This is a genomic window from Methanobrevibacter sp., from assembly GCF_045112895.1.
GTDB lineage: Archaea > Methanobacteriota > Methanobacteria > Methanobacteriales > Methanobacteriaceae > Methanocatella.
Map to the genome: position 1 here is coordinate 1 of NZ_JBGUIH010000002.1, position 57,671 is coordinate 57,671.

At 35.1% G+C, this 57,671-nt stretch carries 62 protein-coding genes (1 of these 62 running past the window's edge); 17 read left to right on the top strand and 45 right to left on the bottom strand.

Translation table 11 applies throughout. The features are described 5' to 3' along the window. Window positions 1-245: 245 nt before the first annotated feature. From ACJMLD_RS00090 to ACJMLD_RS00115, 6 genes are all read right to left on the bottom strand, one after another. Window positions 246-833, bottom strand: a complete 588-nt coding sequence (locus ACJMLD_RS00090) for a DUF998 domain-containing protein (protein ID WP_405266789.1) — start codon at window positions 831-833, stop codon at window positions 246-248. A 3-nt stretch (window positions 834-836) separates the two neighbouring features. Next, window positions 837-1,757 carry an SAP domain-containing protein gene (locus ACJMLD_RS00095; protein WP_405266791.1) on the bottom strand — a complete coding sequence of 307 codons (921 nt, stop codon included), beginning with the start codon at window positions 1,755-1,757 and terminating at the stop codon, window positions 837-839. Next, window positions 1,750-2,865 carry a low temperature requirement protein A gene (locus ACJMLD_RS00100; protein WP_405266793.1) on the bottom strand — a complete coding sequence of 372 codons (1,116 nt, stop codon included), beginning with the start codon at window positions 2,863-2,865 and terminating at the stop codon, window positions 1,750-1,752. Before ACJMLD_RS00100 ends, ACJMLD_RS00095 begins: the two co-directional genes overlap by 8 nt. A gap of 34 nt (window positions 2,866-2,899) precedes the next feature. Next, window positions 2,900-3,157 carry a hypothetical protein gene (locus ACJMLD_RS00105; RefSeq protein WP_405266794.1) on the bottom strand — a complete coding sequence of 86 codons (258 nt, stop codon included), beginning with the start codon at window positions 3,155-3,157 and terminating at the stop codon, window positions 2,900-2,902. Then, complete coding sequence (locus ACJMLD_RS00110; RefSeq protein ID WP_405266796.1) at window positions 3,135-3,947, bottom strand: hypothetical protein; 813 nt, start codon at window positions 3,945-3,947, stop codon at window positions 3,135-3,137. Before ACJMLD_RS00110 ends, ACJMLD_RS00105 begins: the two co-directional genes overlap by 23 nt. Before the next feature lie 190 nt (window positions 3,948-4,137). Beyond that, window positions 4,138-4,395 (bottom strand): hypothetical protein, encoded by a 258-nt coding sequence (locus ACJMLD_RS00115; protein ID WP_405266798.1) that lies wholly within the window; start codon window positions 4,393-4,395, stop codon window positions 4,138-4,140. Between the two features lie 51 nt (window positions 4,396-4,446). Between ACJMLD_RS00115 and ACJMLD_RS00120 the strand changes: the two genes are divergently transcribed. After that, entirely contained in the window at window positions 4,447-4,614 is a 168-nt protein-coding gene (locus ACJMLD_RS00120) for a hypothetical protein (protein ID WP_405266800.1), read from the top strand. Here ACJMLD_RS00120 and ACJMLD_RS00125 read toward each other — a convergent pair. Continuing rightward, window positions 4,609-4,935, bottom strand: a complete 327-nt coding sequence (locus ACJMLD_RS00125) for a hypothetical protein (protein ID WP_405266802.1) — start codon at window positions 4,933-4,935, stop codon at window positions 4,609-4,611. The two genes, ACJMLD_RS00120 and ACJMLD_RS00125, sit on opposite strands and share 6 nt — an antisense overlap. 160 nt (window positions 4,936-5,095) lie before the next feature. Between ACJMLD_RS00125 and ACJMLD_RS00130 the strand changes: the two genes are divergently transcribed. The 3 genes from ACJMLD_RS00130 (at window position 5,096) to ACJMLD_RS00140 (ending at window position 7,607) form a co-directional block, all read left to right on the top strand. Continuing rightward, a complete protein-coding gene (locus ACJMLD_RS00130; RefSeq protein ID WP_405266804.1) occupies window positions 5,096-5,548 on the top strand; it encodes a MarR family winged helix-turn-helix transcriptional regulator in 453 nt (150 codons plus the stop codon). A 14-nt stretch (window positions 5,549-5,562) separates the two neighbouring features. Next, window positions 5,563-6,927 carry an MATE family efflux transporter gene (locus ACJMLD_RS00135; protein ID WP_405266806.1) on the top strand — a complete coding sequence of 455 codons (1,365 nt, stop codon included), beginning with the start codon at window positions 5,563-5,565 and terminating at the stop codon, window positions 6,925-6,927. Between the two features lie 152 nt (window positions 6,928-7,079). Beyond that, window positions 7,080-7,607, top strand: a complete 528-nt coding sequence (locus tag ACJMLD_RS00140; protein ID WP_405266808.1) for a hypothetical protein — start codon at window positions 7,080-7,082, stop codon at window positions 7,605-7,607. On the opposite strand, the gene ACJMLD_RS00145 is transcribed toward ACJMLD_RS00140, so the two are convergent. The 3 genes from ACJMLD_RS00145 to ACJMLD_RS00155 are packed head-to-tail and all read right to left on the bottom strand — an operon-like array spanning window position 7,608 to window position 9,921. Further along, window positions 7,608-8,624 carry a ribitol-5-phosphate dehydrogenase gene (locus ACJMLD_RS00145; protein WP_405266810.1) on the bottom strand — a complete coding sequence of 339 codons (1,017 nt, stop codon included), beginning with the start codon at window positions 8,622-8,624 and terminating at the stop codon, window positions 7,608-7,610. Beyond that, complete coding sequence (locus ACJMLD_RS00150; protein ID WP_405266812.1) at window positions 8,617-9,327, bottom strand: 2-C-methyl-D-erythritol 4-phosphate cytidylyltransferase; 711 nt, start codon at window positions 9,325-9,327, stop codon at window positions 8,617-8,619. Before ACJMLD_RS00150 ends, ACJMLD_RS00145 begins: the two co-directional genes overlap by 8 nt. Further along, window positions 9,328-9,921 (bottom strand): class I SAM-dependent methyltransferase, encoded by a 594-nt coding sequence (locus tag ACJMLD_RS00155; RefSeq protein WP_405266814.1) that lies wholly within the window; start codon window positions 9,919-9,921, stop codon window positions 9,328-9,330. Window positions 9,922-10,089: 168 nt separating this feature from the next. Between ACJMLD_RS00155 and ACJMLD_RS00160 the strand changes: the two genes are divergently transcribed. Beyond that, window positions 10,090-11,274 carry a coenzyme F420-0:L-glutamate ligase gene (locus tag ACJMLD_RS00160; RefSeq protein ID WP_405266815.1) on the top strand — a complete coding sequence of 395 codons (1,185 nt, stop codon included), beginning with the start codon at window positions 10,090-10,092 and terminating at the stop codon, window positions 11,272-11,274. An 89-nt stretch (window positions 11,275-11,363) separates the two neighbouring features. On the opposite strand, the gene ACJMLD_RS00165 is transcribed toward ACJMLD_RS00160, so the two are convergent. The 9 genes from ACJMLD_RS00165 to ACJMLD_RS00205 form a co-directional block, all read right to left on the bottom strand. Further along, window positions 11,364-11,966, bottom strand: a complete 603-nt coding sequence (locus tag ACJMLD_RS00165) for a class I SAM-dependent methyltransferase (protein ID WP_405266817.1) — start codon at window positions 11,964-11,966, stop codon at window positions 11,364-11,366. 310 nt (window positions 11,967-12,276) lie between these two features. Beyond that, on the bottom strand, window positions 12,277-13,500 hold the full coding sequence (gene argJ / locus ACJMLD_RS00170; protein ID WP_405266819.1) for a bifunctional ornithine acetyltransferase/N-acetylglutamate synthase: 1,224 nt from the start codon (window positions 13,498-13,500) through the stop codon (window positions 12,277-12,279). A gap of 18 nt (window positions 13,501-13,518) precedes the next feature. Continuing rightward, window positions 13,519-13,887 (bottom strand): hypothetical protein, encoded by a 369-nt coding sequence (locus ACJMLD_RS00175; protein ID WP_405266821.1) that lies wholly within the window; start codon window positions 13,885-13,887, stop codon window positions 13,519-13,521. Window positions 13,888-13,908: 21 nt separating this feature from the next. Continuing rightward, window positions 13,909-15,111 (bottom strand): hypothetical protein, encoded by a 1,203-nt coding sequence (locus ACJMLD_RS00180; protein WP_405266823.1) that lies wholly within the window; start codon window positions 15,109-15,111, stop codon window positions 13,909-13,911. Then, complete coding sequence (locus ACJMLD_RS00185; RefSeq protein WP_405266824.1) at window positions 15,104-16,129, bottom strand: NYN domain-containing protein; 1,026 nt, start codon at window positions 16,127-16,129, stop codon at window positions 15,104-15,106. Before ACJMLD_RS00185 ends, ACJMLD_RS00180 begins: the two co-directional genes overlap by 8 nt. A gap of 81 nt (window positions 16,130-16,210) precedes the next feature. Beyond that, the gene (locus tag ACJMLD_RS00190) at window positions 16,211-16,954 is read right to left on the bottom strand and encodes a metallophosphoesterase family protein (RefSeq protein WP_405266826.1); all 744 of its coding nucleotides are present in this window, start codon (window positions 16,952-16,954) and stop codon (window positions 16,211-16,213) included. Window positions 16,955-16,959: 5 nt separating this feature from the next. Then, window positions 16,960-17,310 (bottom strand): nascent polypeptide-associated complex protein, encoded by a 351-nt coding sequence (locus ACJMLD_RS00195; protein WP_405266828.1) that lies wholly within the window; start codon window positions 17,308-17,310, stop codon window positions 16,960-16,962. A gap of 87 nt (window positions 17,311-17,397) precedes the next feature. After that, on the bottom strand, window positions 17,398-18,537 hold the full coding sequence (locus ACJMLD_RS00200) for an aldo/keto reductase (protein WP_405266829.1): 1,140 nt from the start codon (window positions 18,535-18,537) through the stop codon (window positions 17,398-17,400). An 18-nt stretch (window positions 18,538-18,555) separates the two neighbouring features. Beyond that, window positions 18,556-19,641, bottom strand: a complete 1,086-nt coding sequence (locus ACJMLD_RS00205) for an acyltransferase (RefSeq protein WP_405266831.1) — start codon at window positions 19,639-19,641, stop codon at window positions 18,556-18,558. 40 nt (window positions 19,642-19,681) lie between these two features. Here ACJMLD_RS00205 and ACJMLD_RS00210 point away from each other — a divergent pair, with 40 nt between their 5' ends. Beyond that, window positions 19,682-20,218, top strand: a complete 537-nt coding sequence (locus tag ACJMLD_RS00210; protein WP_405266832.1) for a DNA-3-methyladenine glycosylase I — start codon at window positions 19,682-19,684, stop codon at window positions 20,216-20,218. Here the strand turns inward: ACJMLD_RS00210 and ACJMLD_RS00215 are convergent, their stop codons facing one another. The 11 genes from ACJMLD_RS00215 to ACJMLD_RS00265 form a co-directional block, all read right to left on the bottom strand. Further along, window positions 20,219-21,256 carry a sulfate/molybdate ABC transporter ATP-binding protein gene (locus ACJMLD_RS00215; RefSeq protein ID WP_405266834.1) on the bottom strand — a complete coding sequence of 346 codons (1,038 nt, stop codon included), beginning with the start codon at window positions 21,254-21,256 and terminating at the stop codon, window positions 20,219-20,221. A 419-nt stretch (window positions 21,257-21,675) separates the two neighbouring features. Beyond that, window positions 21,676-22,713, bottom strand: a complete 1,038-nt coding sequence (locus tag ACJMLD_RS00220) for a sulfate/molybdate ABC transporter ATP-binding protein (protein WP_405266836.1) — start codon at window positions 22,711-22,713, stop codon at window positions 21,676-21,678. 47 nt (window positions 22,714-22,760) lie between these two features. Next, entirely contained in the window at window positions 22,761-23,438 is a 678-nt protein-coding gene (modB, locus tag ACJMLD_RS00225; RefSeq protein ID WP_405266838.1) for a molybdate ABC transporter permease subunit, read from the bottom strand. Window positions 23,439-23,493: 55 nt separating this feature from the next. Further along, window positions 23,494-24,306 (bottom strand): molybdate ABC transporter substrate-binding protein, encoded by an 813-nt coding sequence (gene modA / locus ACJMLD_RS00230; RefSeq protein ID WP_405266840.1) that lies wholly within the window; start codon window positions 24,304-24,306, stop codon window positions 23,494-23,496. A 637-nt stretch (window positions 24,307-24,943) separates the two neighbouring features. Next, window positions 24,944-25,243, bottom strand: coding sequence for a DUF2149 domain-containing protein (locus tag ACJMLD_RS00235; protein WP_405266842.1), 300 nt, complete (start codon window positions 25,241-25,243; stop codon window positions 24,944-24,946). A 4-nt stretch (window positions 25,244-25,247) separates the two neighbouring features. Then, entirely contained in the window at window positions 25,248-25,889 is a 642-nt protein-coding gene (locus ACJMLD_RS00240; protein ID WP_405266844.1) for a MotA/TolQ/ExbB proton channel family protein, read from the bottom strand. Continuing rightward, window positions 25,886-26,536: a peptide ABC transporter permease gene (locus ACJMLD_RS00245; protein ID WP_405266846.1), complete on the bottom strand. Its 651-nt coding sequence runs from the start codon at window positions 26,534-26,536 to the stop codon at window positions 25,886-25,888. Before ACJMLD_RS00245 ends, ACJMLD_RS00240 begins: the two co-directional genes overlap by 4 nt. Window positions 26,537-26,751: 215 nt before the next feature. After that, on the bottom strand, window positions 26,752-27,324 hold the full coding sequence (locus ACJMLD_RS00250) for an FmdE family protein (protein ID WP_405266847.1): 573 nt from the start codon (window positions 27,322-27,324) through the stop codon (window positions 26,752-26,754). Window positions 27,325-27,330: 6 nt separating this feature from the next. Further along, window positions 27,331-28,134, bottom strand: a complete 804-nt coding sequence (locus ACJMLD_RS00255; RefSeq protein ID WP_405266849.1) for an ABC transporter ATP-binding protein — start codon at window positions 28,132-28,134, stop codon at window positions 27,331-27,333. Then, the gene (locus tag ACJMLD_RS00260; RefSeq protein ID WP_405266851.1) at window positions 28,125-29,138 is read right to left on the bottom strand and encodes a FecCD family ABC transporter permease; all 1,014 of its coding nucleotides are present in this window, start codon (window positions 29,136-29,138) and stop codon (window positions 28,125-28,127) included. Before ACJMLD_RS00260 ends, ACJMLD_RS00255 begins: the two co-directional genes overlap by 10 nt. Before the next feature lie 9 nt (window positions 29,139-29,147). Continuing rightward, window positions 29,148-30,254 carry an ABC transporter substrate-binding protein gene (locus ACJMLD_RS00265; protein ID WP_405266852.1) on the bottom strand — a complete coding sequence of 369 codons (1,107 nt, stop codon included), beginning with the start codon at window positions 30,252-30,254 and terminating at the stop codon, window positions 29,148-29,150. A 278-nt stretch (window positions 30,255-30,532) separates the two neighbouring features. On the opposite strand from ACJMLD_RS00265, the gene ACJMLD_RS00270 reads away from it, so the two are divergent. Beyond that, window positions 30,533-30,940, top strand: a complete 408-nt coding sequence (locus ACJMLD_RS00270; protein WP_405266854.1) for a pyridoxamine 5'-phosphate oxidase family protein — start codon at window positions 30,533-30,535, stop codon at window positions 30,938-30,940. Between the two features lie 27 nt (window positions 30,941-30,967). On the opposite strand, the gene ACJMLD_RS00275 is transcribed toward ACJMLD_RS00270, so the two are convergent. From ACJMLD_RS00275 to ACJMLD_RS00300, 6 genes are all read right to left on the bottom strand, one after another. Continuing rightward, window positions 30,968-31,687, bottom strand: a complete 720-nt coding sequence (locus tag ACJMLD_RS00275) for a carboxymuconolactone decarboxylase family protein (RefSeq protein ID WP_405266856.1) — start codon at window positions 31,685-31,687, stop codon at window positions 30,968-30,970. A gap of 28 nt (window positions 31,688-31,715) precedes the next feature. Beyond that, on the bottom strand, window positions 31,716-32,897 hold the full coding sequence (locus tag ACJMLD_RS00280) for an MFS transporter (protein ID WP_405266858.1): 1,182 nt from the start codon (window positions 32,895-32,897) through the stop codon (window positions 31,716-31,718). A 92-nt stretch (window positions 32,898-32,989) separates the two neighbouring features. Then, window positions 32,990-33,205 carry a hypothetical protein gene (locus ACJMLD_RS00285; protein ID WP_405266860.1) on the bottom strand — a complete coding sequence of 72 codons (216 nt, stop codon included), beginning with the start codon at window positions 33,203-33,205 and terminating at the stop codon, window positions 32,990-32,992. 107 nt (window positions 33,206-33,312) lie between these two features. After that, window positions 33,313-35,151, bottom strand: a complete 1,839-nt coding sequence (locus ACJMLD_RS00290; RefSeq protein WP_405266862.1) for a YhgE/Pip family protein — start codon at window positions 35,149-35,151, stop codon at window positions 33,313-33,315. Window positions 35,152-35,299: 148 nt separating this feature from the next. Continuing rightward, complete coding sequence (locus ACJMLD_RS00295) at window positions 35,300-35,413, bottom strand: symporter small accessory protein (RefSeq protein ID WP_369814535.1); 114 nt, start codon at window positions 35,411-35,413, stop codon at window positions 35,300-35,302. Further along, window positions 35,413-37,023: a sodium:solute symporter gene (locus ACJMLD_RS00300; protein ID WP_405266864.1), complete on the bottom strand. Its 1,611-nt coding sequence runs from the start codon at window positions 37,021-37,023 to the stop codon at window positions 35,413-35,415. Before ACJMLD_RS00300 ends, ACJMLD_RS00295 begins: the two co-directional genes overlap by 1 nt. A 238-nt stretch (window positions 37,024-37,261) precedes the next feature. Between ACJMLD_RS00300 and ACJMLD_RS00305 the strand changes: the two genes are divergently transcribed. Both ACJMLD_RS00305 and ACJMLD_RS00310 read left to right on the top strand, forming a co-directional pair. Then, on the top strand, window positions 37,262-38,563 hold the full coding sequence (locus ACJMLD_RS00305) for a phenylacetate--CoA ligase family protein (RefSeq protein WP_405266865.1): 1,302 nt from the start codon (window positions 37,262-37,264) through the stop codon (window positions 38,561-38,563). An 8-nt stretch (window positions 38,564-38,571) separates the two neighbouring features. After that, entirely contained in the window at window positions 38,572-39,003 is a 432-nt protein-coding gene (locus ACJMLD_RS00310) for an amino acid-binding protein (protein ID WP_405266867.1), read from the top strand. 389 nt (window positions 39,004-39,392) lie between these two features. Here the strand turns inward: ACJMLD_RS00310 and ACJMLD_RS00315 are convergent, their stop codons facing one another. From ACJMLD_RS00315 to iorA, 3 genes are read right to left on the bottom strand one after another with little or no spacing between them, the layout of a single operon-like run. Continuing rightward, entirely contained in the window at window positions 39,393-39,671 is a 279-nt protein-coding gene (locus ACJMLD_RS00315) for a hypothetical protein (RefSeq protein WP_405266869.1), read from the bottom strand. A 54-nt stretch (window positions 39,672-39,725) separates the two neighbouring features. After that, window positions 39,726-40,310, bottom strand: a complete 585-nt coding sequence (locus ACJMLD_RS00320; RefSeq protein WP_405266871.1) for an indolepyruvate oxidoreductase subunit beta — start codon at window positions 40,308-40,310, stop codon at window positions 39,726-39,728. 4 nt (window positions 40,311-40,314) lie between these two features. Then, window positions 40,315-42,207: an indolepyruvate ferredoxin oxidoreductase subunit alpha gene (gene iorA, locus ACJMLD_RS00325; RefSeq protein ID WP_405266873.1), complete on the bottom strand. Its 1,893-nt coding sequence runs from the start codon at window positions 42,205-42,207 to the stop codon at window positions 40,315-40,317. A 108-nt stretch (window positions 42,208-42,315) separates the two neighbouring features. Between iorA and tfrB the strand changes: the two genes are divergently transcribed. The 5 genes from tfrB to glyS are packed head-to-tail and all read left to right on the top strand — an operon-like array spanning window position 42,316 to window position 47,851. Beyond that, a complete protein-coding gene (gene tfrB, locus ACJMLD_RS00330; protein WP_405266876.1) occupies window positions 42,316-43,791 on the top strand; it encodes a fumarate reductase (CoM/CoB) subunit TfrB in 1,476 nt (491 codons plus the stop codon). Window positions 43,792-43,802: 11 nt separating this feature from the next. After that, window positions 43,803-44,711: a TrmJ/YjtD family RNA methyltransferase gene (locus ACJMLD_RS00335; RefSeq protein ID WP_405266878.1), complete on the top strand. Its 909-nt coding sequence runs from the start codon at window positions 43,803-43,805 to the stop codon at window positions 44,709-44,711. Continuing rightward, window positions 44,708-45,538: a DUF362 domain-containing protein gene (locus tag ACJMLD_RS00340; protein WP_405266880.1), complete on the top strand. Its 831-nt coding sequence runs from the start codon at window positions 44,708-44,710 to the stop codon at window positions 45,536-45,538. The genes ACJMLD_RS00335 and ACJMLD_RS00340 overlap by 4 nt, the downstream gene beginning before the upstream one ends. Before the next feature lie 18 nt (window positions 45,539-45,556). After that, window positions 45,557-46,141 (top strand): dCTP deaminase, encoded by a 585-nt coding sequence (dcd, locus tag ACJMLD_RS00345; RefSeq protein WP_405266882.1) that lies wholly within the window; start codon window positions 45,557-45,559, stop codon window positions 46,139-46,141. A 15-nt stretch (window positions 46,142-46,156) separates the two neighbouring features. Further along, the gene (glyS, locus tag ACJMLD_RS00350) at window positions 46,157-47,851 is read left to right on the top strand and encodes a glycine--tRNA ligase (RefSeq protein ID WP_405266884.1); all 1,695 of its coding nucleotides are present in this window, start codon (window positions 46,157-46,159) and stop codon (window positions 47,849-47,851) included. Between the two features lie 9 nt (window positions 47,852-47,860). Here glyS and ACJMLD_RS00355 read toward each other — a convergent pair whose 3' ends face one another. Beyond that, on the bottom strand, window positions 47,861-48,637 hold the full coding sequence (locus ACJMLD_RS00355; RefSeq protein ID WP_405266886.1) for a helix-turn-helix transcriptional regulator: 777 nt from the start codon (window positions 48,635-48,637) through the stop codon (window positions 47,861-47,863). 181 nt (window positions 48,638-48,818) lie between these two features. Between ACJMLD_RS00355 and ACJMLD_RS00360 the strand changes: the two genes are divergently transcribed. Both ACJMLD_RS00360 and ACJMLD_RS00365 read left to right on the top strand, forming a co-directional pair. Continuing rightward, window positions 48,819-49,571: a TatD family hydrolase gene (locus tag ACJMLD_RS00360; RefSeq protein WP_405266887.1), complete on the top strand. Its 753-nt coding sequence runs from the start codon at window positions 48,819-48,821 to the stop codon at window positions 49,569-49,571. A gap of 9 nt (window positions 49,572-49,580) precedes the next feature. Beyond that, window positions 49,581-50,498: a TDT family transporter gene (locus ACJMLD_RS00365; RefSeq protein WP_405266889.1), complete on the top strand. Its 918-nt coding sequence runs from the start codon at window positions 49,581-49,583 to the stop codon at window positions 50,496-50,498. A 5-nt stretch (window positions 50,499-50,503) separates the two neighbouring features. Here the strand turns inward: ACJMLD_RS00365 and ACJMLD_RS00370 are convergent, their stop codons facing one another. The 3 genes from ACJMLD_RS00370 to ACJMLD_RS00380 form a co-directional block, all read right to left on the bottom strand. Next, window positions 50,504-50,998: a hypothetical protein gene (locus tag ACJMLD_RS00370; protein WP_405266891.1), complete on the bottom strand. Its 495-nt coding sequence runs from the start codon at window positions 50,996-50,998 to the stop codon at window positions 50,504-50,506. A gap of 6 nt (window positions 50,999-51,004) precedes the next feature. Continuing rightward, the gene (locus ACJMLD_RS00375) at window positions 51,005-52,057 is read right to left on the bottom strand and encodes a DUF1611 domain-containing protein (RefSeq protein ID WP_405266893.1); all 1,053 of its coding nucleotides are present in this window, start codon (window positions 52,055-52,057) and stop codon (window positions 51,005-51,007) included. A gap of 205 nt (window positions 52,058-52,262) precedes the next feature. Next, window positions 52,263-53,117, bottom strand: coding sequence for a hypothetical protein (locus ACJMLD_RS00380; RefSeq protein WP_405266895.1), 855 nt, complete (start codon window positions 53,115-53,117; stop codon window positions 52,263-52,265). 197 nt (window positions 53,118-53,314) lie between these two features. Between ACJMLD_RS00380 and ACJMLD_RS00385 the strand changes: the two genes are divergently transcribed. Then, window positions 53,315-53,890 carry a ZPR1 zinc finger domain-containing protein gene (locus tag ACJMLD_RS00385; RefSeq protein WP_405266896.1) on the top strand — a complete coding sequence of 192 codons (576 nt, stop codon included), beginning with the start codon at window positions 53,315-53,317 and terminating at the stop codon, window positions 53,888-53,890. 18 nt (window positions 53,891-53,908) lie between these two features. On the opposite strand, the gene ACJMLD_RS00390 is transcribed toward ACJMLD_RS00385, so the two are convergent. Beyond that, window positions 53,909-54,343, bottom strand: coding sequence for a hypothetical protein (locus tag ACJMLD_RS00390; RefSeq protein WP_405266898.1), 435 nt, complete (start codon window positions 54,341-54,343; stop codon window positions 53,909-53,911). A gap of 267 nt (window positions 54,344-54,610) precedes the next feature. Beyond that, window positions 54,611-57,671, bottom strand: the 3' portion of a protein-coding gene (locus tag ACJMLD_RS00395; protein ID WP_405266900.1) for a hypothetical protein. It continues 2,951 nt past the right edge of the window; only the last 3,061 of its 6,012 coding nucleotides appear in the window; the start codon falls outside the window, past its right edge — the gene reads right to left on this strand; the stop codon is at window positions 54,611-54,613.

The window sequence follows — 57,671 nt, forward strand, 5'->3', positions numbered from 1 at the left end:
AAAATTTAGTGAAAATTCATCAAAATTTAGTGAATTTTACTAGACATTTCAAAAAAAATAGGGTGGGAGAAGTTATTGAACTCCTCACCAAATGGCGAATATCAAGGATGATTCATGAAATTTATCTAAAAAATAATTTATAAGAAAAAAATCATAATCTCGTTTGAATTTGAACCCACATTCCATGTTACAAATTCTTTTTCCAATGTATGACTGTCAAGAATTTCAGCTGATTTAATCTAAAATTAATTTCCAAGAAGATAAACTCCGGTTAAAAAACTCCAGATTATCATTGTGTATACAGACAGCCTTTCAAAGACTGGCATGTATCCAATTTCCATATTGAAAAACATTATCCAAAATACGATTAAGCCGACTACGCCTAAGGCCAACGTTAATTTTTGATAAGTTCCAAAGTTCTCCATTGACCTTGAAACAACAATTAAGAGAATATTTCCTCCCAAAATCGCCATTGTGGCACCCAGCATATGATATCCAAGGGTAAATGGATTTCCTCCATGAATCAGACCAACGATGATAACCCCAATGCCTGTTATAAACGTTAAAATATAAAAAAGAGTCTTATTTTTAACGATGAAATCTTTAAGCTTGTAAAAATTGCCGAAAATAAGTGCCAAACCAATCAAGATAAAGGCGGAATTCATCAGCCAAAACAACGGCGAATTTCCATTGGGAATTCCGAGTTCGGAAATGGTATGGAAAACGTAAGTATCAAAAAGGGAAGCATTGAAGAAAGCTGCGGAAATAGCTTCAGCTATAATGTAGTAGAGACTTCCAACTATAAATACTGTTCCTGCAACTTTACGCTTCATAATCTAAATTCCGAATTTTTTGTCAAAGTATTTTTCCCTTAACTCGAAGTTAAGCACTTCAATATCTGCACCATCCATTGCCCTTTGTAAAATCTTATATGCTGTCTTTTTGGGTACAGTGGTATTCTTAATATGGGATTTGACCCAAATCCTGTCAAATCTTTTCTTTAGACTTCCAAGATCCAATTTTTCAGTTACGTTTTTCAGGTTTACTACATTTGCATAGTCTACAATATTATAAGTTGCATAGCTTTGTGCATCCAATACTATTGGGTTCAGTCCTAAAATGAAACGCTGCAAATCATAGTCCAGGAATGAATCGTAGTCCCCGACATATGCAAATACATGGGCCTTTGCGGAAAGCGCATCGATAAAGATTAAAAACTGATTTGCCATCAATGCCTTTGAGATGATTTCATCACAGAAATTGTGTGCGGTCTGAATCATGTCTTCAGATGAATTGTTGACATACTGTTCATAATCATCAAAGCGGAACATTGCAATAGCAAACATGTAAAGGTCAATCCATTGATTTTCAACAAGGAACTGTTTTGCCTTATCGGTCAGTTCCAAATCATAGGATTCATCATCATTAGCGGATTTCTTTGAATCGTCGGTCAATACTGGCAGGACTCTTTCAACCAACTCCTGCTTTTTGCCTGAAACTTTCAATCCATTCTCCCTTAAAATGTCTTTCAACTGTGCAACAGTGTATTTTTTGGATATCTCATCGGCAGTCAACTCTTCACTGTCTGAACCGATGCCAAATTCCCCCTCAAGATATCCTTCATCAACCAAATACTCAATGCAGTCCTGTGCAGACGGGAAAGTTCCGAAAGTTCCTTCCTTTAAAATATCTTCAAGATCATAGCCTCTATTTAAAAAACTCAAAACATTAAAAATCTCTAATTTTTGTTCACTCACTTAAACACCTTTTATATTTCATTAGCAATACTGTAAAATTGCCTAATGTTATAATTAAGCTTCCGATTAAGAAAGCATATAAATTTGAAATGAATACCAAAATAACAGTTATTCCAATCATTGTAACTATTATCATTTGTATAATATCTTTTTTAGTTAATTTAATATTTTTCCTATAATATTCCTTATTTGCCATTATCGAAATGTAGAAAATAATCAATGAGATTATCATTAGTGAACCTGCAAACAGATGATTTACTGCACCGGAGTGGATTAGTTCCAAGGCGACAGTTACAAGATTGATGCTGATAATTATGAAGTAATGGCTGAACATCAATCTCAATGAGCGCTCAACACGATTATGCTGCATCAAACGATGAATCTGAATAACGTATGAACCGAACATTGTTATTACGATTAGAAATACAAAAATAGGAACCATATTGAAGCTTGCCGTATCAAAGAAATGTGTCAAGCCAACAACCGCTTCGCCAAAGGTAATGATTGTTAGGAGTTCAAATCTTTCAACAAGATGCGGAAAGTTAATGATGTTCTTATTGAAATTGCCCCTGAGGAAAAACGGTAGGAATGCACCGGTCAAGATAGCCAGAACATTAATCCAGATAACATAATCCGTGAAATTGAAAATGGATGACAAAATGGCTATTGCATAGATTGAACAGACCACGGCCAAGATTGTTATTGAATTTCCTGCAGCCCCTTTTAGGGAGTTCTCCTTTTTTGCCTGAATCGAATACAAAACGACGACTGTCAAAAGGATTATCAGCATTGAAATATCAAATGCAAAATAGAATCTGGCCCAATCAAGGGAAATGGTATTCGCCATGTAGATAACTGCAATCATATTTACGCAAGCCAGAACATAATCATACCATTTCCACTGGCCATACCTATTGACATAATTGGTGAAGTAAAGCCATGCCTGCAATATGACAAAGCAAGTAATCAAATAAGCAAAAAGGTTATACTGAGGGATTATCCCATTAATTGGTTCGTTTATAAGTCCGGTCAACTGAGATATTGCATATACAAAAATCAAATCATAGAATAGTTCGATTAGCTGAACCGGCTTTTTAGTTATTTCCATATCAATTCCACAATTTTTCAATAGGTCATCAATGTTAAAACATCAGCTGCTTTTCAACCATTTCCATTATGGGCTTAACCTCATCGGACAAGTTGATTTCAGTGATGTTTTTTGGAGACCTTCTTTTAGAGGCATAATAAGCCTGTGCAAAACTCATGCTAATGAAAGAAACACCTTCAAAATCTATGATAAACTCAGATTCATTAATCCGATTAATCTTATCAAATAAATCTGTTGCCGACTTATTGAAATCCAAAGATGAGTTAATTTCATCCTTTATCTTGATTATCATAGTTTACACCATTATACTTATAATAATTTAATTTTTGAGGTTCGAGCAGATTATAGATATTCTGAATTTCATATTTGTTTAACATAACTGCAACTAATGTCCCATTAAACTTATGTTCGTCATCCAATAAATAATAGGTGTAATTTTCACCAAAAATGTGTAATGTTCCCTTTCTAGAAACGATTAAAATCTCACCACAATTTCCTTCACCAATTAATCTAACGATTGTTCTCAAGCCGTTTCCTCTTTCAAAAAATTCGTCTGAAACAGTTGAAAATGTGCCAATAGCTTGTTCAATGGCATGGCAATCATCATGAAAATCAACATTGCATCTTTCAAACAGACCCGGAATCGATAGCCCATCATCAACCATGCAAATTTCTAATTTTTCATAATGAGGATGCAATTTAGAATAGATGTAACTCTGAAGATTATTATTTTCAAAACGTGCATGATCATAAACATTATTCGCTAACTCGGAAATTATGTGCCTTAATGCAAAATAACTTCCATATCGAGAATCTAAATTTTCCATGTAATTTGTAATGAAATCTAATTCCTCACTTTCTGTTCTGGATTCTGGAAGATTGGAAAACATTATATCTTTCTTAAGAATATTATTTAGATACTCATATGCGCTTTTACCATTAAATTTCAAATCTTTATTTTTGCATCTGCACAACAATGGAAGCGTAGTTGTTGGATTCAGCTTTAAATTTCTCAAATCAATTTCATTACCTTCAGTTTTTTCATTAACAATTTCTTCAAATTCCTTGTAATTATCAAACAAGTTTTTAAGTGTTATATTAACACCACCACATATTTAATAATTAACTGGAATGAAAAAATCCGGACCTTAACATAACAGTTAACAAAACTAATTTGGACTGAAAAGTATTTAAAACAAGCAGTTATTAATTAGAACAATTTTACGAAACCAAAACAATATTTTAAAGTGAATACAATTAAAAAAAAAAGAATTAAGGATTGCATGCCTCATCGGCAGCACCCATCACAACGCTGATTTCATCGGAAATGTTGATTTCTGATATCCTCTTTTCGGATTGGTATTTTGAATTGTAGTATGCCTGTGCAAAATTCATAGTGATGAATGTAACATCCTTAAAATCAAGTATAAAGTCATCTTTTGGTATCTTATTTAGAATATCTATCAATTCCACTGCAATTTCGCTTGTTTCCAAATGTGTGCCGAATTCGGCTCCAATATTAATAAGCATATTTACACCTACAATAATATTTAAAATTCATTATTAATATAATTAGATTATATGAAAACCTGTCCAAAATGCAATAGGGAACTGAAAAGGGTATTTCATGGCGAACCGACAGACGAACTTGCAATAGAATCTATAGAAAATGAAATTATTATCGGAAACTGCTGTGAAAGCGATTATAATTACTATTGCGAGTACTGCGACGAATTTTTCCAATTATAACCCCAACAGGTCCTTGTCGGGATTTGCATGTTTGAAGAGATTAATCTTAACATCCCTTTTCCATGTGAATTTCAAAAGACCGGCATGAACTAATTTTAATTCATCATCAGAAAAGCCGTCCAGATAATAGATTTTTCCCCTATGGCCTACATTCATCATGAATCTGATTAGATGCCTATATACAAATACTGCATGGGGCTTGTAAACGACAATATCATCGGTAATGTACTCAATCAATGTTTCCAACTCAAAAACATCGGGCGTAATAACCTCAACATTGCAATTTGGAAATTTCTCAGAAATTATGGCTTCATAATCCACAATATCACCTACTATTAACTATGGCAACAACAGATATAAAACTATTTTAAGATAATTGTTTATCGATGAACAGTTTCTCAGGAAACATTTATATGCTATTTATTACAGAATTAATTTCAGATATCAAATTATATCAAAATGATTAGTTGCTAGTGAAAACATGACTCAAGAAAACAGTAATATCGATAAATTTGATTCAATGCCTTTTATTGCATTAATTCATCATATATCCAGAAATAAACTAAAATACTCAATGAAAAATCCGAATCACATGGATATGGTTCATGAAGGCCGCTATCTGATGGAGATACATAAAAGGAAGAATTTATCTCAGGACGATCTTGCAAATATTTTCGGCCAAAGCAAAGGAACAATAGCTAAAGCATTAAGAAAATTAGAAGACAAGGAATATGTCGAAAGAGAGATTGATGAAAACAATAGAAGGAAATACATTTTAAATACAACAGAAAAAGGAGAGGAACTGGCTATTTTACTAACAAAAGATTTGGAAGACTGGGAGAAAACCGTTGGAATCGACAAATTGGATGAAAAAACAAAAAGTCAGTTAAGAAAGATAGCTAGAAAAAGCGAAGAGATACTTAATGATAATTAAAGATGGGATTCAACATGGCAAACAAAAACGTGGAGTTAATGAGAGGAGAACCTGAAAAGGCTGTAAAGAAATTGGCTATACCAATCATGATATCAATGATTCTGACCGCTTTATACAATATCGTTGACGGAATTTGGGTGGCCGGGCTCGGTCCGACAGCCATTGCAGGAATCGGATTTGTAACACCTATTTTCATGGTGTTGAACGGAGCAAGCGTTGGGCTTGGAAACGGTGCGACAAGCAGCATTTCAAGGTTTATTGGAGCGAAAAATAAGGAGATGGCAACAAAGTCAGCGACACAGGCTTTGTTCATTTTTTTAATAGCCTCAATCGTATTGACAATTATTTTCATCATAATACAAAGGCCATTGCTTGAAAGCTATGGTGCAACAGGACAAACATTAAATGAGGCTGTGGCCTATGCAACACCTTTATTTTTAGGTTTAATCGCTTTGATGTTTGGAAATGGCTGCAGCGGAATCCTTCGTGGCGAAGGCGATATGAAACGTGCAATGTATGTTGTAATCGCCACAGTCATTTTGAATGCTTCACTGGATCCTATATTCATCTACACATTCGGTTTGGGTTCAGCAGGCGCATCACTTGCAACAGTCGTCAGCTCCGCCATTGCGGCAATAATAATCCTATACTGGATTCTAATTAAAAAGGACACATATATTGACGTTACTCTCAAGAACTTTAAATTCGACTCAAAATTGACAAAGGACATTCTTAAGGTTGGAATTCCATCAGCGCTGGACATGCTGATTATGGCAATTGCAATGTCAATCTATTTAATTGTTATTTCAATGGTCGGAGGAGATTACGGAATAGCAACATTCACTTCCGGCCAAAGGCTATACCTGTTTGCAATAATGCCTTTAACCGCAATCGGATCTGCCGTTATTGCAGTATCCGGAAGTGCATACGGTGCCCGAAACGGCGATTATCTATCCAGAACACATATGTACGGCGTCAAATTCGGTCTGGCATTAGGGACTGCAATTACATTAATTCTGATAATATTTGCAACCCCATTGGCTACAATATTTGCATACACCCCTGAAACCGCAAATCTGGTTCCGGGAATTGCCGAATATCTCCAATTGGTCTGCCCATGTTTGATTCTGACAGGTATCGGAATACCTTCAAGCTTTTTATATCAGGGAATTGGAAAGGGAATGTACAGCCTAATGTTCACCATCTTAAGAGAAATCCTGTTTGTCGTTCCTTTAATCTATCTATTCGTATTCATCTTCCATTGGGACCTTGTAGGTATTTGGTTGGGCTTATGTATCGGAAGAGCAATAGCCAGTGTCATCAACTACCTCTTTGCAAGATACGAAATCAGAAGGACAAGAGAGAAATTCGGAAATTAAGAGTTTTTTTAACTCTTAAACCCTTTTTTTATTTTTGATTGAAATCATTTTTGATTTAACCTTGTTAAATTGCTTTAATTAATTACTTACTAATTTATTAATCTTAAAATAAAATATAACCAATACAGATTAAAATTTGTAAAGGTTAAACTATGAACGAACAAGATTTTAAGATAAGAACAGAAATCATACGAGAAACATTTAATGACACAAGAAAGATAAAATGCATTACGCCTGAAGAAGACAGAAAGTTAGGTGAGGACATCTACCCCGGTGGAGATATATTTACAACTGAAGATGGCGAATTCATTGACCTTGAATTTCAGATTGTCGATTTTACAATAGACGAGCTCGTCAAATACGTGGAATTTGCAGAAGAGCTATATGAAAAGCACCACCAGCATGTCTCCATATACCTGCTATGCCCCGATCTTGTCAACGTATGTGTAAGGGAAGGTGAAATCAAATCCAAAGCCGATTTCACAATCAAACTGGCATGCGTCGAGCAAAATCTGGCGCAGATAACATTGGACATTATAAAAAACAAGCTAAAAAAGGAAGGATTTCTCGACAAGGAAGATCTGGACATCCTGGAAATGCTCCCCATAGTATGTAAAAGAGATGAGAGAAATTATTTCAGAAGAGAGTATTTGAAAATTATGAATGGATTTGATTATTAGTTATTTATTCCATTTTAGAATAGTTTTGCCAAAGATAGAAATATAATCTTTGTCAAATGCCTCTTTCAAGTCATTCAGAGAGTTTATTTCACATACGTTGGTAACCAATTTTTCCAAATATTCAAACAGTTTTGGGTTTTGTTTGAGAGTTTCAACAACTCCGACAAAATCTTCCCTTTCAGACCGGCTGTTTCCCTGAATGGTCAGTCCCTTTTCCAAAACCATCCTGGTGTTAACAGGTACCGGATATTCGCTGACTCCAAACAAGTTGATTGTTCCTTGCGGATTAATAAGATCAATTATCTGTTCAATGGCCGATTGCGATGCACTTGAACCCACACATTCGAATGCATGGTCTATTCTTAAATCATCAGGCACCATATGAATCTGATAAGTCTCATCGGCAAATGAAAACAGGTTTAGATTATCCAAATGCTTTCCAAACACGACAACCTTAGACTCAGGGAACTTCTCTTTTAAAAGTAATGCTGTAATGAAACCCACATTTCCATCTCCCCAAACGCCCAATGCGTCCTTTGGAGTGATGGCCAATTCATCAAACCTGGAGATTCCCTGATATGCTACTGAAATCAATTCAATGAATGCCGCAACATGAGGATTGAACTCATCAGGAATTTTGACAACCCTATCAGATTCCAGTTTAATCAGATCGGATGTGAATCCGTCAAAACCGCTTCCCCTAAACTTGGAACTATAAGAATAGTTTGGCCTGCAGACATCATCTTCCACTGGAGTGTTTGGAATCATCACAACCATATCACCGGATTTATATTCTCCGGAATCATCAAAGACAACTTCCCCAATCCCTTCATGAATCAAAGCCATCGGCAATTTTTTTTCTAAAATTTCGGCCGGACGTGATCCCTGATAGTATCTTTGGTCCGCCTGACAGATTGAAAGATAGCTTGGCCTTACTATAACTCCATCCAATTCGATTTCATCAATGGCCTCCTCAAAGAATTTTGGGGACTTTAACCTGTAAACAATGTTAATCATGAATATCCTCTAGTATTGTATTTGCTAATTTCAAGTCATAAGGGTATGTAATCTTAATATTTGTCACTTCCCCCTTCACTAGATGTACATCTTCGTCCTTAAGTGTGAATATTTTGCATGCATCTGTAAGTATATTGGATTCTTCTTCCGTTAAACTGTTGATTAAGTTGAAAAGTTTTTTTATATTGAAGCTCTGTGGCGTTTGGCCTTGGTAATAATAATCCCTTACAGGGATGCTTTCAATAGTCTCGCCATTGATGCTTTCAACGATTGTATCGGTAGCCGGAACTACAGTATCGCAGGCACCATACTTTCTTGCAACATCAATATTGTCCTCGATAATCCTATGGGTTACGAATGGGCGCACTGAGTCATGAGTAAGGATTATGGAATCATCATCAATTCCGAAATTTTCATCAATATAATTAATACTATTCATTATAGTATCGTTTCTAGTTTCTCCACCTTCAATTACAATAATGTCCTCCTTATTCGGAATATGCATCTCAATCAGGTGATTAGTATGATTGATATAGTTTTGAGGTGTTAAAACAATAATCTTGTCAATCTTTTCATTGATTGCAAATTTCTCGATAGTGTGGACAATAACGGGCTTATCCCCTAAAGTCAAAAATTGTTTTGGGATGTCTGTACCGCCCATCCTTGATCCGATTCCTCCTGCCAAAATTGCTGCAAAAATCATTTACATTTGCTCCTTTTCAAATATTATTATGTAATGGGACCTTTTGCCGTCTTCGTCCGGACCCATCTCTTCATTTAAGTAAGTCAATTTAAAGTTAAATTTAGTGAAAATCTCTTCCAATTCTATTGGAGAGCATTTGATTTCAATTGGCGGGCCGACTGACCATTCAATTGGATTGAAATCGACTATGGCAAACTTGCCGCCGACTTTCAATAGTTTTGACATTTCGCCAATGACTTGCCCCATATTTTCGGATGCCTTGAATCCATGAACCACGTTAACCATCAAGATTACATCAACAGACCCGTCTTCAACGCCAGGAATCCTTTCGCCGACATCCGCTTCAATGGCTATTAAATTATCAATATTGTTTTTTTCAGCATAATCCTTCAGGTTTTCAATGCAAGGGCTGTAAACATCAACCGCGTAGGCCTTTCCATCAGGGATGAATTCCTCCAAAGCCCTGACTGCAATGTGGCCGTCACCACATCCCGCATCCATAAAGGTTTCATTTCCTGCAAAACCCAACTGTTTTAAAATATCATCAGTTTCAAAGAATTTTATGCTAGATTTGGCATGATGCTTATGTTCCAATGAAATCACCTATAGTTATCTAGATAATAATTTTTAAAAAATAGTATATAATAATTTTCAGAAAAGTCATGAATCTTAAACATATATATAATTAAAAAAATATAAAATAAATGGGTTATTGGGAATTTATTCCAATAGCAGACTTATGGTAATTAGGAGTAATAAAAAATGAGATGTGTTGGTACTGTCGTACGTGGAATAAGAACACCGATTATTAAGGAAAACGATGATTTGGCAACAATAGTTGTGGATTCACTTATGGCCGCAAAAGAAAGTGAAGGATTCGAATTCAAAGACAAGGACATCGTTGCAATTACAGAAGCGGTTGTCGGTATTTCAGAAGGAAACTATGTGACCGTGGATGATGTCGCACAAGATGTGCAAAACAAATTCCCATCTAAAAATATTGGAGTGACAAATCCTATCTTAAGCAGAAACAGATTCTCCATTATATTGAAAGGTATTGCAAGGGGAATGGATAAGATAACACTTTTAACATCTTTCCCTTCAGATGAAGTGGGAAACGGCATTTTAGATGAAGATATTTTGGAAAAAAGCGAATATAACCTAGGAAGCGTCATCACTGAAGAAGAATACAATGAAACCTTCGGTTCATGGAAACATCCATTTACCGGAATCAACATGATTGACTTCTACAGGGAACTGATTGAAAGCGAAGACTGTGAAGTTGAATTTGTCTTCTCCAACGATGTGAAAACAATTCTTGATTATAATAATGACGTTTTGACCTGTGATATCCATACCAGAGAAAAAACCACAAAATTCCTTAAAGAGGAAGGCGCCAATGTTTACGGATTACATCAAATTCTAGTTGAACCTATTGGAGATTCAGGTTTTAACCCTGACTACGGATTGCTCGGTTCTAACAAGGCAACAGAAGAAAAATTGAAATTATTCCCAAAAACCGGAGATGCATTAGTTAGAGAAGTTCAAAAAAGATTGATTGACATTACCGGCAAACAAATAGAAGTGATGGTCTACGGTGATGGGGCATTCAAAGATCCTGTCGGAAAGATTTGGGAACTTGCAGATCCTGTTGTTTCACCAGCACATACCGATGGACTTGTAGGATATCCAAACGAAATCAAATTGAAATATGTTTCCGATAATAAATTCGCTGATTTGAAAGGCGATGAATTGAAAGAAGCTATTAAAGAAGAAATCAAACAGAAAGATGAAGACTTGACTGGACAAATGATTACCGAAGGAACAACACCAAGAGTATTGACTGATTTAATCGGTTCATTATGCGACTTGACAAGCGGTTCCGGAGATAAGGGAACACCAGTTGTATTCATCCAAGGATATTTCGATAATTTATCACACGATTAAATATCGAAAACCTTACTTTTTTTATTTTTAAATTTTATTATTGCAAAAAAAGAAATAAATGGGAATTTAATCCCCTCTAATCTAAACGACTATTCTTTTTGAAATACGATAAAGTAGTGAGATTTGCCTTCAGGAATATCCTCGCCAATCTCTTCATTCAAATAAGTCATTTTAAGACCATGATTATTGAATAGTTCTTCCAAATCGCTTGGAGAACTTCTCATTTTAGTCGGAGGCCCATTAGGTACATCCCAAGCCTTATAATCCATAATAGCTATTTTACCGTCTTGTTTGATTATTCTTTTAAGCTCCAAAACTGCTTCATCCAGTTTTCTTGATGCTTTAAATCCATGGAATACATTAACCATCAAAACAACATCAATCGAATCGTCCTCCACACCGGGAATTCCTTCAGTGATGTCGGCTTCAACATTAATCAGATTGTCAACATTGTTCTCTTGCTTATATGTTTCCATATCCTCTATTGACGCATCATAAACATCCACTGCATAAACAGTTCCCCTGTGATTGTAATCTTCCAGGACTTTGATTGCAATGTGGCCATCACCGCATCCTGCATCCATAAAAACTTCATCACCGCTGAGATCCAATTCGGCTAAAATCTCATCGGAATCTAAAAAATAAGCACTTGAAAATCCATGAGCTCTGTGTCCATTTTCAGGCATCATCATTTTATCACCTAAATAATAATCTTTAAAAAATAGTATTTAATAATTTTCAATATGATGATGATTTCACAACAGTTTAAAAATAGGTATGATTAATAAAAAAAGTTATAAGAGGATTATTTTTTCCAGGTTTGTTTAACTCCTCTTCCTCTTTTACTACCAGGTTTGGTATAACTTCTTTTTTGTCTGGTTCTTCTGTTAGTTCCTTTAACTTTTGCCATGATTTTCCCTCCTTACAATTGATAATAAAAATAAATTAGAATTATATATATAACAAAAAAATATTTGTTTTTAATATATTTAAAGGTTTTCTTTAAGTGGTATATTCTGCATTGATTTTGACATAATCGTAAGTTAAATCACAACCCCATGCAGTAGCTTCACCTTCACCTAAATGCATATCAATATTCACAATAACATTTTTAGACTGCATTATCTTTTCGGCCCTTTCAAGATAAGGAGTATCTTCAAATGCTAAGATTTCCCCTTTTCTGACCAGATCCACTTCATCTGCATCACTTGCAACGGATATTGTTACAATATCGGGATTCAAATCACAACCGGAGTATCCGATTGCAGAAACTATCCTTCCCCAATTAGGATCGCCGCCAAATACTGCAGATTTAAAAAGACTGGAAGAGATGATGGATTTAGCGGCCAATTTCGCATCTTCAAAATCTTTAGCCCCATAAACATTTGCTTCAATGAATTTTGTTGCCCCTTCACCATCACGAGCCATTTTTTTAGCCAAGTCAATGCAAAGATAATTAAGGGCTTCCTGGAAATTGGAATCCAATTTACCGTCTTTGACAACATCAACGCCTGATGCTCCATTCGCCATCATAAGGCAGGTGTCATTTGTACTTTCATCACCGTCAACGACAATCATGTTAAAGCTAATGTCGGCGGCTTTTTTTAATGCCTTATTGATTTCATCAGATGGGATAACGGCATCACTAACAATAAATGACAGCATTGTTCCCATGTTCGGCGCAATCATTCCGCTTCCTTTTGTAATTCCTGCAATCTTAACAACTTCACCTGTTGTTAAAGTAACTTCAACTGCACATTCTTTTGGAAATGTATCGGTTGTCATTATGGCTTTTGCAGCGGCAAGGGAATTTTCTGGATTGTTGCCTAATTTGGAAAGGGAATCATATGCCACTTTGGAAATAATGTCAATTGGCATTTCACGGCCAATGACCCCTGTTGAAGAAATGGCAATTTCATCTGAAGGAATATCCAAATCCTTAGATACCAGATCAACCAAAGTTTCACAATCCTTTAAACCCTGTTGACCTGTAAAGCAATTTGCATTGCCACTATTTACAAAAACAGCTGAAATAATGCCTTTTTTAAGTACATTTTTTGTATATTTGACTGGAGCCGCAACTACCTTATTTGAAGTAAAGACAGCTGACGCAGTACTATTCGGTGAAAGAATTATAGATACTCCATATTTGCCTTCACGTGATCCAGATACTTTAAGATTTTCAATGACAGAAAATCCACCCTCTAATTCTTTAATAAAATCCATAAAAATCACTAAAATTTATTAATATGATGGTTCGACCGTTACATTCAGTTTTGTTAATGTATCATTGCTGTTGAAATCGACATTATCCAAATTACTGTCATAATAAACCGGCTCTGTTTCATTAAGACCTGTAGTCATTTCCTCTGTAACATTTATCCAATGAGGACCATCACTACTGCCATTATCAAAAGATAAAGAGATTCCGATTCCTGCACCAATAACAAATGCAACTAAAGCTAGAATCACCAAAAAAACTGTGCGTCCACTACGTTTATGTTTATTCCCAGCATTCCTAGTGGGTTTCATTCTTTTTTGTCTTCTTGAAGTTTTTTGACGATTGTCTCTTGGAGAAACCAAAACTCTTTTATCATCTTTTTTTCGTCTCATTTTAATACTCTTTTCAATTTCTTAAGCAATAAATGCATAACCTAAAGCAATAATAACTCCCACAAAACTAAACATTCCAAGTCCCAAAACAGACATCAAATATGCAAATATGAATACAAATGCAAAAACACCAATCAGTTTTGCTTTTTCATTTTCTATTAGATTAATTAATGTCCTTGTGAACTCTGATGGAATATTATAAGCATACAAACCATTGGCTAATTCAAATACCACTAATGACAATGGGGCAGTTGAGCTTACATCATCTACAAGCTGAGCTCTCTCACCCGCTTCTCTTCTACTTCTTCCAACACCGGCTCTAATTTTTGCGCCGTTGTCAAGTGCAAACCATGCGGCATCAAGTCCGGCACGTATTGCCAAATCCTTAGATGGGAATCTTGCAATAAAATCATCACCGCCTTCACGATAGCCTTCAAGCTCTCCGTCACATTCGCTTTCGATGAAATTCTTAATGCCTGTCATCAACTCGACAAGCTGATTTCTGCCATGCTTGTCAATGAATTTAGTGGAATCGATTAAATCAATGAACAGATAATTCTCCAAATCGACAGGATGTGATTCCTGAAGCAGGAATGGTGAATCAAAGACAAGCGCATATTCTCCGCCCAGTTTTGTAAATGCAATGCCTGGAAAACTGCCTACGTTTTGAGTGTAATGAATAGCACGTTCAATTGCTGCTGCACCGGTCATTCCAACAGCGGAAATTACCTGAACATCTTTGGACAATCCTATTCCAATCAGTTCGATAGCTACACGAATTGCATCATTTTTGCTTAACATTTTAGCAATCAGTTCTGTTGCGGTTTTTTCGACAACCTCACCGTTTTCGTTTTCAATAATCTTTACGAAAATATTAATTAAGTTAGATGGGTTGGGAATCTCAATGTAGAAGTAACGATCGCTACCCATAATAATATTACTTACAAGCGCATATTCCTCAATTCTGTTTTCAGCAGGAGCCAATTCATAAAATGTATAGTCTTTAGGAATATTTTCTCCACCGACATCCCGAATAAGGTTCTGTTGAATTGAATCGGAAGTAATTTCGGCTTTTTCAAGCTCGAAAAGAATGGTTTGAGTGTAATTGAACAACTCAACATATTCTGTTTCTAAAGAATTTGTAGGAAAGAATTTTGTTCCAACAGCGATTGGATTTAATTTAGTAGTCAACCTGATTATTGCCTTGGTTAAAAAATTAACCATCTAAGCCCCCTCCCTTCTCGAGCTCTATTTCGAACTCGCCAGGTTTTTCTAAAAGCATATCCGGCTTTACAGAAACGAAAGGAAACTTCCAGGACCCCAGTCTTCCAGCTATTGTACTTGCAATATTTCTGGAATTCCTTTTGATGAATACCTCATCATGAGCGCTTACTCGAACTAGAATATTATATGGTGCATATTCTGTAACTTCATCAGCCAGCATAATATTCAATTCGAAATTGCCTGGTTTTGTAAATAAATCGTTGCGAACTGCAATCAAAGGTTTTTTCTCAAGACCTAATCTGTCAGCAACAGTAACTGAAATGTTTCCTGCATTTTTAACCGCAACCTTATAATCTTTAGGATGAACAAGTACAAAAATCACATATGGAGCGGCTGTTTCAACATCATCAACCATCTCTACAATCTTGTTGAACATTGGAATTTTTGCAAAAATGTTTTCAAGCTTGGATTGTGCATTGCTATCATTATCAATACGGATAATGGCCTGTTTAGCGATGTTTAAAGGAGAAATTTCCAAGCCTTCCTTACCTGTGTATATTTCCCATTTCTTAAAGGTCAATTCTTTAATAATCTCTTCACATATGTGCTGAAGGATATTTTTATCCTTTTTAGGTTTTTTTGGTTTTCCAAATGTGAGTCTGTCGTTTTCGATGACAAATGGAATTCTCATAGAAGAGATATTCCTGAATTCAGCAGCATAATCTCTGAATTTATCATTAGACAGAATTTTAGCTTTTTCGCGAGTAGCAATATCTAAAATAAAATGATCTGCATCATTACCTGCTGGAACCTCTTCTACATTTTCACTTTCCAGCAATCTTAAAAATTTTTCCTTATCGTCAATGTCATGACGAAGTGATGCATCGGCAATAATTACAAATTCATCTTCACTTTCTTCTAATGCCTTGACCGCAGCAAGAATATTAGACATTTGAGGCTGTCCATTTTCGTTTTTTACATGATATGCAACATTAGAAGCATCTACGACCACTTTCATAATAATCACCTAATAATAATATGTAACATAAATATTCAATTCGGTATAATATATTTTAATATTCTATTATTTAAACTTAATTTATAGTTCATTTCTCGGATATTTTCCAAATAACAATTTTTCTCCACCGACATTATTTAGAAAAATCTCTATTTCATCATCTGTAATGTTATACACATTATAAGAATTCCTGATGTTTCCCCTAAGCTTTGTAGAACATAGGGAACCGGCATTAACAACAATAGTTTCGTTTATTCTCCATATATTCGGAACATGCTTGTGTCCGGATAAAATCAAATCAACTTCATGTGTTGTTAAAGTTTTTAGAATATCGCCTGCATCTGATAAAACATTACGTTCACGACCAGTTTGTGGAATGGAAATCACATGGTGGTGCAAAGCAACAATAGAGAAATTTTCATTTATTACGCATTCATCCAATTGGTGTTCCAACCACATATGTTGAGGGCCTCCGATATGGCCTCTATCCTCATCGGGAGAACTGCTGTCCAAACCTATTACTGTAAGGTCTTCACCAACACTCAATTTCCAGCTTCTCTCACCAATCAGCTCTTCAAAGGTCTGATAACCTAAATTACGTGCATCATGGTTTCCAGGAACTACAAATAATGGAGCTTCAAACATTTCCAAATATTTTTTTGCCTGTTCAAATTCAACATAATAGCCGTGACCAGTCAAATCGCCGGTTAAAACTATCATATCCGGTTTTAGGTTATTGATTTCGCTTGCTGCCTGCATGAAAACTTCTTCATCAAAATCCGATTTTGATGTGTGCAGATCTGAAATATGTGCAATTACAGTCATTTTATCTATTGATTCAATTTCATGATGGCTTCTGCAAGGTCTCCTTTACACTCTTCAAGTGCGGCTCTTGCTTCGTCTTCGGAAACGTTAGCGCTATTGGCTACCATTTCAACATCTTCATCAGGAATTTCAACCTCGTATTCAAGTTCAACTTCACGAGCCTTACCCTCAATTTGGTAAGTTTCCTGACCCATTACATTCATTAAGCTTACGCTAGGATTGTCGATGATTAATTCTTTTTCATCAAAACGGATAATGACTTCACGGGCACCTTCAAGTTCTTCCATTTTCATGCCCATCTTTTTCATTTGCCTTTCCATCTGTTTCATTTGTTTTTTATTCATACCAGGTATCATAGTAAACACTCAATAAAATAACTATTTATAAATATATTTTTAATTATTATTAAAACTTGCTTAATTCTAAAAAAATAAGAAGAGGGATTAATTTTCAAATCCATAAATCTCGGTTTCGAATGTTTTTGCAACATCCTTTAGTACTTCAGGAATGTTGATTTGCTGAGGGCATTCCTCTATGCAATTTTCACATTCTATGCAATCGGAAGCTATTCCAACACCAGGGAGCTTAGAATAGTTTAAATAAGCATTTCCAAATTGTGTCCAATCATCCTTCTCTAGAAGTTTATGCTTATTGTACAAGTCAAACAGCTTAGCAATATCAATCTCTTCAGAGCATGTATCAACACAATATCTGCATTTTGTACAGTCCACAGTGATGTTGCTGTTAATGATTTCTGACACCTTCTCGAGAAGTTCCAATTCTTCCTCATTTAACGGATCCGCATTTTCAAATTCATGAATATTATCTTCAAGCTGCTTCAAATTGCTTGCTCCGGTTAAAACAACACAAGCATCCAGGTTAGCTACAAACCTCATCGCCCATGAAACGACTGATTTATCAGGATTATATTCCTTCATTAATTTTTCAGCCTCCTCTGGCACATCTGCCAAAAATCCCCCTTTATACGGCTCCATAATCATTACTTGTTTATTGTATTTTTTTGCAACTTCCAAACATTTCCTAGATTCGATTCCCTCATCTTCCCAATCAAGATAGTTTATTTGAAGCAAAACAAATTCCAATTCCGGATGCTCAAATAGGATCTCTTCTAGGAATTCCGCATCACCATGGGTTGATAGGCCAATGTGTCTGATATATCCTTCTTCCTTTTTCTTTTGGATGAATGAATACAAGTCAACATTTTTCCAGGCGGTTTCCGTAAAACCGCTTACATTATGCAGCATGTAATAATCAAAATATTCGACACCGCAATTCTTGAGCTGTTCAGCAAATAGCGGCTCCAATTGTGATTCTTCTGTAATTACAAATAAAGGCAATTTAGTTGCAATTTTAAATGATTCACGAGGATATCTCTCAACGACACATTTTTTAAATGCATCCTCCCCTACGCCTTCATGATAAACATATGCGGTGTCGAAGTAATCGAAACCCGCATCCATATATTTATCCACCATCTGATTAACCTGTTCATAATCAATGCTTGTAAAATCGTTTTCATCCAGAAGCGGAAGCCTCATCATTCCCATACCTAATTTGACCATAATTTTCCCTCTTTATATTTATTTTGCACCTATAACCTCTTTGACATATGGAACTTTGCTAAGCAAATGCATTGTTATAAGTGAACTAGCCACAATTAAAATGAACATTGCAATTACATGACTGTAAAATTCCCCATATGGTAATATTTTTGCGTATATGCATAAAAACATTCCTTGAATTAAATATATTCCATAGCTATATCTTGCCAGATATGCCACCAGTTTCCTAAATAAATTTTCTAAAGGCTTTATAGCATCGAAATGCAAATTGAATTTTTCAAAATTCTTGAACAATAAGAATATGCCTGCCACTTCCAAAGCCATAGGTAAAGAATAGCGATCCAATGTCACCATATTGTTTGGTGAAGATAAATAACAGACAATAACCAGCATGCCTATTGCAGATATCAGTACTAATGCCAAATCAAAATAAGGATTGTTTAGAATTTTCCTCTCGGTATGCCTTAAATAATAACCCAAAACAGTCAGACCAATTGGGCTTGTAAAATAGGACAATTTAATTGGAAAAGACATGTTTAAAGTGTAGTCAAACAAACAGGTAATCAGCCATATCATCAAAAAGTATTCCACTTCGCCCAATTCGCAATTCGCAAGCCATTTATTGAAAATCGGCATGATTAGATAAGTGCCCAAAATCATCCAAAAGAACCAATAGGGCGTAAAACCCGGTGAAGTGGACATGAAAGCGCCATAAACAAATTTTAGTATTGAATATGCATCAAAGGAATACAAAAACTTAAATCCAAAATAATAAGACAATAAAATTCCAATTGCACTTAGTATTAAACCCCAGAATATAAACGGGGAGACAATTCGTGGAATCTTCTTTCCTAGAAATTCCCTAATCGTCCAGACACGCCCCAATGACAGCGCCCCAGCCAACATCAAAAATAAATCTACACCTATCCTAAAGCAGTTTCCAAGAGTTTGAGAGAAAATCCAACCTAAAGAAGGAATTACATCATATTCCGCCATCACATATGTCCTGGTTACTGCATAAACATGGACTACAATAACACAAATAATGGCCAATGCCCTTAATGCATCAAAATAGAAAATCCTCTTTGATTTAGCAACAGTCATATGAAAATATATTTAAATAAAGCTTTTAATAATAATTTCTATGACTAATAAACGATGCAGTTGGGTAACTGATGATGAAATATACGTCAGATACCATGATGAGGAATGGGGAGTTCCAACTCATGATGATCAGGAACTGTTTGAAATGCTGGTGCTGGAGTCATTTCAAGCGGGACTTTCATGGATTACGATTCTTAAAAAAAGGGAAAACTTTAAAAAAGCTTTTGACAACTTTGATTATGAAAAAATAGCCGAATATGGTGAGGATAAAATCGAAGAACTGCGATTAGATGCTGGAATTATTCGCCATAAAGGAAAAATCAGTGCCGCAATCAACAATGCAGAGATATTTATCGATATTCAAAAAGAGTTTGGAAGCTTTGATGAATACATTTGGGGTTTTACTGATGGTGAAATCATTAAAGCGGAATTTGAAACCGAATCAGAACTATCCAAAAACATTTCTAAAGATTTGAAAAAGCGCGGAATGAAATTTGTTGGCCCGACAATAATCTATTCTTATCTCGAATCCATTGGAATCATTGACAATCACGAAAAGGAGTGCTTCAAGTTCTAGCTACTCCTCCAACAATATTATATTTTTAGGATCCACTTTCAAATATGGGGGAATCTCGAATTCGTGCTCGCGAATCTGTTTATCATATTTCCACCATAAGCCGTTTGCCAAAGTTATTTCCCATTCAAAGGGCATCTCCAATTTTGTTGCATTTGTAGTGTCTAGCACATTTACATCATTCTTTTCAGCCGGAGCAAAATCATGTGCCCTTATTCCAATATGAGTAATATTAGGGGAAATCTCTTCAGATACCTCAAAAGTTACTCCCCAATCCAAAGACTTGAGATGATAATCATCTATAACCTCTATTCTAGAAATATTTTTACATCCGGTAAGCCTTGCAACCTGGACTTTTCCAGGATTCTCAAATATCTCGTTAGTATCTCCTTTTGCTATGATTTTACCTTTGTCCAATATTATCAGTTCATCACAGAACTGGAATGCCTCATCACGATTATGAGTAACCATGATTGAAAATCCGTCAAAGTCCTTTAGAGAATTAACAAGTTCAATACGCAACTGTTCCTTTAGGAAAGTATCCATAGCGCTGAACGGTTCATCCAACAGTATAACATCAGGACTATACGCCAATATACGAGCTAAAGCCACCCTTTGCTGCTGACCACCTGACAATTGTCGAGGATACCTTTTTTCCAATCCCTCCAAATGAAAACGACGAATCATTTCAGATACGATTCTCTCATCATATCCTTTAGACAACCCCGCGGCAACATTCTCTTCAACAGTCATGTTTGGAAATAGGGCATAATTCTGAAATAAATAACCGACATTTCTTTTTTGAGGTTTTAAATTAATTTTATTATTAGAATCAAAATAGACCTTTTCTTCATCAGTTGTTAAACTTACAACACCCTTATCTGGAGTTACAATACCTGCAATAGATTTCAAGGTCATGCTTTTGCCACAACCAGAAGGACCTAGAATACCCAAACGTCCCCTTTTCAATTCAAAATCAACATCTAAATCAAATTCTTTAAGTTTTTTTTGAATATTTACCCTTAACAATTTATTACCCATAGTCCATCTCTCGCAACATATACTCTCAATGAAATAACACCATAAAAATCTGATTAAGATTATTTTAAATTTCATTATTTAAATAATTTTACTCTGATTTAACACCGATTTAACGATGTGAAAATAGGATAATAACAAAAAAAAGAATTTGAGATAAATTTAGAATATTTTGACATCAAAATAACTTACTTAAGAGATTTAAAGATTAGATAGGTCCCTATAGCTAAACTATAAATCAAGGTTTTCCAATGGAGTTTCCTGCAACAGAATAGCTGCAAACTATTTGCACGCTTTAAAAATACTTAAAGAACAAAGCAAAGGATAGTATCAGACAAATAAACAATAACACAAAAAATAGAAAAGAAATCAAAACCAAAAAAAATAAGAAGATAAATTAGAAAATAAGAGATATGATTGAGCTATTCTTCCAATAGGATAATATTCTTAGGATCAACTTTCAGATATTCCGGAATCTCAAATTCATGCTCTTGAATTTCTTTATCAAATTTCCACCATAACCCATTTGCCAAGGTGATTTCCCATTCAAAAGGCATTTCCAATTTTGTTGCATTCTTAGTATCGAATGCATTGACATCATCTTCTTTAGCAGAAACAAAATCATGTGCCCTTATTCCAATATGAGTAATGTTCGGCGGAATCTCTTCAGATACCTCAAAAGTTACTCCCCAATCCAAAGACTTAAGATGATAATTATCAATGATTTCTACTTTGGAAATATTTTTACACCCTGTAAGTCTTGCAACCTGAACTTTTCTTGGATTCTCGAATATATCATAAGTATCCCCTTTCGCTATGATTTTGCCTTGATCAAGCACTATAAGTTCATCACAGAACTGGAATGCCTCATCACGGTCATGAGTGACCATTACAGAAAATCCGTCGAAATCTTTCAGGGAATTTACAAGTTCAATACGCAACTGTTCCTTTAGGAAAGTATCCATAGCGCTGAAAGGCTCATCTAACAATATAACATCCGGACCGTAAGCCAATATTCTAGCCAAAGCAACCCTTTGCTGCTGACCCCCAGACAATTGTCGGGGATATCGCTTTTCTAAGCCATCTAAATGAAAACGCTTAATCATTTCAGATACTGTTTTCTTATCCGAATCATTTGATAAACCAATTGCAATATTTTCTTCAACAGTCATGTTGGGAAACAGGGCATAATTCTGAAATAGGTAACCTACATTTCTACTTTGAGGTTTTAGATTAATCTTTTTTTCAGAATCAAAATAAACATTTTCATCATCTGTAATTACACTTACAACACCCTCATCCGGAGTTACAATGCCTGCAATAGACTTCAAGGTCATGCTTTTACCACAACCAGAAGGGCCAAGAATACCCAAACGCCCTCTTCTCAATTCAAAATCAACATCCAAGTCAAATTCCTTAAGTTCCTTGAGGATATCTACCTTCAACAATTTATTATCCATAACATACCCCGTACATGAAAAAAAGTTCTAATATCATCAATAGAAAATTATTTCCATTGCCTTTCCTTACGTATAGAAACATAATCCATGATGAAAATAGCTATAAACGATATGATGACAATGACTATAACATAATTAAAAGCCTCCCCCATATTACCAGCAGCTACTTCAGAATAAACTGCCATAGGGAGTGTCCTGGTTTGTCCCGCGATATTACCTGCAAGCATTGCTGTAGCACCGAATTCTCCTAAACCACGGGCAAAAGCAAGAATTCCACCACTAATAATTCCCGGCAATGCATTAGCAAATAAAATCTTCCAAAAAATTTTCCACTCGGACATACCTAATGTCCGACCGGCATCCAGTAAGTTTGAATCAACTTGTTCAAAAGCTCCTCTAGAAGATCGGTACATCAAAGGGAAAGACATGACTACTGCAGCAATAACTGTTGCAGGCCATGAAAAAGCGATTTTCACAGCAAAGAAGTCTATAAAAAAACTACCTATTGGTCCTCTAACACCAAAAATCCACAACAAAAAGAACCCTACTACAGTAGGCGGCAGTACAATCGGCAGTGTAAAAATACCATCAAGTACAATTTTTATTGTATCATTTTTAATCTTAACAATACCCCAAGCAACAATCAAACCTACAAAAAAGGTTACAAAAATTGATAAGCTTGCAGTTTTCATTGAAATGAAAACCGGGGACCAATCAGTAGTCATGTCTATATCACCTTCAATAATATATATTACTCATATGAACTATTTAATATTGAATCTATTCATGAAGAGTAAAACCGTATTCAACGAATACATCTTTAGCTTCTTGAGATTGTAAGAAGTCCATGAATGCGTTTGCAGCATCTGAATCGGTTGAGTTTTTAAGTTCAGCTATAGGATAAATAACTGGAGTGTCTAAAACTTCTTCAGGAGCTTCACAAATAACTTTAACGTCATCAGTGGATTTAGCATCGGTAGCATATACGATACCGCATTCAGCGGATCCTTGAGCTACTTGGTTTAATACTGCAGTTACATCAGTACCTAAAGATAATTTAGATTCAACATCATCCCAAATACCAGTATTGTTTAATACTTGCTCAGCGTATTGACCTGCAGGTACGGATTCAGGGTCACCAATAGCGATGTTACCATCGATGTCTTTTAAATCTTCAAATGAAGATATGTTAGCGTCTGAGTCAGCAGGTACAATTAAAACAACTTTATTTTCTAAGAATTGGAGATTAGTGTCGTTATCAATTATATCTTCTTCTACTAAAGCATCCATCTGTTTGTTTGCAGCAGACATGAATACATCTGTTGCTAAACCGTTTTCAATTTGAGTTTGTAAATCCCCACTTGAAGCATAAGTAGGAGTAACTTTTACACCAGGATATTTTTCTTCAAACATAGGAATTAAATCATTATCGAAAGCATTTTTTAAACTAGCTGCAGCAGCTAAATTAACTTCTTGTCCGTCTAAGTCAGGTTCGCCGCCAAGGAAGTCGAAAATACCTGCAGCACATGAACCAATACTAACAATAGCTACTAAAGCTATGATACCAATAAATAATATTTTCTTAGAGTCCATATTTTTTCCTCCTTTTTGAATAATTTATAACTAACACCATCCAGATATTAAACATGATAATCAAAGATTTGTAAAAAAAGCAATGATGAATAAAGTTTTTTGCGACCACCAACCTAATATGCAGTGCTATCAATATTCTGCTTTCATTTACATCTGCTAGTGTAACTGCAGATAATAAAATTATAGAAATCTGAAATAATATTATCAATTTATAATCCTTATAAAAATTCCCAATATTTTTTCATTCATTTCCAAATCCCTAATTAAAATTTGAATATCTTGATTAGTATATAATATTTAATTAACAATAGACATATATATTTTTTCATAACGAGTTAGAACTAAGAAATAAAAAACTGCAATAATATATTTATTTAAATTATAAATTTTTAATTTCTAGTTTATTTATTTTATATTAATTAATTATTATTTTAATCTTATTTTAATAAGATTTAGAAACATATTTAAAAATTAAATAAAAATTAGAATGTTATAAAATAAATGTTAAATCATTATAAAACCTATATTAAAAAAAGCCGAAATCCCTTAATAAATTATCGAAAAGAATAAAAATTAATAAAGAAAAGGTCAATTATCGCAAAATTCCACGATAATAAACACGATTTTAAATTATAGTTCAACCCGATACCATTACAAGTTCGCCAGTGGTCGGATCCTCATATACTTTACCAACTTCACTAAATCCGCTATCTTCAAGCCCTCCGGCATCAGTATAGTTTTGAGTAAAAGTTTCTGCAGATGAGACATCCTGAGTATGACTTTGATTTGAAATCATGTCCGGATTTACGGATAAAGCCATTATAGCAAAAATCAAAAAGCCCAAAGCTAAAACAAGCATTGCATCTGAAAGATTGTTTAACCCACTCATTGGATCATCATCACTTGATGAAGAAATTCTCCTTTTTTTCCTAAGCATATTATCACCACTTATTTATAGCTTCAAGTTCCGCCTCAGCGACTGTTTCAACAGTTATCAAGTCTGATTCATACCATTGCTTTTTGTATTTAGAAATCAAATATGACAAGGCCCCAATAGATAAACCGGTGACAGTTGTATCAAATGCGATTGTTAATGATTCGGCAAGGGTTAGAATATCTCCACTGCCCAGTGCGGCCAAACCTGGCCCCAATGGAATCAAAGTTCCTAAAAGACCTAAAATTGGACCTACTTTAACAAGAATATCCGTTTTATTAGTTCTCTTAATTAATCTTGTTTCCTCACTTGAAATTAACTCACTTGCAAGAGCCTTTCTAGCATCACTACCAATATCATGATTGTTAGCTATCCTAATCAATATTTCCTTTTGATAAGAGAATAAATTACTATCTTCAATTTTATTTTTCATTTCTGAAACATTATTTGAAAATGAAACGTTTCTTATTAACTCCTCTAATTCATTTGATTTTATTGGTTTTCTTGATATATATTCATTGATTAATCCTCCAAATGAAAGAATGACAATTACTACAGATACGACCAGCAAAATAACAACGGGAGTTAATAAACTTTCTGAAAGAATATGAATCAATGAAGTTAATGTTTCAGTTCCTTGAATTATCATGAATTTCCCCCATAACTTTCATTCAAAAGCACCCCTACAACCATTAAAACAACAATCCCAATAATAAGATACATCAATTGATACAATGGAGTCAAAATCAGAAATGAGCTGAACATTGAATAATCAAGAGTAAATGTGGAATAGTAAGTTAATGCGAAAATAAACAATAATATAGCAAATAGACTCATGAACTCACCGATAATTACTGGGTACGGCCGTTTGGCGTGCATTAATAATTTTGAAAGTTGATAAACGACAAAGAATACAATAAATACAAACAAAGAATATAATATTGTGTCAAAAAACGTTAAACTGGATTGTGATGATAAAAGAACACTTAAAACCATGGCTATAGCTGAAATTGAATATATTGGAAGCATAATCTCTTCTTTTTTTAAATAATATAACATTATCAGAAAGACAGCAATGGCAATTATCAGAAAAATAAACGTAAAATATCCCAATAAAAACAATAAGTGCTGTTTTATTTGATTTGAGGCATTTATTAAAACAAAAGCAACAATAGCGCTTATGAGAGATAGAACAACAACCTTTAAATTGTCTAATTTAAAATTACCTATTAAAAGCGCCAAATTAGCAGAAAATAATATTGAACATATTAATAAATATCCTCCCATCAAATCCATATTTTTCGACCTATTTAATTCCTTATTACAATTTAATATTAAACAACATGAATATATAAACATATCGTAATGAATTATTAAAAAATAAATTAATGGATAAATTAATCTTTAAATCATAAATAAAATAATTAAATACAACTAAACAAAAAAATAGTAAAAAATATCAATGAAAAATAAGAATAAAAAAATTTAAAGATTAATTTAAAAACATGTTATTAATCTTCAATTAATTCATAATAGGATCCTTCAGCACAGGATCTGCATAGCGGTCTTCCGCCCCTAAGCACATGACGGCCATCAGATACTTTTTCACCGCAGACAGAACAGAATGTTGTAGTGTAAGGTTTGCCCGGCATGTCTCCTGGAGACAATTCAATCTTAACTTTATCCACTTTAAACAACTCTTCAGGAGGAGTGCGTCTAAAGCGAGCAATCATTTCCTCTTTTGTTTCCTCATCCTTGAATTTTTTGTTTGCATCCGCATCAGTAATCCTTAAAGCCTCGCCAGTATCAGTATTATAAAATGTAGCTGCGAATTTTCCATAATACATTTGTTTCAATGTTCTTTTACCCATGGAACATCCTGTAACGGATTGAACCGCATCAGACATGCATCTGTCAATTTCCAAAAATACAATTAGATTTTTATGTCTTTTATTTAGCTCCATTCCAAGAAGTTCAAGACCATACATGGCCAATTTAGTGCCAATAGCTATTCCACCACAGACATGACCATGAAAATTAGCCGCTTTTGTTAACTGTTCATCATACTCTTGTTCGTTCATCATATCACCTTATAAATCCAATTTCAAGTTTGTTTTTAAAGGCACACATACCTTTCTGTTATTATCCAACTCAATTAATTTGACATCAATTGAATAAGCTTTTTTTAAGTTACTTTCAGTTACAACTTCATCTGGACTTCCAAAATCAATGAATTTTTTATTTTTCATTATTGCTACTTTAGTTGAGCTTAAAAATGCATGATCCGGAAAATGTGATGACATTATAATTGAAAGACCTGCTTTTGACAAATTATCAATAATCTCTAAAAGTTTAATCTGGTTTCCGAAGTCCAAATGTGAAGTTGGTTCATCTAATATCAATATGTCAGGTTTTTGACAAAGGACTCTTGCTAAAAATACCAATTGTCTTTCACCACCACTCAAATTTGTATATTCCTTATCTTTGAGATGATCAATTCCTAGAGTTTTAAGGGAATTCATTGCAATTTCCATATCCTCTTTTTTAGGAGAATCTGTTAAATTCAAATAAGGAGCTCTTCCCATAACCACAACATCTAGAACCTTAAATGGAAAAGACGGAACATGTGATTGCGGAATGTATCCTATATGAGTTGAAATCTCCTTAAAGGATATTTTTTTAATAGATTTTCCATTGATTAATATTTCTCCGGAATCAATATCGTGCAGACCATTAAGGCATTTTATTAATGTTGTCTTTCCAGTCCCGTTTGGTCCCAAAATACATAAGACATCACCCCTGTCAATGGAAAAGCTGATATCTGAAAATATTTCATCGCCATCATATGAAAATGAAATATTTTTAACTTCAAACAATTTAGTGTCTAAGACCATTCTGAATACCCCTTTTTAAGTAGATATAAAAATATTGGAACTCCAATAATCGCCGTTAATATCCCTATCGGAATTTCAATTGAAATTACTGCACGTGAAATATTATCAATAAGCAACAGGAAACTAGCTCCAAAGCTCAGGGAAGCCGGAATCAAGATTCTATTGTCGGGGCCCACAATCATACGAGTCATATGAGGTATAACAAGCCCAATCCAACCGATAACTCCACTGATTGATACTGCTGCTGAAGTGAGCAGTGTACAGCCCATTATAATTAATAATCTTACTCTTGAAGGATTTAAACCCAAAGATTGTGCTTCCTCATCCCCCATTGCGAGCAAATTCATATGCCATCTTAAAGCAAGCAGAATTGCAAAGCCAATAATGATAGGGATTAGAATCATTATCAATTTATCCATAGTAACGGACGCCAGACTGCCCATTAGCCAATAGACAATTTCAGGCAATTTATCATCAGGGTCAGCTATAAACTTAATGGCTGATATTAATGCATTGAAAAAAGCGGAAATTGCAACACCTGATAAAACTAATATCAATATTCCGCCTGCTTTGTAAGCTCTTGAAATTAAGTATGTAATGGATACTGAAATCAATCCAAATAAAAATGCAAAAATCTGAATTACCGCATTAGAACCGCTTAAGATAATTGCAAGAGCCGCTCCAAAACCAGCTCCATTTGACACACCGAGCAAATCTGAGGATACGAGAGGGTTTTTAAAGATGCTTTGAAATGCCGCTCCTGCCATTGCAAGGGCCGCACCTACAACAATAGCAGCAATAATCCTCGGAAGACGTATTTCAAATACTATTGTTGTTATTGTTGGAGAGACTTCCAATTGCGGAAAAATTGGACATAAAATTGTACTTACAACATCGACCGGACTAATCGGATATCTTCCAATTAGAAAAGATGCGAAAAATAAAAGAATTGGAAGAAAAATCAAAAGTACAATACTAATAATTTCCTTTGTATCTTCATTCATGAAAATCCTCTATAAATTTGACTCCTTAAGTCCTGAACCTAGTAAGATATCTTTTGCGTCATCATCACTTAAATCAATGTGATAGAACTCGCTGTAGAACTCTTTTGTAGCATCAACCATATCAATATCCTTATAGTCTTCCGGATAAATTACCTTTGCGGTCCATGGAACACCAATAATCATGTTTGCACCAACCGGCCTATCAAACCATTTGAATGGAGACTGTGGTGAAACATAAACTTCCTTATTCTGAACTGCCTTGATATGAGCCCAATTTGAGTTATTGTAAACATTATCATAGAAATTCTGATTGTTGGTGATAATGATATCCGGATTCCACTTGATTATCTGCTCAATTGACACTTGTACACCGCTTGTTGTATTTCCCTGATTTAGGGAATCCGCTACATTTTTTCCGCCAATCAAATCAATCAACTGGCCATGGGTTGAATGGGAAGGACTTGTCTGTAGCCCATCATCACCGTATGCATAATAAACAGTCTTCCTATCGCCATCAGATAGCTTAGATGATCTGTCATGAACAATGTCCAAGTATTTATTATTGAAGTCATTAAGCTGATTGGCCTTATCCTCAGCACCAACTACCTTGCCTATAAATGAAATGGATTCACCTACCTTTTCAACATTTGTTGTGTCTTTAACTGCAATTACAGGTATTGTGCCGAACTTTTCTTGACGTTCATCGACTGTTGAGAGATCGCCATCCCCTCCTTCATCAATGGATTCAATTACAACATCAGGTTCTGCAGCTATAAATTCCTCATAACTACCATCTTGAGTTCCATACCAACCACCGACAACAGGATAATTTGCATATTGGCCTGGAACATATTTTAACTCGCCTTCTGTCCATTGGAAGTTAACTGCTTTTAATTTATCGGGAGCAATCATATACAGCACAGTAGTCATTGGCGGAGAGGTTGCCACAACATTATCAACTTCTGACGGAATTTCCACACTCCTATTAATCATATCAGTTACATTTTCATGATTGCCACTCTTAACGCTTGAAGGAGTCAAGAACAAGTGAGTGGCCAAACCCAAACAAACCAATAGAATCAATATTAAAATAATTACTTTAACTTTCTTTTCCATTTAAATCCCCAAATAAAATAACATTCGATAGGAATATATATTCATTAAGTTATTTAAATAACTTTTCAAAAAAAATATATCCATATTAAACTAATTAATATGATTTATTTATAGTTTTAAAATAATATAATTCTTAATATCGAAATTTAAATTATTTATTGACTAATAATTTAAGAATAAAATAAATATTTACGTTATTATAATATTTACCATTGAATGAAAAAAAATAAAAACATAGAAATATTAAATCAATTTAATATAAAACCAGAGGTGTAAAAATGTCAGATATACAAAAAGTAGACGAACTTTTAACAAAAGCACAAGTATTTTACCTTGCAACAGTAAATGAAGACAAACCAAAAGTAAGGCCTTTAGGTTTCCACTTATTATTCGAAGACAAAATCTATTTCGGAGTAGGAAAACATAAAGACGTTTACAAACAAATGGAAGCCAATCCAAATGTGGAAATAGCTGCATGGGACGGAGAACACTTTTTAAGATACTACGGAACAGCCGACTTATCCGGAAATGATGCGGTTGTTGAAAAAGCATTTGAATTGATGCCTGAAATAGCTGAAGCATACAAAGCCAACAACTGGGAAATGGGAGTATTCTTCCTCAACGATGCAACCGCCGAATTCAGAAACATGTTCGCAATTGAAGAATCCTATGAATTCAAATATTAATGTTAAAAAACATTAATATTCCTTTTTTTATTCGCAGATTTCATTAACTATCGCCAATGCATTTAATGTCCTTGGAAAACCAATATAAGGCATTATTACAGTAATTGCTGAGACTAATTTCTCCTTTTCATTGCCAACACTTAGGTTACCCTGGGTATGGCCTCTGAGCTGATTTTCACATCCTCCCAAGGATGCAATGAAAACAAATGTAATCAATTCCCTTTGCTGATCATCCAAACCATCGCGAGTGTAGAAATCACCAAAACAAAATCCTTCTAAGAATCTGTTGAAGTGCTGTTGACCATCCGGAGTGTTGTCATTCATCATCTGAATCATTTCAGCTCCAAAATACCTGTCCTGAAGTTCGCGGCCTTTTTTGTGCCTATTTTGAGGATTTGTATTTGATTGCGGCACTAAGGGATAATCGATTCCTTTCTTATCAAAGACCTTAGTTACGACGCCAAAGAAGTTGTGGGCTCTTGCAAAGCCAACATAAGGAACGGACTGGTACAATAATTCCTTTACCTCTATTGGAGAGATATCTTTATCTAAAGCAGATCTTAAAATCTTTTTAAATGCTTTTGGTGATTGGCATGCAATCAAACAAGCCAAAGTCACCAGAATGGATTCCTTTTCTGTCAATGTTGAATATTCAAAGACTTCGCCATAAGCAAAATTCTTAAAAATTTCATAAAATTCAGGGTCATTCTTTTCAAATTTATTAAAATACTTGAATAGGTCATTCATGAAGATAGTTTAAAAAGGAAAGTTAATATTATTTTCTAATCTTCAAAGCATACAGGCAAATCGGCAATGCCAATATTGTAATTATTGATGATATGAAATACAAAGGAGCATATCCTGTGCTGGCGGATACAAAGCAGCCCAACAATGCCGGTCCGAAGCCCATTGTCGCATCACAGAATATGAAAAATGTTGAAAGCGCATAGGAACGGCGCTCTTGAGTGGAGTTTCTTGTAATTATAGTGGTGCATGCAGAGTTGAGTGTACCGAATCCCAATGCGGTGCCCAATGCACATAAGACAACAGTGACAGTAGATGGAATCAAAGCAATCAGCAGAAGCCCAATGCTTTGCGCTACAATGCCCACTACACAGACAATCAAATCTCCTCCCCTGTCCTGGATTTTACCTGCAACAGGCCTTGATAAAACCAGAATAACCGAATAGATTATGAAAAACCATGAAAAGATGCCAGTTAAATTGACTTCAACTGCATAAAGCCTGTAAAAGGATAGAATTGAAACATAACCCAGACTTGTAAGGGCTGTGAATAATGAAACTGGAATGGCCTTAAACTCTAAAACCCTTTCAATGCCAGAATAGGTGATTCTTTTAGTATCAGATGAATCGTTTACCGGGTCATGGTGGCTTACATCAATGAAATACATGCAAATCAATGCGATAGCTGAAAATATGCTGGCTAATAAAAAACAGCCCGCCGAACCTGCAGCATCATATGCAAAACCACCAATGTAAGGGCCTAAACCAACGGCCAATGTAGTTCCAAGCATAAAGTACCCGAACGCTTCTCCAAAACGCTTTTGAGGAAGAATTGCAGAAGCAATAGTTACGATTGCATTTGCTGAGGCTCCAAAGCCGATTCCATGAATGAATCTGATGATAATCAATGTTGTAACGTCATTTACCAAGAAGTATAAAAGACAGACTAAAAAATGAATGCTCATGAAAATCAATGCAATCCTTTTCCAGCCAACCCTTTCAAGAGCATCCCCCGAATAGACTCTTGAACAAAGCCCTCCAAAGACATATATTCCAGATACAAGCCCTGCAATAGTGGCAGTTGAGCCCATAGATGTAGCATACTCAGTTACGGTAGACATGAGCGCGTACATAACTAGTGCCGTGAACAATAATGCTCCAAAAATTAGGAAAAAGGATTTTGTAAAAATTTTTTCAGATTCATTTGATGTCATTGATTAAAAATTTTTACTTTGATTTATATAAATTTTATATTTTCAAATTTGATTTTAAAAAAAAAGAAAAGAAGAAAAAAATAATATTTTTCTTATGCTGCCATTTCGTGTGCGTCATATGCTGCATAAATGGCATAAAGTAGATTTAAAATATAAACGAGCCAATCCTTAAAGATTAATGATGCAATTATAGCAATTACAATAGCAATCACGAAAAATATTATACCTTTTTTAATATCACCAGCAACAGCTTGACCTAATCCAGGTATGATAAAGGATAATACAGCAGGGATTAAAGGGTGTACCATAATCTTACCTCCATTTAACTAGTTATTATTAATATTGGCAGATAGTATTAATAAACTTTTCAGTTGATAACCTATTCAAAAAAATATAAAAAGAAGTTGAAAAACTTCTAAAATAGTCCACTTTCCTCTAAACATTCTTCAAAGTAATGTGCAGTATGGTCCGCCTTTTCCTTAACGATAATGGCAACAATGACAGTTAAGATTCCCATAGCCAAAAGAATCACCAATGCAGGTAGGTAATTGGACCAAACCAAACCTAATTGCGCTTCGCGTATCAGAGTAATCGCATAAGTCATCGGCAGGTACGGATTAAGCACCCTGAAAATCGGATCCATAATTTGAACGGGATAAATTCCACCGGTTCCGGATATCTGAATTACCAGAAGAACAATTGCAATCGCCTTTCCGACATTTCCCAATGCGGAAGCCAATGAATATATGAATACCATAAACACTACAGAGACTATCAGCGCCGAAAGTATGAATAACGGCACATTATCGACATATATTCCTAAAATAAAGGCACCTATTAATGTAACGCCAACTTGAAGAATGCTCAACACTACAAATAAAGCCAATTTGCCGAAATACATTTCAAGCGGAGAATATTTGGTTCCTTTGCTGATTCCAGTTTTCAGCATTGCGCATGAAATCAGAGCACCGACCCACATGGACAATACCAGATAGAATGGAGCGACCTGGGATCCGTAATTCGGAACCGGGAATAGCTCATGTTTATCTAATTTTACAGGTGCCAAGAAATAATCTCCAAGTATTGTTTCATTGATGCCTGTGATGCCTGAAAGTGAATTGGCAGATGACCCTAAGGCGGCTGCTGCTGAATATAGTGCCTGTGATGCTGAATTTCCAAGCAATTGTGCGCCTGCTGCGAGACTTAACGAACCTTCCGCAAGGTCAACTGACCCGCTAGCCAAATCACTTGCACCTTTTGCAACATCACTGGAACCGTTTGCAAGCCTTGATGAACCTTCCGCAAGGTCAACTGAACCGTCGGCCAATTCACTGGAGCCTTTAGCTACTTCACCACTGGCATTTGCAAGTTTAATATTCCCTTCCGCATAATCTTTCATAGGTCCTTCAGGCATTGTAGACGGGTCAATTGCTGATTGTAACTGTTTTGAACCCTGTTCGACTTCACTTGCACTTTGCTTTACAACGGATGAGCCCTGTTTTATTTGGCTTGCACCATCATTGACATCTGATGCTCCTTCTTGCACTTGACTAGCGCCTTCCTGAACTTGACTTGCTCCGTCCTTAACCTGGCTTGCGCCTGAAGATACCTGGCCTGCACCTGAAGATATCTGTGCCGAACCCGCCTGAATCTGGCTTCCGCCACTAGCAAGTTGGCTTGCACCTGAAGAGAGACCTTCCTGCAATTCACCAAGCTTTCCATAAGCTGCAATATTTATAATTTCAACAATTTTTGCATTTAAAGAGGTATAAACTGAATTTGCAGCGGAATCAGTTAATTTAGCTGCAACCGGATTTGCCTTAACATTTACGATATACTCCAGTTTCGCTTGTTTAGGGTCATCGCCCATAATTGAAACGACATTTTCACTCAGATTCTTGGGCAGTATAATGCCCGCATAATACTCGCCGCTATAAACACCGTCCCGCAGTTCGTCTTCCGTTACAAATGTCCAATCAAATTTATCATTCTTCTTAAGTTCTTTGGCCAATTCATTTCCAATGTTTAACTGATTGCCCTCAAAATCTGTTCCATTATCCAAATTGGCAATGGCAAAATCCAAATCGTCTGTTTTTTCATAAGGATCCCAACATGCCTGAATATTTATAAGTGCATAAAGCGAAGGCACGATAATTATCCCAATCAAAACAAGCGATACGATAGGATTTGAAAATGCTGACTTAAAATCATCTCTAATAATTTCTATAATATTTCCAATATCTCTTCCGCTCATTTAATACCCCTTTTTAAAAAACAATTGTTTAATTCTACTTTAATATTTGTAATTTAATTATTATAAAAATTATGTTACATAAATCTAATTTATTAGTAATTTAAAAAGAGAATATTAAGCTTTAAAAAAAAGAAAAAAATAAGGAGACCTAATCTCCCTTATTCCAATTTATAATACCATAAACAACACATAAAAGTGTAGATAAGATAATTCCGAGATAGACTCCCCAAATCCAAGGGTCTTCAATTCCTAAAATCATCATTATGCATCACTTCCTTTAGTGTCTATATTTTCAAATGACTTATCGATAACCTCTTGGGCAGGAGGTTTTGTAAGCAGACTCACAACAATAGTGAATATTGCAGAAATCGGAACGGCAATCAACATCACATCAATGAACGGCCATGGTGCTGCTGGGATTAATGTCTCTACACCACAAATGAATTGGCATAAACCAAGTCCTACTGCAGTTTTCTTGAATACGAACACCATCCAGAAAAGACTTGTCAATGTTCCGGACAATATTCCCGCAATAGCTCCAAGTCTTGTAATTCCTTTCCAGTAAAGGGCTCCTAAGAACACCGGCAGGAAAGCCGCAGCACAGATTTCAAAGAATAGGCTTGTTCCGAGTGCAACCACACTTCCAGGAAGTGAATATGCCATCACTAATGCCAGGATAATAGCTATTAGAATACCGACTCTTGAAATGCTTACCTGATCCAGTTTCTGTTTGGACTTATCCCTTATTTGTCCATAAATATCCACACCGAATGCAGTTCCTTGAGTGTGCAATTGTGAAGATATTGTTGACATTGCCGCTGCAATCAATGATAACAGGAAGATGTAGACAAACCATTCAGGCAGCGCCATTGTGATGAATGTCGGAATGACCTTATCAATGTTTCCGCCGACCACATCCACAGCAATTTTGCCTAATGTATCATAGAAATATACGTTTGAAAGTGATCCTACGATATATGCGGTGGTAGGCATGATTGCGATGAAAATACCTCCAATCAAGACAGACCTGTTCAATTCCTTATCTGATTTGACTGTCATGAATCTCACAATCAATGAAGGTTGGGCGAGTACCCCAATACCCACACCGATAAGTGTTGAAGATACTAAAGACCACCAGAATGGAGTTCCGAACTCTGGGAATGCCGTCCAGCCCGTACCTCCTGTTGCCAGAGCATCTGCAGGATATAAATTAACCATATTGGTCAGTGCAGTGTTTGCGGTATCCACTCCTCCAAGTATCCAATATACAAATACAAGCAAGAATATCATTGCCACAACCATGATGGTTCCTTGGAGCGCATCAGTATACATTACACCACGAATACCACCGAACAATACATAAAATGTAATGATGATTGATAAGATGAGTAATGCAATACTGAAATCAATCAGCAATGATGATTCCAAAAATCTTGCAGCTCCAATCAATACTACAGCTGCATAAAGTGGCATTGCACAGAAAATAATCAATCCTGAGAAATAATGAATAAATTTACTGTCAAAACGTTTACCTAAAAACTCAGGGAATGTCAAAGAGCCTAAAGAGTGACCCATCCTACGAGTTCTTTTACCTAAAAATACGAATGCGATGAATACCCCAATAATAATGTTCAAGAATGCTAACCATAAAACACTCATACCATATTCACTGGCAACTCCTCCAAAACCAACGATAGCTGCTGTCGAAATAAATGTGGCCCCATAACTCATTGCCATAATAAATGGGTGTGTGTCCTTACCAGCAATCATAAAGTCTTCAGAGGAATTAGTTTTTTTGTATGCATAATAACCTACAAAAACAAGTGCGAATATGTAGATTATAAATACAATTGCTAAAATCATTACGTTCATAAATAATTACCTCTAATAAATATAACAGAATTATACAATCAATATATATAGTATAAATACATATATAAATATTAGCATAAAGATACATTGATGTACATTTTTGTACAACAACACCATTTAAATGCTATTTTGCGATTATTTGTACATTATAATAATAATATTAAAATAAAATTGCATAATTATATATAAATCAAATTCAAAATTTAAACATGTTTATAAAAATTGAAATAGGGATAATATGTTTTGGGATGAAAAAGCCGAATGTATGAGCAGAGAAGAGAAAGAAGAATTGCAACTTAAAAGGCTGCAAGAAACTGTAAAATTGGCATATGAAAATGTTGAATTTTACAAAAAAAGATTTGATGAAATTGGTCTAAAGCCAGAAGACATTGAAACTCTGGAAGATATCGAAAAAATACCATTTACAACAAAAAGCGATTTGAGAGAAGCATATCCTTTGGGTTTGCTTGCAGTTCCTCGTGAAGAGATTGTAGAAGTCCATGCATCATCCGGAACAACCGGAAAACCAACCGTAACTGCATACACCCAAAATGATTTGGACATTTGGGGAGAATGTATTGCACGTGGGCTTAAAATGGCTGGTGCAGAAAAAGAATACATCATTCAAAATGCATATGGATACGGATTATTTACCGGAGGATTCGGAATTCACCATGGCGGAAATCGAATGGGCGCAATTACAATTCCCATTTCTGCAGGAAACACTCAAAGGCAACTTGATACAATGGTGGATTTCCAAAGTGATATCTTAACATGCACCCCATCCTATGCAATGTATCTCGGAGAATCAAGAGAAAAGGCAGGAATTTCCCTTGATGACATCAATTTGAAAATCGGTATCCACGGTGCCGAAATGTGGACCGATGAGATGAGAAAAAGAATTGAAGCATCCCTTGGAATAAAAACCCACAACATCTACGGATTAACTGAAGTTATGGGTCCAGGTGTTGCTCAGGAATGCGATGAGCAAAACGGAATGCACATTCAAGACGATCATTTCTACCCTGAAATCATCAACCCCGAAACTGGAGAAACCATCGGATATGGTAAAAAAGGAGAGCTTGTCCTAACATCCCTTACCAAAACTGGAATGCCTATCCTAAGATTCAGAACAAAAGACCTGACTTCTTTAATAGAAGAAAAATGTGAATGCGGAAGAACAACAGTGAGAATGACTAGAATCACAGGTAGAAGCGACGATATGTTGAAAATCAAAGGTGTTATGGTATTCCCATCACAAATCGAAAAGGCATTGCTTAAGATTAAAGGTATCAGCCCTAATTACATGATTCATGTAACAAGACCAGATATTCTGGATGAAGTGGAAGTTAAAGTGGAGGCTTCAAAAGACTTGTTTTTCGATGAAATGAAAGAAATGGAAAAAGTGGAAAAACAGATTCAATCATCCATCAGGTCAGAAACCGGCCTTAGAGTGGATGTGACAATCTGTGAACCTGAAACACTTCCAAGAAGTGAAGGAAAGGCTGTTCGTGTAATTGATGAAAGGAATTTTGACTAGGTGATAAAATGGCAGTGAAACAAATTTCAATTTTCGTAGAAAACAAAGAAGGAAGGATTAAAAAAGCTATTGATACATTAGGAAGGTCAAACATTAACATTCGCGCACTTTCAATAGCTGACACTAGCAAATATGGAATTTTAAGATTAATCGTTTCTGATAATGAAAAGGCAATAGAGGCATTGGAAAATGATGGTTTTATTGTAAAGGAAAATGAGGTCATTATTTTAGCAGTTCCAGATGAACCTAATGGATTAAATTCTACACTAGCTGTATTCGATGAAAAAGGAATTAACTTAGAATACCTATATGCTTTTGTAAGCAGCAAAACCGATGAGGCTATTGTGGTTATGAGATTGGAAAATATGGAAAATGCTATTGAAGCACTTGAAAATAGCAATGTTAAAATATTAGATGAGAACGATATTAAAGAAATATAGAAAAGATTTGAATCTTTTCTACAATTTATTTTTATTTTTTATTTCAATTAATTTTTCCAAGGAAACATCAGTTATTGGCGATTTCTTCAGGCATTTCTCCAGACTTTAACAAATTAACTATTATTTTTTCTATACCTGCTCGATACCTTCATCTTTACCATCTTTATACTTGTTTTCACCATATTCAAGAATTAGACTCATTCTACCACCCAACAAATCACAAATATGGATAAATATATTAAAAATAGACTATAATAACCTTTATATTCAAATCAAAGCATGTAATTTAAATAATTTGGTTTTTTCGAGTAAATTTTATAAAATGAGAGCAATAAAACTAAATGAAAGCAATTTTATAAAAATTAAAAAAAATAAGTAAAGAAAAATAGCTAGAACTCTTTTAACATTTTAGCTATATCTTCTCTTGAATAACCTAAGCGGACAAATAGGCTTTTAATTGGTTCACTATCTGGAATAGTGCCTAATTCCTTCCAACTTTTAAAATCATTTTTCATTATACTGTTGATTAAAAGCTGAATAGTAATCAAATCATCACTTTTAATTGCTATAAATGCATCTACATCTCCAAATACATTTTCAGGATCAATCAAGGATATTTTTCCATCCTTATCTTTTTTTATAATAGCATTGTCAATTTTGTAAGCCATAATACCACACTTTTATTATCTAATTAAATTTTTAGTTTAAATAGTATTTAAAATTTAACCTTTGATGGATTTGTATCCACTCTCTATTGCTTTTAAATTCATGTCGTGGAATTTAGGTTTTAGATTATTTTTCATTGCATCAATGACTGATTCCTTTGTTAGCGGGAATTTGTCATCGGCAGTGACAGCACCTAAAAGAACCATATTCAAAGATAAAACGCTTCCAGCATCAATAGCCAGCTTTGTCCCATCAATCGGAAGAACATATTTGAAATTTTCCTTCAAGGTTTTGGTTATGCCATCTACACTTGGATAAGGTTTATTGGTTGAAGACGGTATAATCGGATGAGTGTTATAGACAATCTTTGTATCGCTGTTTACCTTGTCAAGACCTCTTATTGTTTCAATCGGTTCAAAAGAAAGCAACATATCTGCACCTTTTTTAGGAATGATAGATGAGTTGTATCCACCTATCTTTAACTCGGTTGATACGGATCCTCCCCTCTGAGACATACCATGAATTTCACTCATTACCACATCCAAACCCTGATTCATTGCAGCTTCGCCAATGATTGTTGAAGTCTTGATAATTCCCTGACCTCCAACACCGCAAATATAAATATTATAATGATTATCCATTTTCTCACCTACCTGCCTCTAAAGCGCCATATTTACAGACCTGAATACAAACATTGCATCCGTCGCATTGTGCTGCATCAACAGTGATTTTTCCATTGATTTTTGAAATTGCAGGACATGCAAGTTCACTTACACATTTATCGCAATAGTTACAATTACCTTCAACAAAGTTAACTGGAGGCTTTTTAGTCAAGCCTTTGATTAAAGTACATGGGGCCTTTGATACGATGACTGCAGTATCATTTCTCTCAAATGCCTCTTTATAGGTTTTTACGACCTGGTCCAGGTTAAATGGATTGATTACACGCACATAATCACATCCGCAGGCAATGGCCAATTTGCGAATTGACACCTCAGGTGCCTCATCACCCATCCCATCAATCGGAATGCCCGGATTTGGCTGACCGCCAGTCATTGCAGTAATTCTGTTATCCAAAACAGTCAAGACAAAATTGTGTTTGTTGTGAACTGCATTGATCAATGGAGAAATACCGCTGTGGAAAAATGTGGAGTCCCCAATGAAGCTTGCTACCTTCTGGTCGGTTGAAACCGAAAATCCGCAGCCGTCCCCGACACTTGAACCCATTGACAGCAAGTAATCGGCGGCATTGTAAGGAGGATTGATACCTAAAGTATAACATCCGATGTCTGATGCGAAAATCACATCTGAAGTTTTGAGGCCCAACTCTTCAATGGCCTTGTTTATTCCATAGTACATTGCTCTGTGAGGGCATCCTGCACATAGGACCGGAGCGCGGGACGGAATGTCTTCGCTTAATTTCTCTAAACTTTCAGAAAATCCAATATTTTCATCATCCTTAAAGTTCAATATTTTATTAAATCCTTCTGCCACAACATCTGAATTGAATTCGTGATAAAGAGGGAATGTTCCATCTAACTTACCATGTACGATAACATCAAGCTGCTTTGCGCCAATGCAAGCCAACACATCCCTTTCAATTATCGGATCGACTTCCTCAACTATGAATACTTCATCCAAATCTTTTAGAAATTCAGCCACCTTATCCTGTGGGAAAGGATATGAAAATCCTAATTTTAAAATATCAACATCCAACTCATTGAATTTGATAACATCATGAGCATAATTATAGGCGCTGCTTGAAGCGATGGCGCCATATTTTTTATCACTTGAGAAATCAATTTCACAGTTGAAATCGCTTTTATTGGTTAATTCTTCCAATTTATGAATCTTATCCCATAACCTGACGTGCATATCCCCCGCAAATGCAGGAACCGGAACGTATTTTGATGGATCTTTATTGAAGTGACCTCTCTTCCAGTGATTATCATTATTTGATGAATTATCCTTAACATCTCCAAATTCGACAACTCCCCTCATGTGAGATACGCGAGTGGTTGTTCTGACAATTACCGGTAATTTGAACTGTTCGGACAAATCAAATGCATATTTAACCATGTCCTTTACTTCCTGACAATTGGAAGGTTCTAAAACAGGCACATTTGCCAATCTTGCATAATTACGGGTGTCCTGTTCATTTTGAGATGAAAATAAAGATGGGTCATCAGCAGACAAGATAACCATTCCCCCATTGACTCCGGAATATGCGGTTGTCATGAATGAATCGCTGGCTACATTCATGCCTACATGCTTCATGAATGTAAATGACCTGAGTCCTGAAGCGGCTGCAGTAGCTGCAACCTCCATTGCGACCTTTTCATTAGTAGAAAATTCAAAATAAATATTGGCATCCTTAGCCAATACTGATAATACATTTCCAATTTCTGATGAAGGAGTTCCTGGATATGTCGCTGCAATAGAAACACCTGCCTCTATAACACCTCTTACAGCAGCTTCATTACCTAGCAAAAATTGTTTTTCACCAGACCCTCCTGTGACTAATTCTTTTAAATTCATTATATTTTCCTCAAAAATATCGTTAATAACAATATATTATATAGTACATCAATACTATAAATATTATAGTATAATATTTTACAAGCTTTTAAAGATAGAGGGATAAAAATGATTAAAGTTTATGTTTCAAGATTTAATAGTGAAACAGATGCTGAACCGCATTTGGAGTGTTATGAAATTGAAAAGACACCCCATATGAAAGTTCTCGATGCCTTGCAAGCTATTAATGAGAAATACGATGCAGACATTAGTTTTAGAAGTTCCTGTAGAGCAGGCCAATGCGGATCCTGCGGAATTCTATTCAAAGGAAATGGAGCTCTTGCATGCCAGAAAGAAATTGTGGATGGAGCGATAATTGAACCCCTCAAATTCCCGGTTATTAAAGATTTGATTGTTGACAAATCAAGCATTGAAGCTAAAGTCAAAGATTTGGAACTATCTCTTCAATGTGACCATAAATGCGATGAACTTGACACAAGCATAACAAAAGAAGATTCAAAAGAAACCAAAAAAGTCAGAAGCTGTATTGAATGTTATTCCTGTCTCTCATCCTGTCCAGTTGTTAACATTGCAACTGAAGAATTTGGCGGGCCATACTTAATGAGATATATCGATAAATTTGAAACCGACCCTAGAGATAAATTCGATAGGCTTAAAGAAGCTTTAGATGAAGGTTTGTATAACTGTACCAGTTGCGGCAAGTGCTTAGCAGTCTGTCCTAAAAACATCAATACATTTGGAGACGCAATAGAAAAAATGAGAGCTATTGCAGTTGCAAATGGTTCAGGGCCTCTTCCAGAGCATGTTGCATTTAAAGAAAATATCCTGGAAACCGGAAGGTCTGTTAAAACTGATAAGACTCCGTTTATTGAAGAGGCTGATAATTACACCGGCTCAAAAATAGCTTTCTTTACAGGATGCATGATTGATTATAAATTCCCTGAACTTGGCCATAAGTTAGTCAAAATTCTAAAAGAAAATGGAATCGAAATCGACGTTCCGGAAGGCCAGGTCTGCTGCGGGTCTCCACTTTTAAGAACAGGACAAACCGATATTGTCCAGGAACTTGTTGATAAAAACAAGGAAGTCTTTAAAGACTATGACACCATAATCACAATCTGTTCCGGTTGTGGAGCTACTTTAAAGAACAATCATCCTGAATTCGGTTCAAAATTACATGTAATGGACATCAGTGAATTCTTGGTCGATAAGCTTGATGAAAGCAAACTTAAAGAAGTCAAGATGACCGTCACATACCATGACCCTTGCCATTTGGGTAGAGGACAGGGAATTAAAGATGCACCGAGAGACATTATCGAAAAGATTCCCGGCATTGAATTCAAAGAGATGTTGTATCCTTGCCAATGCTGCGGTGCCGGCGGCGGAATTAAATCTGGAAAACCTGAAATTGCAATGGAACTGTCAAAAGCAAAAGCAGAAATGATTAAAGATACCGGTTCTGATGCAGTAATTACAATATGTCCATTTTGCCAGCTGAACTTGCAAGATGGTCTTGATGCAATTGGATGTGAAGATATAAAATGTATGCACATCCTGGAATTGTTAGATAAGGCTTATGAATAATTAAATAGGAGTTGATTAAAATAGGAGATGCTGCTGTAAGCGAAGAAAAAGTGGTTGAAACAACTACTATGACCGCGCCTGAAAAAAAAGAAGAAAGCAGCACAGAAAAGGAATCAACTTCAACAAAAAAATCCAAAGCAAAGAAGCAGGCTAGAGGAACTGCCAGGTCTAAGATTGTAAGAGAACAGGAGCAAAATGAGATTAATCTCTTCAAAGAGAATATCTACATTGTTTTTGTTGAATGTGAAACTCCAGGAAACATAGGTTTTCTTGCAAGGACAATGGCTAACTTTGGGCTGAAAAATCTAGTGCTAATCAATCCTCCAACATTGACAAACGAAGCATTCTATCAGGCCACCCATGGGAAATACATTGTTGAAAATGCAAAAATATATCCTACATTAGATGATTTCTATCAATCCCAAAGGATTGATTTTAAGGTTGCTTCAACAGGAATGGCCGGAGGAAGCTATAACTTATCAAGAATTCCCCTAAGGCCGGAACAACTTGGTGAATCAATGAATGTTTCAAATAAAATTGCAATTCTATTTGGAAGAGAAGGTGACGGACTTACAAATAAGGAAATTGAGGACTGCGATATTTGCGTGTCAATACCGACAGACCCCACTTACCCGATAATGAATATCTCGCATGCCGCTGCGATAATATTCTATGAAATGTTCAAAAATAAGCATGACTTTGGAGTTGAAGGCGTTAGTGAAAGCAGCGACTTAGAGAAAGATTATCTTATTAAGGATATGAATTCATTAATTGACTCACTGGATATTCCGGAACACAAAAAGAAAAACGGTAAAAAGACCTTTAGAAATATTATTTCAAGAGCATTCATTACAGGCAGAGAATCACATACCATGAAAGGTATTTTAAGAAGATTAAACAATAAAATTGGTGAACAATGAGAAGACCTAGACTAGTAGATTTCAGCAGATTCATCCTTAAATACATCTTCAATTGGAGATTCAGGATAGCAGAATATACCAAAAAATCAAATATCTATAAGAAAATAGTTGATACATTGTTATTCAAAGATGACGAAATCATCGTTATACCAAATACTATTAATATTAATAAAAAAATCGAATCTGAAGGCTCTGAATTCCTGCCGACTGAAATAATTAAAGATGTTATAATACGCAGCAATGACATAGTCATAATGAACAGTTGCCTCTGCAGGACATCTAACAACTGTCAGGACTACCCGCAGGATATCGGATGCATTTTCCTTGGTCCGACAACAAGAAAGATTCCAAAACATATCGGCCATAAAGCAACCGTTGAAGAAGCTTTAGCCCAAGTAGATAAGGCTGATGAAGCTGGATTAAGCCATATTATCGGAAGAAATAAAATCGATACCGTTTGGATGAATGTGCATCCTGGAAAAGGACTTCTGACAATTTGCCATTGCTGTCCATGTTGCTGCCTGTGGAAAGTTTATCCGAATTTGGATACTGACATTAGCGATAAATTAGAAAAACTTGATGGCGTTGAAGTCAAGCTTCATGAAGACAAATGCAAACTTTGTAAAAAGTGTTTAGATGAAGTCTGTATGTTTAAAGCCATCAGCTTAAAAGACAATAAGATTACTATTGATCATGACATATGCAGGGGCTGCGGCCTTTGCGTCAATACTTGTAAATTTGATGCCATTACAATTGACTACACCGAAGAAACCATTGATAATGTAGTTAATAGAATGGATAATTTAATTGAAATAAAAGAGTTATAATACTATTTGCGTGAAAAAATGGCAATTTTAAGTGATAAAACTATAAAAGAATATCTGAAAGAAGGCAAGATTGGTTTTGAACCCCTTTTGGATGAAAAGCAAATACAACCATCTTCAGTAGATATGAGATTGGGAGATGAATTTAAGGTATTTAAAGTAATCAGAAAACCATACATTGACCCGAAAGATGAAGAGGAAGTTGCATCTTACATGGAATCAACAACCGTTGAAGACGGCGATGCATTCATAATTCACCCAAATGAATTTGCCCTCGCTACAACTTTAGAGTATGTTAAAATACCGGATGATTTAGTTGCAAGGGTGGAAGGTCGTTCAAGTATGGGAAGGCTAGGCGTTACAATGCATGTTACTGCAGGATTTATTGACCCTGGTTTTGAAGGAAAGATTACTTTAGAAATATCCAACATCGGCGCAATGCCTGTTGCATTATATCCTGGTCAGAGAGTATGCCAAATCGTATTTGAAACCATGACAACACCATCAGAAGTTCCCTACGGACATCCTGATAGAAACAGTAAGTATATGGGTCAAACTCGCCCTGAAAGCAGTAGAGTTAAATTAGACTATGAATTAAAAAAATAAGCGGAGTTAATATTTATGAATCATGATAAAATGACCAACATCAGTGCAAAAAGAGGATTTTTATGGCCGTCCTTTGAGATCTACTCCGGAGTATCCGGTTTTACAGACTATGGTCCTCTTGGAGCAAGCCTAAAAAACAACATTATGCAGAAATGGAGAAAACAATATGTTTCCGGTGAAGGATTTTATGAAATCGAAGGCCCGACCGTAATGCCTGAAGAAGTCCTGAAGGCATCAGGACATGTTGACAACTTCACAGACCCGATGTGCAAATGTGAAAAATGCGGAGAGGTATTTAGAGCAGACCACATTATTGAAGATGTTATCGGCGAAGATGTGGAAAGCCTTGAAAACGAAGAACTTGACCAAATCGTAATCGACAACAATATTGTCTGTCCGGAATGTGGAGGCAAGCTATCAAATATTTGGAATTACAACTTAATGTTTAAAACCTCAATTGGCGCTAAAGGAGATAAGGTAGGCTACATGAGGCCTGAAACCGCACAAGGAATATTCATCTTATTCAAACGTTTGGAAAGATTTTTCAGAGGAAAACTTCCATTTGGTGCAGTTCAACTTGGAAAAGCATACAGAAATGAAATTTCACCAAGACAAGGAGTCATTAGGCTCAGAGAATTCACTCAGGCAGAAGCTGAAATCTTTTTAAACCCTAAAGATAAAACTCATCCTAAATTTTCACAAATTGAAGATGTGATTTTGCGCTTGAATTCACAGGAAGTTCAGGAAAATGACTTGGAACCTTTAGAGATAACTGCCCGTGAAGCGCTTGATAAGGGAATTGTAGCCAATGAAATGCTGATTTACCAGTTATATTTAGCCCGCAAATTCTTAACAGAAATTGGAATTCCAGAAGAGGTATTGAGATTCAGACAACACTTGGCAGGGGAAATGGCCCATTATGCACTTGACTGCTGGGATGTTGAAGTTAAAACCGACAAATACGGTTGGGTTGAAATTATCGGAATAGCAGATAGGGGAGATTACGATTTAACATCACACTCCCAGTACAGTAACGATGATTTGAATGTATTCATTGAGTACGATGAACCTAAAAAAGTCCAAAAGACTATTGTTAAACCGAACTTGTCCAAATTCGGACCAATATTCAAAGGTGACTCACCTAAAGTAAAACAAGCCATTGAAGATGCCGATATTGAAGAAATCAAAGCTGCAATAGAAAGTGAAGGCAAGTTTACTGTTGAGTTAGACAAAACCTATGAAGTAAGCGAAGACCTGCTCATCTTTGAAGATATCGAAGAGGAGATAACTGGTGAAAAAGTGGTGCCTCATGTCATTGAACCTTCATTCGGTATTGATCGTATCACATATTCTGTTTTATTGCACTCATTTGCCGAAACCGAAGAGAAGGACTATTTCAAATTTGATAAGTCCGTAGCTCCAGTGCAGCTTGGAATATTCCCCCTTGTAAACAAAGAAGGCCCTCGTGAAATAGCTCAAGAATTAACAGAAAATCTAAGAATGGCAGGATTCACTGTTGAATATGATGCAACTGGAACTATCGGAAAGAGATATGCTAGAGCTGATGAGATTGGAATTCCTCTTGCAATAACAGTTGATTTCGATACATTAGATGACAATCAGGTAACTGTTAGGGATAGGGACACAGAAGCTCAAGAAAGAATTCCTATTGAAGAGCTGAATGACTATCTCGAAAAATATTATAAATGAGTTTGAAACTCATTTATTTTCATTTTTAAAATTTGCAAACAGATTATTCGCCCAGGCGATTGAATCCGAATCTTTAGATGTCAATAATCTGTTTTGATCAAAATAGCCATCATCCCTGAACAAACCTAAAATCACCACCTCATCCGTAACAATCAATAAAAAGTTTTGTTCGCCTCCAAATGTGGTTAGGCTCTCAATTTTGGATTTTTCCTCAAAAATATCAAAAACGACTTCCGGCACTATTGCCTCAACTTTTTTCTTGTCCACAACCAAATCATTTAATTTTTCATTGAATATTTTATGATAAAACGGCAAAACACATTTTACTTCATTAGCACTGGTTAAAACATCTTCAATGTAGTTATACATCTTATATACATCAATACTATCGGATTCTATGAGATTTGCCTTTCCAAGCAGATACAGCTCGGCAACTGATTTGTTCGGAATCATTTTCACTAGATGTTTATCTAAGATATTGAAAAATTCATTTAACAAGTTTATGATGTTGTCGAGTTCTATAATCTCTTCAATTTTCAATTTTGTTGAATTGGATAAAAAATATTTATTCCTATATCTGTATACATGGTCTTTTAATTCCAAATAATGCATATTGCTTGATATTGAACTGTAACTTAACCCTGTACTGTCATTCAAGTCTTTCATGTTTAAAGGCTCCTCATATAGGATAGCCAATATCTTTAACCTTATCAATGAATTAGTCAAGTACTTAACTTCTTCTGAAATCGAATCATAGCTTTCTAAATAACTTTTGTTGTCTTCCATGTTATCACCAAGTAGTATTACTTACATCGTTATTTTTATTACTAAAAAATATAAAATCTATTGAAGTGAACAAATGCGACAAGTAGCACTTGCAATAAATTTAAATGTAAAAAAACAATTCAGTAATTTTTTTAAAACAAGAGAAACAAAATAAGATTAACTAAACATTATATGTGATAATATGATTGATACACACATCCATGCAGATTCAAGAAGTAGTGAAGATTTCAAGGATATGTATTTGGCCGGAATAGACACCGCCATAACATGCAGTTTCTATCCGTACAAAGTTAACGAAGAAATTCTCTTAAACCATTTGAATAGAATTTTGGAATTTGATACCAATAGAGCATCAAAATATGGCATTGACTTGAAAGTTGCATTGGGAATCCATCCTACAAACACCGTGAAAAATCCGGAAGTAATATTTAATGAATTATATTCATGGATAGACAACAAGCAAATTGTGGCTATCGGGGAAATCGGTCTGGAAGACCTGACGGATATTGAAATAGAGACATTCAAAAAACAGCTGATTATTGCCGATGAAACCGAATCTAAAGTAATCATTCACACACCAAGAAAAAACAAATTGGAAGTTTTGAAAGTGATTTTGGATATTGTTCCACAATATCTGGATGAAAAGCAGGCTGTGATTGATCATATTAATCCGAACGTCATTGGTGAAGTTATTGACAAGGAATATATGTTAGGCCTAACCGTACAACCTCAGAAACTGGATGTTGCTGGAGCAATAGCCATTTTAGATGAATTCGGATTCGATAGATTCTTTTTAGATAGCGACATGAGCAATAATCCGTCAGACCACCTTTCAGTTCCAAAAACTATTCGAGAACTAACAAGGCTTGGTTACAAACAAAGCGATATCGAAAAGGTATCCCAGAATAATGCCAAAGAATTCTACAAAATATAATCAGGTACCATGAATATCATTAGACAATTGCCCCTACCAGTTTCCGGATTGATTCTCGCATTGTTATCTCTCGGTAACCTCCTGCAGGACATTCATCCATACATAAGATACCTGTTTGGGGCAATAGGCTGCATATTTTTAATCTTAATAGTTTTAAAAGCTGCATTATATCCTCAAGACATTAAAAGTGATTTTGAAAATCCGATAATCTTAAGCAGTTGCGGTACATTTTCCATGAGTTTGATGCTGTTATCTACATATCTTATACAATTTATGCCAAGTATCGCGTATACCATCTGGATAATTGGAATTGTCTTGCATATAATGTTAATGATTTACTTTACCTATCGTTTTGTCATATCTTCCTTTGATATTTCAACAGTCTACCCAACATGGTGGATAGTCTATGTTGGAATTACGATGGGTGCAATTACAGCACATATACATGGACTTAATGAAATTGGATTCATCTGTTTTGCAATCGGATTTGCGGCCATGCTGATTACAACACCATTAATGATTTACAGATATGTCAAGTACCAGGACATTCCAAACATGAACAAGCCGCTGATCTGCATCCATACTGCATTATTCAGCATATTGATTGTCGGTTATTTGAATTCCACAACGGACATCTCAAATGAATTCTTAATTGGAATATATCTGATAGCTTGCTTGATGTACCTGTTTTCGTTTTATAAGCTGGTTGAATATAGGAATCTGGAGTTTTATCCAAGCTTTTCAGCATTTACATTCCCATTTGTAATAAGTGCACTTGCAACAAAAGGAGTTTTGGATGTGATGCAGCCAAATATATTATTGTCTGCCATTTCAACAGCGCAAACATTAATAGCAGTGATTGCGGTATTCTATGTTATATCCGAATACATGAACTTTTTGAAAAATAGTGGAGGAAGTAGAAATTAATCTACTTAACCTTTGTTAACTAATTTTACCTTTTTAGGGGAGATAATGATTAAATTTTTCTCTTCGGAACGTGCGAGCAATAATGCTTGCGCATCATAGTTTGCCCTTAGCAATTTAATCTTATCGCCAGCCAATTTGAAGTTAGCAGGACTTTCCTTTTCTAAAAAAGATAGATCTACAATAATAGGATTCTTTTCTTCGATTATTTGGTCGACCATATAATTTATATCATCAAGAGTTTTGGGCCTGATTAGAACAATTTCATAAAAGGGTTGTTCCGGTACAATCACATAGTCATAATCATCATAAATCGGCACTTGAACTTGATTCTGTGCGGTTCCAGACTCAGATGCATCTTGAACATTTTGTTCATCGCTGTTAGAAGATTTAATAAAGCTATTAATAAACTCATTTAAATTAAAACCTTCACCGCCATTGCTGTCTTTTGATTCTGTTTCCTCAAAGCCTAAGCTTCTTTTTATAGTGTCAGTAAAGCTCATTTAAAACTACTCCTCTAAATATTTAAATATTGCATCTAATAATTTGGAAGCTCCATTTTTATAAACGTCTTCCGCAGGCAAATTATAAGTTGATTCAAAGTATTCAGGGCATAAATCTAAACTAGCATTTTTAAGATTGACTGATAATCCGACAACTTTTGTAGGTTCGACAGCTTCAATAGCCTTAATCTCTTCTTCAATGCCTCTAGGTTCCCTATATGGGTGATTTGGTCTGTGTCCAACAATTACTGCATCAGGAGCGCATCCAATTAAAATGGCTGCTGATAAACCTCTAGGGTGAGGGTTTCCTTTTTCAGTTAAACTGGATTGACCTTCAATAAAAATAATGTCTGGTTGTTTTGTCTCTTCAACATATTTGATTGCAGATAATACTGCTGCCGGAACATCCATTGCAGATAAACTTCCAGCTCTAAAATTAAAATCAGTAGGTTCTTCTAATCCCATCTCATCAGTTGATATGATTGCAGGTTTTAAACCCCTTTCAACACTTGCCAAACCAAGCATTTTGGTGGTGGTTCTTTTACCGCATTCCTGAGAAGTTCCGCCAACAAAGATTACCGGCGCTTTTGCTTTGTAAGATATCTTCGGCAATACTTCACATGATTTCTCAGGAGCGACACCAGCTATCTTTTCTACAACATCTAATCTAGGGCCGATTTCCTTTATAACTACATTTTTGGAATCAGCAAATTTCTTTAAAGACAAATTTTCACTAATGGATAATGATCTAAAGGAAGTAATTACGTTTAACCCTGCATCAATAGCTTGAACTGCGTATTTTAAGGCTGTTCCTTCAGCACCTATTGGCAACATTATAACTAAAGATTTGGCATCCGGTGCGCCTTTTAAACAGTTTTCCAAGCCATCTGCCACCATATGGCCACAAAATTCTTTTCCTTGTTTTCTAACATCATCATCGATGAATCCTATCGCTTCAATTCCTTCAAGATTAGAGAATTTCTCTCCTCCACCCCCACAACCAACAACGAGGAATGGATTTAACTCTTGAATCTCTTTAACTGATTTTACTGAATACAAAAATTTCAACCCCTATAACTTATAATTTATAACAACCATGTAAATTTATTATCTTAAGATTTTTCTGAAATATTCGAAAAAAATGTTACATTATTAATTATAATTTTTCATATTAATAAATGTAAATGTTTTAGGGAAAAAATTTATTGAAAAAAATAGTGAAAAAATAGTGAAAAAATAAAATGAAATCCCTTAAGATTTCAAATTATTCATTTATAAAATCAGGACCGCCACTACCTCCGGAACCAGATGAAGATCCTCCGCCAGAAGAAGAACCCCCATGAGAAGAGGAACCACTACCAGAAGAAGAACCACTATGAGAAGAGGAACCGCTAGATGAAGAACTACTACTTGATTGTTGGCTACTTCCGGAACTGGAAGAAGAACTACTACTTGATTGTTGGTTGCTTCCGGAACTGGAAGAAGAACTACCACTTGATGAGCCACTACCTGAACTGGATGATGAACTGGAGCTTGTTTGACTTGAACTGCTTGAATAATCATCTGAATAGTCACTGTCATCGTAAGTAGTATAGTTTGATGAAGTATCCTCAACCGCATCATCATAGTCTTCAGCTTCTACAGGAGCTGTGAAAACAAGACTGTCAACCATATGTTTGAGAATATCCAAATCTTCACTTCCTATGATGATATTGTCATGAGTGGTTTCATTTCCGATACTGGCAATATAATAATCGGTACCATTGATGTGGTTTTGCTTAATATTATATCCGTGATAGCTTTCCACATCCTCTGCACCATCAAACAGGGTATTATGCATTAATGAAAATCCGTCAGAACCCTCCATGCTTAAATCTTCAGCACTATTGTATGCATTCATGAATACTTTTTTAGAAGGGCATTGATATGTTTTAATTCCATTTTCGTTTACTGTCCATGCCACATCATCAGTACTAGGCACTTCCATCATAGCGCTACTGCTAATATTTAGTGTTTCATACGTAACTTCCGATTGGGAAGTTAATGCGATACCAATGCCAACAACAAGGGCGATTGCTATTAGAATTAATGGTATTAAAATGTAATTGTCAAGTTTCACGTAAATCACCTTTTTAAATATCACTCACATTTGTGGTTATTTATAATATTTTAAAATCACTCATATTTATTTATTTTTGATTTTTAAGCAATAGTTTTTTTACTATAACGAAAAAATATAATCTTAATAAGTATCGAAAATAATATTCATGACTAATAAAATTATTGATGAATTTAAAGTTAAGGGGTATGTTTTAGATGGATGAGGAAAACCTTGGAGAAATGATTATCAAATGTCCCGCATGCGGTGTTGAAGGTGTAGCGAAATCAATAATGAAAGAGCTTGATATTCCCCATTTTGGAAAGGTCCTGGAAACAACACTGCAATGCCCTAAATGCGGATTTAGGCATAGCGACGTAATAGCCTTAGAACAGAAGGATCCTGCTAAATATGTAATTGAAATTAATAAAAACAATTTGTCCGTGAGAGTTGTTAGGTCACAGTCTGCAACCGTTGAAATACCTGAACTTGGCGTTAAAGTAGAGCCTGGACCAAAATCCGAAGGATATGTAACCAATATAGAGGGCGTACTTACCCGTTTTGAGGATGCGGTCAAAAAAGCATTGAATCTGTTTGAGGATGCACAATCTCAGGAAAATGCAAAGATTGCTCTTGAGAGAATCCAAAAGCTAAAAAAAGGAAATGGAACTGCTACTTTGATTATTCTTGATCCATTTGGTCAAAGTAACGTTGTAAGTGAAAAGGCTGAAATTTCTGAAATTCCAGAAGAGGAATTGAAACAATTAAAAACAGGTTTTAGTCATATTGAATAATGAAAAAAAAGAAGAAATTTATTCTTCTAATTCTTCTTCATCTTCATCAGGTGCTGTGAAGCTGAATGTGGTGTCTTCAACAACATCCTTTAATTTTAATGTTTTTTGTACATCCATAGCTAATGCATTACAGTCAGCTTTGATAGCTTCTAAGTGTAATAAAATTCTTTCTTTTTCTTGATTGATTCTAGTAATGTTGGTGTATGGGTAAGTACATTCTTTAAACATTTCATATTCAATAGTAGTGTATGGGTAATCGTTTAATTGTTCACATACATTTTTTAAAACTGAATATAGGAAATTGTTCATTTCTACTTTTACTCTTTCCCTAATCATTTTGTCATCATCAAGATTTTCTTTCATTAAACGTACAACTTCTGCTTTAGCGAAAGGTAATTTCTCTTCTTCGATTAATTCTTCAGAAGTTCCATCAATCATTTCTTCTTCAGACATAATTACACCTCATTAGTTCATTTAAGAATATTGATTCACTCTACGATTTTTTAAAAAAAATATCATTTCATCAATATCTAATATAATATTTAACCCAAGTATTATATAAAGGTTTCGTTTAAATTGAAAAAACGGAACAGTATTTGATAGTTTTTATACATAACTTGTAGAATAATCAAGTGTAAAATTGATAATTTTAATACTTTCAAAATTTTGAAAAACCGTTTTAAAAAAATAAGAAAAAGTAGCTTGAAAGCTACTTAAATTTTATCTTTTTTTGAAAATATCACCGCTTCCAAAGATTATGGAAACCAATGCAGAAACAATCAATAATGCAATAAGGTTTGCAGTAGAGTATTTTCCAAGGCTTGGTGTTGGATGTTTGATATTCATAGCTTTTGATAGCTTATGCTTTGTCAATTTATCAGTAAAGTTGTTACTAGGATTTTTAACAATTTTTACCAAGGCAAAATCTTCATTATTGCTCAAATCAATGTCAAATGTATCGCTTACTACATTTACAATATTCCTGAAGACTCCATCCTTAATTGCTTCGAATTTCAATAACAGTTTTTCTTCACCGCCCGCAGCAAGTTCATCAATGGACCATTCATAAGTTGAAGTATCGAATATGCCTCTTGTCGCTTTAACGGATTTTAAAATCAAAGATTTATCAAATATTTCCCTAACTTTAACATTCAAAGCATCGTCCGGGCCTGCATTAGTCAACTTGATTGAATAGGCTACCAAGTCTCCAACCTTATATTGATATTTTGAAACTGTCTTTGTAATAGCCAAATCGGCTGCAGGATAAACATGAATCATATCTTCAGCCTCATTGTTCTCAGGATTAGGATCCTCTTCATTGCCGGAAACGATAGCGAAATTAGTAATATCGCCAGTTTCGACAACTTTTGATGTAATCTCTAATTTTTTAAAGTCACCGACTTCCAGTTCGCCGATATACCATATTCCAGCTTCATAGATTCCATAACCCTCTGCACTAATGAATTTTAAGCCGTCAGGCAATAAGTCCTCAACAATGACACCAGTTGCATCATTCAGACCTTCATTTGAAACTATCAATGTCCATTTGACAATGTCCCCATAATTTGCATTGGAAACATTGGCTGACTTTTCAATTGAAAGATCTGAAACTGGAAATGCGTCAATTGACTCATTATCATAGTTATTGGACATGTTAATATCATATTCATTGGCTATTGCAGATATGTTGTTGGTAATGGTTCCCAAACCATTTACATAACAACTAATATTCAGATATTCAACTCCTCCTTTGATTAAATAATCCAAGCTCCAGACACCATTTTCATAAGTTCCTCTACTTGACACATAGCCATTAAAGATCAATTCTTTAGGCAACTCATCATATACACGAACATCTGTTGCATTATCAGGACCGATATTCATAACAGTGATTCTCCAAGTAATCACATCTCCGAAGAACAGATTATCATCATTAACTTCTTTTAAAACAGCAATATCAGCAGCTGACGGCACATCGATAGATTCATTATCAACATTATTAGTTAAATCAGGGTCATATTCGTTTCCGGAAATCTTAGCTATATTTGTTAAATGACCTGTTTCATTAACTTTACATATGATTTCTAATCTTTCTGTTTCATCCTTTTCAAGACAACATACGTTCCATATGCCCTCATCATAAAATCCTTTACTTGCTGTATAATTTAACAATATCAATCCATTCGGCAAAGCATCTTCTACAACGATGCCGGTTACTTTATCCGGACCTTTGTTTGATGCGATTAATGTCCATTTGACTAAATCACCATAATTGACCTCACTATCATTAACCGTTTTGATAATGGTCAAATCACCAGAGTTATTAACAACAATAGATTTACCATCCTTGTTATTTTTCAGATTATAATCAAATTCTTTGGCGCTGACTTTAGCATTGTTTGTAATATTGCCGGTTGCATTTACTCTAGATATGATATTCAGTTCAATTGATTTTCCTTTGTTTAAAGTGCCAATATTCCAAACTCCAGCATTATGATTATACTTGTTGTGTGAATCATCACTAACCCAAATTAAAGATTCTGGGAGAAAATCGATAACCTTGACATCATGGGCATCATCAGGACCGTTATTCTTGACTGTTAAAGTCCATTTGACTAAGTCTCTGAAATTATGATTTGAATTATTCACCAATTTTAGAACTTCCATATCTGATGCTGGATTGATGGTGATTGATTTATTGGCAACATTATTCGTTAAGTTATAATCATATTCATTGCCGGTTATATTTGCAGAATTGACAAATTTGCCTGTTTTATTTGCTTGTGTAATAATGGTTATCTTTAATGTTTCGCCAACATCCAAATTACCAATATTGAACACATTATTGGAGTAGGAACCTTTATCTAAAGTAGAATTTATATAAACAAATCCTTTCGGCAATATGTCCACTACCTTAACGCCGGTTGCCTTGTTTGGACCATTATTCTTAATGGTTAATGTCCATTTGACTAAACTGGTGTAATTTGCAGTTGAAGCATTAACTGATTTTGTAATTTCCAAATCCGCTGAAGGTTTAACATTGATTTGCTCATCATCATAATTATTGGTCAAATCATAATCAAACTCGCGAGAAGTTACATTAACCTTATTGGTAATTTTTCCTGTTGCATTGACTTTACAGATTATTGAAATTTGAACAGATGCTAAAGGATTTAAAGTTCCAATATTCCAAATACCATTACTTTTATTATAATTTCCATTACAGCTAACAAATATCAATGATTTAGGAAGGATATCAACCACTTTTACATCATGAGCAACATTCGGACCATTATTTAAAACTTTAATAATCCATTTAATTGAATCTGCGTAATTTGGATTTGAATTATTGACTAGTTTTTGAACTTCCAAATCACAAGCGGGATTAACATTGACCGCTTTTTGATCATTATTATTAGTAAAATCATAATCAAACTCACTGGAGGATACATTGACCTTATTAGTTATTTTTCCTGTCGAATCGGCCTTAGCGACAATATTCAACTTAACGGACTTGCCAACACCTAAAGTGCCAACAGTCCAGACCCCAGTCCTATTATTGTAAGCAGACTGGTCACAACTAATAAATTTTAAGGAATTTGGAAGCACATCCACAACTCTCACATCATGAGCAACATCAGGACCGTTATTTGAAACTTTAATAGTCCATTTAACCAAATCATGATAATTAAGACTAGTTACATTAGCAGATTTTACAACACCCACATCAACAGCAGGATTGACATTGACTGCTTTTTGATCCTTATTATTAGTCAAATCA

Bases quoted from the DNA above. Each gene is read 5' to 3' on its own strand.
- ACJMLD_RS00365 (WP_405266889.1), top strand. From the start codon at position 49,581: ATGAATATCATTAGACAATTGCCCCTACCAGTTTCCGGATTGATTCTC.
- ACJMLD_RS00240 (WP_405266844.1), bottom strand. From the start codon at position 25,889: ATGATAATTCAAGGAACTGAAACATTAACTTCATTGATTCATATTCTT.
- ACJMLD_RS00245 (WP_405266846.1), bottom strand. From the start codon at position 26,536: ATGGATTTGATGGGAGGATATTTATTAATATGTTCAATATTATTTTCT.
- argJ (WP_405266819.1), bottom strand. From the start codon at position 13,500: ATGGATTTTATTAAAGAATTAGAGGGTGGATTTTCTGTCATTGAAAAT.
- ACJMLD_RS00280 (WP_405266858.1), bottom strand. From the start codon at position 32,897: ATGACATCAAATGAATCTGAAAAAATTTTTACAAAATCCTTTTTCCTA.
- ACJMLD_RS00190 (WP_405266826.1), bottom strand. From the start codon at position 16,954: ATGACTGTAATTGCACATATTTCAGATCTGCACACATCAAAATCGGAT.
- ACJMLD_RS00390 (WP_405266898.1), bottom strand. From the start codon at position 54,343: ATGTCTGAAGAAGAAATGATTGATGGAACTTCTGAAGAATTAATCGAA.
- tfrB (WP_405266876.1), top strand. From the start codon at position 42,316: ATGATTAAAGTTTATGTTTCAAGATTTAATAGTGAAACAGATGCTGAA.
- ACJMLD_RS00285 (WP_405266860.1), bottom strand. From the start codon at position 33,205: ATGGTACACCCTTTAATCCCTGCTGTATTATCCTTTATCATACCTGGA.
- ACJMLD_RS00315 (WP_405266869.1), bottom strand. From the start codon at position 39,671: ATGGCTTACAAAATTGACAATGCTATTATAAAAAAAGATAAGGATGGA.
- ACJMLD_RS00135 (WP_405266806.1), top strand. From the start codon at position 5,563: ATGGCAAACAAAAACGTGGAGTTAATGAGAGGAGAACCTGAAAAGGCT.
- ACJMLD_RS00150 (WP_405266812.1), bottom strand. From the start codon at position 9,327: ATGATTTTTGCAGCAATTTTGGCAGGAGGAATCGGATCAAGGATGGGC.
- ACJMLD_RS00360 (WP_405266887.1), top strand. From the start codon at position 48,819: ATGATTGATACACACATCCATGCAGATTCAAGAAGTAGTGAAGATTTC.
- ACJMLD_RS00105 (WP_405266794.1), bottom strand. From the start codon at position 3,157: ATGATAATCAAGATAAAGGATGAAATTAACTCATCTTTGGATTTCAAT.
- ACJMLD_RS00260 (WP_405266851.1), bottom strand. From the start codon at position 29,138: ATGAATGAAGATACAAAGGAAATTATTAGTATTGTACTTTTGATTTTT.
- ACJMLD_RS00250 (WP_405266847.1), bottom strand. From the start codon at position 27,324: ATGATGAACGAACAAGAGTATGATGAACAGTTAACAAAAGCGGCTAAT.
- ACJMLD_RS00130 (WP_405266804.1), top strand. From the start codon at position 5,096: ATGACTCAAGAAAACAGTAATATCGATAAATTTGATTCAATGCCTTTT.
- ACJMLD_RS00370 (WP_405266891.1), bottom strand. From the start codon at position 50,998: ATGAGCTTTACTGACACTATAAAAAGAAGCTTAGGCTTTGAGGAAACA.
- ACJMLD_RS00185 (WP_405266824.1), bottom strand. From the start codon at position 16,129: ATGAAAGTGGTCGTAGATGCTTCTAATGTTGCATATCATGTAAAAAAC.
- ACJMLD_RS00090 (WP_405266789.1), bottom strand. From the start codon at position 833: ATGAAGCGTAAAGTTGCAGGAACAGTATTTATAGTTGGAAGTCTCTAC.
- ACJMLD_RS00385 (WP_405266896.1), top strand. From the start codon at position 53,315: ATGGATGAGGAAAACCTTGGAGAAATGATTATCAAATGTCCCGCATGC.
- ACJMLD_RS00255 (WP_405266849.1), bottom strand. From the start codon at position 28,134: ATGGTCTTAGACACTAAATTGTTTGAAGTTAAAAATATTTCATTTTCA.
- ACJMLD_RS00355 (WP_405266886.1), bottom strand. From the start codon at position 48,637: ATGGAAGACAACAAAAGTTATTTAGAAAGCTATGATTCGATTTCAGAA.
- ACJMLD_RS00210 (WP_405266832.1), top strand. From the start codon at position 19,682: ATGACTAATAAACGATGCAGTTGGGTAACTGATGATGAAATATACGTC.
- ACJMLD_RS00270 (WP_405266854.1), top strand. From the start codon at position 30,533: ATGTCAGATATACAAAAAGTAGACGAACTTTTAACAAAAGCACAAGTA.
- ACJMLD_RS00295 (WP_369814535.1), bottom strand. From the start codon at position 35,413: ATGATGATTTTAGGAATTGAAGACCCTTGGATTTGGGGAGTCTATCTC.
- ACJMLD_RS00145 (WP_405266810.1), bottom strand. From the start codon at position 8,624: ATGATTAACATTGTTTACAGGTTAAAGTCCCCAAAATTCTTTGAGGAG.
- ACJMLD_RS00100 (WP_405266793.1), bottom strand. From the start codon at position 2,865: ATGGAAATAACTAAAAAGCCGGTTCAGCTAATCGAACTATTCTATGAT.
- ACJMLD_RS00175 (WP_405266821.1), bottom strand. From the start codon at position 13,887: ATGAGACGAAAAAAAGATGATAAAAGAGTTTTGGTTTCTCCAAGAGAC.
- ACJMLD_RS00310 (WP_405266867.1), top strand. From the start codon at position 38,572: ATGGCAGTGAAACAAATTTCAATTTTCGTAGAAAACAAAGAAGGAAGG.
- ACJMLD_RS00195 (WP_405266828.1), bottom strand. From the start codon at position 17,310: ATGATACCTGGTATGAATAAAAAACAAATGAAACAGATGGAAAGGCAA.
- ACJMLD_RS00165 (WP_405266817.1), bottom strand. From the start codon at position 11,966: ATGATGATGCCTGAAAATGGACACAGAGCTCATGGATTTTCAAGTGCT.
- ACJMLD_RS00200 (WP_405266829.1), bottom strand. From the start codon at position 18,537: ATGGTCAAATTAGGTATGGGAATGATGAGGCTTCCGCTTCTGGATGAA.
- ACJMLD_RS00300 (WP_405266864.1), bottom strand. From the start codon at position 37,023: ATGAACGTAATGATTTTAGCAATTGTATTTATAATCTACATATTCGCA.
- iorA (WP_405266873.1), bottom strand. From the start codon at position 42,207: ATGAATTTAAAAGAATTAGTCACAGGAGGGTCTGGTGAAAAACAATTT.
- ACJMLD_RS00215 (WP_405266834.1), bottom strand. From the start codon at position 21,256: ATGGGTAATAAATTGTTAAGGGTAAATATTCAAAAAAAACTTAAAGAA.
- ACJMLD_RS00340 (WP_405266880.1), top strand. From the start codon at position 44,708: ATGAGAAGACCTAGACTAGTAGATTTCAGCAGATTCATCCTTAAATAC.
- ACJMLD_RS00275 (WP_405266856.1), bottom strand. From the start codon at position 31,687: ATGAATGACCTATTCAAGTATTTTAATAAATTTGAAAAGAATGACCCT.
- dcd (WP_405266882.1), top strand. From the start codon at position 45,557: ATGGCAATTTTAAGTGATAAAACTATAAAAGAATATCTGAAAGAAGGC.
- ACJMLD_RS00305 (WP_405266865.1), top strand. From the start codon at position 37,262: ATGTTTTGGGATGAAAAAGCCGAATGTATGAGCAGAGAAGAGAAAGAA.
- ACJMLD_RS00140 (WP_405266808.1), top strand. From the start codon at position 7,080: ATGAACGAACAAGATTTTAAGATAAGAACAGAAATCATACGAGAAACA.
- ACJMLD_RS00265 (WP_405266852.1), bottom strand. From the start codon at position 30,254: ATGGAAAAGAAAGTTAAAGTAATTATTTTAATATTGATTCTATTGGTT.
- modA (WP_405266840.1), bottom strand. From the start codon at position 24,306: ATGGACTCTAAGAAAATATTATTTATTGGTATCATAGCTTTAGTAGCT.
- glyS (WP_405266884.1), top strand. From the start codon at position 46,157: ATGAATCATGATAAAATGACCAACATCAGTGCAAAAAGAGGATTTTTA.
- ACJMLD_RS00160 (WP_405266815.1), top strand. From the start codon at position 10,090: ATGAGATGTGTTGGTACTGTCGTACGTGGAATAAGAACACCGATTATT.
- ACJMLD_RS00320 (WP_405266871.1), bottom strand. From the start codon at position 40,310: ATGGATAATCATTATAATATTTATATTTGCGGTGTTGGAGGTCAGGGA.
- ACJMLD_RS00205 (WP_405266831.1), bottom strand. From the start codon at position 19,641: ATGACTGTTGCTAAATCAAAGAGGATTTTCTATTTTGATGCATTAAGG.
- ACJMLD_RS00115 (WP_405266798.1), bottom strand. From the start codon at position 4,395: ATGCTTATTAATATTGGAGCCGAATTCGGCACACATTTGGAAACAAGC.
- ACJMLD_RS00220 (WP_405266836.1), bottom strand. From the start codon at position 22,713: ATGGATAATAAATTGTTGAAGGTAGATATCCTCAAGGAACTTAAGGAA.
- ACJMLD_RS00180 (WP_405266823.1), bottom strand. From the start codon at position 15,111: ATGGTTAATTTTTTAACCAAGGCAATAATCAGGTTGACTACTAAATTA.
- modB (WP_405266838.1), bottom strand. From the start codon at position 23,438: ATGACTACTGATTGGTCCCCGGTTTTCATTTCAATGAAAACTGCAAGC.
- ACJMLD_RS00290 (WP_405266862.1), bottom strand. From the start codon at position 35,151: ATGAGCGGAAGAGATATTGGAAATATTATAGAAATTATTAGAGATGAT.
- ACJMLD_RS00120 (WP_405266800.1), top strand. From the start codon at position 4,447: ATGAAAACCTGTCCAAAATGCAATAGGGAACTGAAAAGGGTATTTCAT.
- ACJMLD_RS00235 (WP_405266842.1), bottom strand. From the start codon at position 25,243: ATGCTTAGGAAAAAAAGGAGAATTTCTTCATCAAGTGATGATGATCCA.